We start from the raw sequence: 56,345 nt of genomic DNA on the forward strand, positions 1-56,345 counted from the left end.
CTATATATACACCCCAAAATAGGTGGGCTGCATCTTTTGTTTAGACTAGACTGCCCCGGGACGGGGCGGGGCGTGGGGCCCCCGCAACCCGGGGGGGCGCCACGCCCGGCTTTTTTCCGCTCCCCAAGGTCCCTGCGGTGGGTCCTCGACGGGGGGTGGCGGCGGAAGCCTACGTTTGACGCCATGATCACCGATCGCACGAGCGGGACCCGGCGGCTCGGCTACCCCGCAGCGGCCGGGGTGTTCGCCGTCGGCATGGCCGGGACGACGCTGCCCACCCCGCTGTACGGGCTCTACCGCGCCCAGCTCGGCTTCTCCGAGCTGATCGTGACCGTGGTCTTCGCCGTGTACGCCCTCGGGGTGATCACGGTGCTGCTCCTGGCCGGCAATGTCTCCGACGAGGTGGGCCGGCGGCCGGTGTTGCTGTGCGCGCTGGGACTGTCGGCGGCCAGCGCGCTGTGTTTCGTGTTCGAGGGCGGGCTGCCGATGCTGCTGCTCGGACGGGTGCTGTCCGGCTTCGCCGCCGGGCTGTTCAGCGGCGCCGCCACCGCGGCGGTGCTGGAGCTCGCCCGGCCCGGCCAGGAAGCGCGGGCGGGGTTCGCCGCCACCGCCGCGAACATGGGCGGCCTCGGCTGCGGCCCGTTGCTGTCCGGGCTGCTGGCCCAGTACGCGCCGTGGCCGCTGGTCCTGCCGTTCCTGGTCCATCTCGTCCTGGTGGCCGGAGCGGCGGGGGTGACCTGGTTCCTGCCGGAGACCGTCGGTGCTCCGCACCGCCTCCACCAGCTACGGCCCCAGGGCCTGCGGCTCCCGCCCGAGGTGCGGGGCGTGTTCACCCCCTCGGCCGTCGCCGCGTTCGCCGGTTTCGCCCTCCTGGGGCTGTTCACCGCGGTCACGCCGAGCTTCCTCCACGAGACGCTCGGGGTACGCAATCTGGCCGTTGCCGGGATGGTCGTCTTCACGGTGTTCCTGGGCTCCACCGCCGGGCAGTCCCTGACGGAACGGATCGGTGTCCGCCGAGCGCTGCCGGGCGGCTGTCTGGTACTGGTGGTGGGCCTCCTGCTGGTGGCCGCCTCGCTGGCGGTGACCTCCCTGCCGCTGCTGGTCAGCGGCGCGGTGTGCGGCGGCGTCGGCCAGGGCCTGGCGTTCCGGGCCGGGCTGACCGCCGTGGGCCACGCGGCACCGCCCGCGCACCGCGGCGGCACCATCTCGGCCTTCTTCCTCGTCGCCTATCTCGGCATCTCGCTGCCCGTGGTCGGCGTCGGTGCCCTCACCCTGGTGCTCGGCCTGCGCGGCGCCGGACTGACCTTCTCCGCCTGTGTCATCGGGCTCGCCGTCGCCGTCGGCCTCTACGTACTGCGCCACCCGCCGGCCGACGAGAACTGACCGGCGCCGGGCCCCGGGACCCGCACCGCGCTTCCGGACGGGCCGTCAGTCCGCGCTCGTCCGGGCCGGGTCGTCCACCGGCACCAGCCGCACCCGCAGCCGCTCCGGCCCGCGGGTGAAGACGCCCGCGTCGGCGGGCGGCGTACCCTCCGCGAAGTCCATCGCGGGGAACGCGTCGAGCAGCTGATTGACGGCGCTCTCCACCTCGGCCCTGGCCAGGAGTGCGCCCACGCAGAAGTGCCGGCCGAGGCCGAAGGCGATGTGCTGGGCGGCGGCGCTGAAGGCGGTGGTGGGCGTCAGATCGTCACGGCAGACATCGAAGGTGTCCGGCCGGGCGTAGTGGCGCTCATCGCGGTTCGCGGAGCCGATCAGGCAGGTGACGGTGGCGCCCGCGGGGATGGTGCCGCCGCTGAGGGTCACGTCGGCGGCGGTCTGCCGCATGATCATCTGGACCGGGGGTGTGTAGCGCAGCGTCTCGGCGAAGGCCGCGGGGATCAGCGTCCGGTCGGCGCGTACGGCGGCCAACTGCTCCGGGTGGGACAGCAGATTGCGGAACAGGGCGGCGAGGGCCTTGTCCGTGGTTTCGCCGCCGGCCGAGAGCAGCAGGCTGACGAACGACGTGATGTCCTGGTCGTTCATCCGGGTGCCCTCGATCTCGGCGGTGCAGAGTGTGGAGAGCAGATCGTCGCCGGGGGCGGCCCGCCGTTCATGGATGACCGGGAGCAGGTAAGCGGCGAGCTCCCGGCCGGCGCGCCGGCCGGCCTCCGCGACCTCGGGGTCCTGGGCCAGGTTGGACAGGAAGCCGACGACGGAGGCGTACCAGCCGTGGAAGCGGTCGTGGTCGGCGCGGTCCAGCCCGAGCATGTCGACGATGACGTTGATGGGGAAGCGGGTCGCGAACGACGCCACGAGATCGGTCTCCGCCGCGTCGCGGAAGGTGTCGATCAGCTCCCGCGCATTGCGCTCGATGACCGGCAGGAACTTCTCCCGCAGCTCCCGGCCCCGGAAGGCGGGGGCCACCAGGGCCCGGCGTACGGCGTGTTCACGGCCGCTCATCTGGGGCAGCGTCCGGCCGCCGTGCGCCGGTTCGAGCTGCCACTCGTAGTTGTCGCTGGTGAACACCGGATCGCGGAAGGCCCGGGACACATCCTCGTACCGCGAGAGCAGAAAGCTGTCGGTGCCCGGGTCGTGGAAGACCGGATAGTGCACCCGCAGGACGTGGTACGCGGGGTAGGGGTCGGCCGCGAACTGCGGTGACAGGATGTCGGGCGGCTGCGGGAGAGTGGTCACAACACGTCCTCGGCTTCCCTGAGCGACGTCGGGCTCGGACGGTGGTGCACGGCGGCTGTTGACGCTAAAGCACGGTCCGGTACCCGTCCAGAGCGCACCGCCCGAACCGGCCCCGCCCCGGCGGCCCGCCTCAAGAGCTGAGCGCCTCGGGCCAGTGCGGCGAACGGCCGAGAGCCGCCAGGATCCGCTCCAGGGTGTCCGCGTCCTCGGCGGCGGCCGGCCCCGGCCGGAAGGCGCTGCCCGGGGCCAGCCGGGAGTCGTCGTCCGGGACGGCGCGGGCTATCGGCAGGGCGGCCCGCAGGAGTTCGGGGGCCGGGGTGTACGCCAGGTCCAGGGTGCGGGCGACGTCCCAGCTGTGCACCACGTAGTCGATGAGGTGGAAGCCGATCGCACGGGCGGCGCGGAAGGTCCGGGTGGCGCTGAATTCGGGGAGCGCGAACGCCTGGTCCGGCCCTTCCACGGTCGCGAAGGCGGCGATGACTTTCTCCGCCGCGGCGGTGTACTCCCCGACGGGGTCCGTGCCGAGCGGCCGGACCGCCCAGTGCGCCGGCTCCCGTCCCTCTCCCCTCGCGCCCGCAGGACGGCCGCGCCGTCCCGACCTGGCGGCGATGGTCGTACCCCTGGGCCGTGCGCTGATGGCGGCCGAGCAGCCGGTCCTTGACGCACACGGTCTGACGATGTGGGCCTACGCGGTGCTGCTGCATCTCGACGAGACACCGCTCCGCACGCAAGCGGCGCTGGCCGAGGCCATCCGGGCGGACAAGACCCGCATCATCGCCGTCCTGGACGATCTGGAGCGCCGGGAGCTGATTAGCCGTCAGCCGGACCCCGAGGACCGCCGGGTGCGCCTGCTGTCCCTCACCGCCGAGGGCCGGCGGCTGCGGGACACGACACAGGCCGCGATCCAGGAAGGCGAGGAACGGCTGCTCGCGCAGCTTCCGGCCGCCGATCGCGCCGGCCTCCTGCGGGCGCTGCACACGCTGTACACCTTGCCGGAGTTGACGGCACGGAAGCCCGGCCGGGGTTCACCCCGGACCTGAACCGACGGGCGGGCGGCGCGACGCGGCCCCGACATGCCGACGGTGCCGACCGAACGGACCCGTGGGTCCGTCGGCCGGCACCGGCCGGAAGAGCTCTGTGATTACCGACGATGGCCGTCGTCGCCGCCCCAGCCCCAGCCGCCGCGCTCGCAGCCCTCGCTGAAGACCGGGCCGACGTGGTGGAGCACACCCGCGGAGAGCCAGCAGGACGCGTGGTGGCCGTGGCCGTGGTGGTTCTTGTAGTGGTGGTGGTGACGGTCCTTGTGCACCTTGCCCATGTTGCAGGCCAGGGCGGCACTCGCACCACCCATGACGATGGTGGTGGCCAGCGCGCTGGCTGCGATCGCGGCGCGGATGCGCATGTCTGCTCCTCGAGAGGATCAAAGGGGTATATCGACCTTTTCAGGATGCACCTTTACGGAATCTCCCAAAACCTGACACGTCGTGAATTGGGCGAGTTGGAGTAACTGATCAACCCGCCGCCCCTCTCCCTCGTGGTAGGACACCGCCCGCGCTGCGGAAAAGACAGCGCCCCCGTCGGCGATCTCGGCGGGGGCGACAACACGAGAACCTGAAACAGAACGAACTGATGGCGCATCACACGGCGACTCGTCAGGCCCCTTCTACCACCGGCTCGGACGGTTGGCGTACAGGCCGGGTGCCCGTGCGCAGTCCCAGCGTCACCAGTGCCACGGCCACGGCGAGGAAGCCGGAGAGGACCGCGAAGCCGGTCACGCTGGAGCCGGTGGCGTCGGTCAGCCAGCCGACCAGATAGGGGCCGGCGAACCCGCCGAGATTGCCCAGGGCGTTGATCAGGCCCATGGCGACGGCCACCACCTCGAAGCGCAGCAACTGACCGGGGATCGCCCAGAACGGGCCGTACGGCGCGTAGACCGCGGCAGCCGTCACACACAACAGCAGCATCCGCGGCAGGGCGCCGTCCACGGCCTGGCCCAGCAGCAGTGCCGCGATGCCCACGACGAGCGGGACGGCCACCGCCCGGCGGCGTCTGCCGGTGCGGTCGGACCAGGCGGCGTTGGCGATCATCACGACGAGGGCGACGGTGAACGGGACCGCGGTGAGCAGCCCGACCTCGGTGGACGAGCCGTCGTGGGTCAGCTCCTTGATGACCGAGGGCAGCCACAGATTGAAGCCGTAGAAGCCGGTGATCCAGAAGAAGTAGACGCCGATGAGGACGAGGACGGACTTCTGCCTGACCGCGTCGAGGTACGAGCCGCTGCCCGCCGCGGGCTTCGCGGCCTCGTCGGCGGCGATCGAGCGCGCCACGTGCTCGGCCTCGGCGCGGGAGATCCAACGGGCCTGCGCGGGCCGGTCGGTGACCGCGAACCACCAGACCACCGCCCACACCAGAGGCGGCACCCCCTGGAGCACCAGCACCCAGCGCCAGCCGGCATGGTCGAGCATCCACCCCGACAGCGGCGCCATGAACACCGAGGAGAGCGGCAGGCAGGCCATCCACAGGGCGTTGGCTCGGGCCCGTTCGCGCAGCGGGAACCACGAGGCGAGCAGGATGAGGACGGCCGGCCAGACACCACCTTCGAAGAAGCCGAGCACGAAACGGGCCACGTAGAACTGCGACTTGGTCTGGACGAGACCGGACAGCGAGGCGGCCAGCCCCCACGCCACCATCAGGATGAGGACGGTCTTCCGGGCGCTCCAGCGCTGGGCGAGGATCGCGGCCGGGATCTGGAGGAAGACATAGCCGACGAAGAAGACGCCGCCGACCAGGCCCTGGTCGGCGTTGGACAGCGCCAGATCGCCGTGCATGTAGGGGAGGATGACGGAGACGTTGTTCCGGTCGAGATACGCCAGCATGTACATGATCGCGGCGACCGGAATGACGTACACCCAGCGCTTGGCGGGGGCCGCGGACGGGGGCGACGGCGGGATCGGCTGCGGGCGGGCCGCCGTCACCGGGCGGCCGCCGTTCCGTATGCGGCCCGGATCCGGTCGGTGCAGCGGCTGAAGCCGGCGGCGGCGCGGAAGGCCGCGGCCATCGTGCCGTGCGAGGCGCGGCCGCTGCCCGCGATGTCGAAGGCGGTGCCGTGGTCGACGGAGGTCCGCAGGATCGGCAGCCCCACGGTGACGGAGACGGTGCCGTCGAAGTCGACGGTTTTGGCGGGGATATGGCCCTGGTCGTGGAAGTGCGACAGCACGCCGTCGAAGCGGCCTTCGAGGCCCTGGTGGAAGACCGAGTCGGCGGGGACCGGCCCCACGACACCGAGGCCCTCGGCGGCCGCCTTCTCGACCGCGGGACGCAGGACGGTGATCTCCTCGTCGCCGAAGTGGCCGCCCTCGCCCCCGTGCGGATTGATCGCGGCGACGGCGAGCCGGGGCGCGTCATGGCCGAAGACGCGCAGTGCGGTGGTGGCGTGCCGGATGCTCGACACGACCCGCTCCTCGGTGATCTGGTCGAGCGCCTTGCGCAGGGCGAGATGGCGGGTGGTGAAGAAGATCTTGAGGCCACGGACCACGAACATGGTGTCGAAGTGGGCCGCGCCGGTGAGTTCGCCGAGCATCTCGGTGTGGCCGAGGTGCTCGGAACCGGCCGCCCAGATGGCCTCCTTGTTGATCGGCGAGGTGACGATGCCGTCCACCTCACCGGCCAGCGCGGCGCGGGTCGCGGCCTCGATGGCGGCCACGGCGGAGCGGCCGGCGACCGCGTCGACCATGCCCCAGGGCAGGTCCGCGGGGGCGATCCCGAGGTCGAGCACATCGATGGTGCCGGGCTCGAAGCGTGCCTCACCGGGCGTGCCGACGGCGTGGACCTCGACTTCCAGGCCGCAGACGGCGACGGCGCGGCGCAGTACGGCGGCGTCACCGACGGCGAGTCCGCGGCCGAGTGCGCGGGTCGCCGGGTCGGCGAGGGTGCGCGCGGTGATCTCGGGGCCGATGCCGACGGGATCGCCGAGGGTGACGGCCAGGAGCGGCAGCGGGCCGCCGGCATCCGGACGGTGACGGTCCGTCCCGGGGGCGGTCGCGGGCTGAGGGTCGGTCATGGGCTCGCCTTTCGGGGTGCGGTGTTCACTTCGCGCTCAACGTGGGGCCGAGGGTGTGCCGGGTGCAGGCCGCGCGCAGGTGTTCCACGCAGTCGCGGGCCGCGTCGGGGCCGCCGATCAGGCCGCCCTTCGTGGCGAACAGCAGTCCGTCGTGGGGGCCGCCCACCAGGTGTCCGGCGATGGCGAGCGGGAGCACCTCGGTCTCGATGGCGAAACCGTCGGCGCCCAGTGCGGAGGTGACCGCCGCGGCGACATCGCCACCGGAGGCGTACAGCCCGCCCGGGCGCAGCTCGGCGACCGCCCGGCGGGCGACCTCGGCGAGCGCGCGCAGGATGCGGGCCGCGGTGCGGGGATCGGGTACGGGGGCGGAACCCGCGGCGGCCGGCGGTCCGGCGGCGACCCGGACGCCGAGCACCGTGGCGCCCTCCCCCGCGGCCGCGCGCAGTGCCGTCAGCGCCCGGTCGGGGTCCGGGGCGGCGGGGTCGAGTGCCGCCCAGCGGGCGCCGAGCGCGGTTTCCGTGCGGGCGAGCTGGGTGCGGGTGCGGTCCGTGACGCTGCCGACGACCGCCAGGACGGTGGCGGGGGCGCCGCCTTCGGGCCGCAGGCCCATTTCGGCGGCGAGGGCGGCGCCGAACGGTCCGGAGTCCAGCGCGACCCAGCGGATGCGGTCCTCGGTCGCGAGGCGGGCCGCGGCCGTCGCGACCGTGCGCAGATGTGCGTTCTCGGTGGCGTCGCAGACCACGATGTCGGCCGGGCTCTCCCGCAACGCCGCGGCCACCGCGCCGGGGCCCCGCTCCACCACGTCCAGGGCCAGTTCGGCGATGCTGCGCCTGCTCTGGGCGCCCAGTACGGCCGCGACCCGTGCGTGCCGGACCGGGTCGAACGGGTCGTGGGCCACGGCCGTCCGGGTCAGCGGTACGCCGTCGACGAGATGCAGACCGCCCACCGTGGTCCGGCCGGCGTCGGGGAAGGCGGGGACGGCCAGGGTCCGGATCCGGGCCGCGGGCTCGCGGGCGGCCAGGGCATCGACCACCGCGTCGAGTTCGCTGCCGGGATTGCCGCGCAGGGTGGTGTCGACGCGCTTGACGATCAGCGGCGCCTCCCCCGCGGTGCCGGCGGCGGCCCGGACGGCCGCGTAGGCGCGGGCGGGGCTCCAGTGGCGCGAGGCGGTGTTGACGACGAGGACGTCCACCCGGTCCGCGTAGCGCGTGACGCGGTCGAGGTCGCCGACGGTGACGGCCCGCAGGCCCTGTCGCGCATAGAGCGCACCGGTCGCATTGCTGCCGGTGAGGTCGTCTCCGATGACGAGCACCTGGGCCACCCGGTCTCCTCCCGTCGGCTCTCCGGTGCCACCGTCGACCCCGAAGTGACCGAACCGCGCATTTTTGTTGCGCGGTTCATGCAATTCAGAGTGGCGACTCGCCGAACGGACTGTCAAGAGGTGTGCAGCGGGGCGCCCTCGGCGCCGTCCTCGGGGCGCACCGCGGCCGGGTGCACCGACCAGCCCGCGTCCGTGAACGCGGCCAGCTCCCGCTCCTCGCCCCCGGAGATCAGGCCGGTCCCGGCCGGCATCGGCGCCCAGTACGGGAAGCCCCCTCCGCCGCCGAGCTTGGAGTGGTCGGCGAGCACCCAGGCGGCCCGGGCGCACTCGGCCATCGTCTCCTTCAGCGCGGCCTGCTCCGGGTCCGGGCAGTTGACGCCCCGCCGGGGGTCGAGACCGTCGACACCGAGGAAGGCGATGTCCGGGGTGAGCCGGCGCAGCGCCTGTTCCGTCCTGGTGCCCAACAGCGACTCGTTGGGCCGCCGCAGCCGGCCGCCGAGCACCACGACGTCCACCTCCGCGTCCGCCAGCTCGACCAGGGTGGACAGGCCGTTGGTGACGACGGTGAGATCGCCGCGGTCGCGCAGCTCATGTGCCAGCCGGGCGACGGTGGTGCCCGCGTCGAGGAGGACGACGTCGCCGCTGCGGACCAGCGCCGCCGCGGCGCGGGCGATGGCGTCCTTCTCGCCGCGCTGCTCGTGCTCCTTGTCGTGCCAGGACCGCTCGACGGCCCGGTGGTCGACCGCGCCGCCGTACGTCCGCGTGATCCGGCCCAGGGCGGCCAGTGTCGCCAGGTCGCGGCGGACGGTGGACAGCGAGACATCGAACTCCGCCGCGAGATCGTGCACGCTGATGTCGCCGGCGCCGAGCAGCTCCACCATCCGCTCGCGCCGGCGCCGGGTGGCCGAGCGCTCCCCACTGGTCACGTCACTGCCCGCCTCTGCCTGCCGTCGCTGCCGGCGTCCCGAAGGGACCTCTCAAGTTGCGTGTTTCGCGCAATTCGAGAGTAGCAGTGGAGCAGGCAGCGGCGGGCGCCGCCTTCAGGGTGCTGTTCGGTCAGGCGAGAACCTTCGCCTTGGCCTTCTGGTACTCCTCCTCCGTGATGTCGCCGTGGTTCTTCAGCTCGGCGAGCTTCGCCAGGGAATCCGCGTGCCGGCTCGTCTCGTCGTCACCGGTCGCCACGGTCTTGCGCAGGTACTCCTGTAGCTGCTTCTGCTGCCGTTCGGCCTGGGCGATCTCCCGTTCGCTCATCCCGTGACCACGGGCGATCACATAGACGAAAACACCCAGGAAGGGCAGCAGGATCACCAGGACGAGCCAGCCGGTCTTGCCCCACCCCTTGAGGTCGTGGCTGCGGAAGATGTCACCGATGATGCGGAACAGCAGGATCAGCCACATGACCCACAAAAAGATCAGGCACATGGTCCAGAACGCGTTGAGCAGCGGGTAGTCCATCATGGCCTCCTATGGCGCTGGGAGCCCCCGAGCTCATCCTTCCGTCAGCTCAAGGATCCTCGCCGTCGGCCTCCGCCGCGACCACATCCAGGCCGGTGAGGGCCTGTTCCGTCCAAATGACCTTGCCGCTGGTCGTGTAACGCGTCCCCCACCGTTCGGCCAATTGGGCGACCAGGAAGAGTCCGCGGCCGCCTTCGTCCGTGGTGGCGGCCTGCCGCAGATGCGGTGAGGTGCTGCTGCGGTCGGAGACCTCGCAGATCAGGGAGGTGTCGCGGATCAGGCGTACGCGGATGGGACCGGCCGCGTAGCGGATGGAGTTGGTGACCAGCTCACTGAGGATCAGCTCGGCGGTGAACGCCTCCTCCGCCAGGCCCCACTCGATCAGCTTCCGGACCGCCGCGGCCCGTATCTGGCCCACCGCCGAGGGGTCGGGCGGCACGTCCCAGTCGGCGACATGCTGGGTGTCCAGCACCCGGGTACGGGCGACGAGCAGCGCGATGTCGTCGCTTGGCCGGTCCGGGAGCAGCGCGCCGAGCGCGGCCTCGCAGGTCTCGTCCGGCGTCCGGCCGGGGTGATCGGCCAGGGTGCGGCTCAGCAGCGCCATACCCTCGTCGAGGTCGCGGTTCCGGTCCTCCACGAGCCCGTCGGTGAAGAGCACCAGACGGCTCTCCTCGGGCAGTTGCCGCTGCCAGGTCTCGAAGGGCAGGCCACCGAGCCCGAGGGGCGGACCGCCGGGCACGTCGGCGACCTCGGCGGTGCCGTCCGGCCGCAGCAGGACGGGCTGGACGTGCCCGGCGCGGGCCATCGTGCAGTGCCCGGAGGCCGGGTCGTAGATGGCGTAGAGGCAGGTGGCGCCGGTGACCGAGCCCTCGGCCTCCTCGGCGCCCTCGTCCTGGTCGATGCGGGTGACCAGCTCGTCGAGGTGCCAGAGGATCTCGTCGGGCGGCAGGTCCAGGTTGGCGAAGTTGTGGACGGCGGTGCGCAGCCGGCCCATGGTGGCGGCGGCGTGCAGCCCGTGGCCCACGACATCGCCGACGACGAGCGCCACCCGGGCGCCGGGCAGCGGGATGATGTCGAACCAGTCGCCGCCGACGCCGCCGAGCCCGCCGCGTCCGGCCTGGGCGGGCAGATACCGGTAGGCGGCCTCGACGGCGTTCTGCTCCGGCAGGGCGCGGGGCAGCAGGCTGCGCTGGAGGGTGACCGCCATGGTGTGCTCGCGGGTGTAGCGGCGGGCGTTGTCGATGCTCACCGCGGCGCGGGCGACCAGCTCCTCGGCGACGGAGAGGTCCTCCTCCTCGAAGGGCTCGGGCTCGTTCGAGCGCCAGAAGATGGCCACGCCGAGGATGACGCCGCGGGCGCGCAGCGGCACCGCGATCCTCGAATGGATACCGTGCTGGACGATCTTTCTGGCGCGTTCGGGGCTCTGGAGATGCCAGCCGGCGAACGCCGACAGATCCGCTTCCAGGGCCGCTTTGCCGCTGGTGAGGCCGGCGCCGAGGGCGGTGGCCGGCTCGAACCGGATCAGCTTGCCGACGGGGTAGAGGCCGCTGTCCGGCGGGGCGCCTCTGGCGGCTATCCGCCGCATCTCGACGGGCGCGCCGCCGGGGGAGGTGGGCTCCTCGCCGATCAGCACGTCCTCGGCCAGGTCGACGGTGACGATATCGGCGAAGCGGGTGGCGCCGAACTGCGCGAGCTCCTCGCAGGTGTGCACCACGTCGAGGGTGGTGCCGATCTCGGTCCCGGCGTCGTAGAGGAGCTTCAGACGGCCGCGGGCCACATCGGCCCGGCCGGTCAGCGCCCGGAGCTCGGTGGTGTCGCGCAGCGTCGTGACGCTGCCGGGCGGCCCGCCGGCCTGGTCCGTCGAGCGCTGGTTGACGGCCAGCAGCCGGTCGCCGACCGGGTGGACCTCGTCGGTGACGACCCGGCCGGAGGCCAGCAGATGGGCGGTGGCGGGGTCGAGCCCGAGATCGGCGATCTGGCGCCCTTCGACGTCCGGCGGCAGGCCGAGCAGCCGGCGCGCCTCGTCGTTGGCGAGCAGCAGACAGCCGTCGCCGCCCATGATGATCACGCCTTCGCGTACGGCGTGCAGCACCGCGTCGTGGTGCTCGTACATCCGGGTCATCTCGGCCGGGCCGAGGCCGTGGGTCTGGCGCCGCAGTCGCCTGCTGACCAGCGCGGTGCCGCCGGTGGTCAGCGCGAGGACGCCGGCCGCGGCGCCGAACAGCAGCGGGAACTGGTCGTCGACGACACCGCTCACGCGGTTGACGGTGATTCCGGCCGAGACCAGCCCGATGACCTTTCCCTTGTCCGGGCCGCTGTGGCTGAAGACCGGCACCACGGCCTGGACGAGCGGCCCGATGGTGCCGGTGATCTTCTCGGTGACCACCCCGCCGGCCAGCGCCGGCTGGAGCGTGCCGACGAACTTCTTGCCGATGCGGTTGACGATGGGGTGGGTGTAGCGGATGCCCTGGGTGTTCATCACGACGATGAAGTCGACCTCGGAGCGCTTGCGGGCGGCTTCCGCCCGCGGCTGTAGCACGGTGGTCGGGTGGGCGGTCTTCAGTGCCGCCTCGATGCCCGGTGCGTTCGCGAATGCCTCAGCGACGGCCACGGACCTGTTGCGGGCTTCGCGGTCTGCGTCGGACCGGGATTGCAGCACAAGTGCGGCGATGGCGGCGGCGACGAGCAACACCACGATCGCCACCTGCAGGAGAAAGACCTGACCTGCGACAGTTCGCATCCTGAGAACCGAACGCGGGCGGCCGTAGCGTCCGGCCATGTCCTCTTTCTACACCTCCCGCATACGGTGGGCGAGCCGCGCGATGCGGAGCGCAGCAGCCACCAGGGCATGTCCGCGAGGGCCCGTCCCGCGGGCGGCCGCACGGCTTTTCCGAGGATGATCCCGTGATCCACGGCACGGCGCCAGAGGGCGGGAAGACCCCTGGGTAGGTTTCCCTGCTGCACACATGCGAACCTCTCCGACCAAGGGGACATACCCGGCTGCGGCCGGGCACCACCGCATCGGGAACAAATCGCCCAAGGCGTCGGGGGTTCATGTAACTCTTCCCACAGGCCCGTCCGCTTGCCTGATCGGGCTCCGCCGCTCGGGTGAGCTCGGCGCCGGCGCAACGTGCCTGGTCAGCGCCGCTCACCGGGACCCCGGAGGCGGCACGGAGGTGACCCTGGGTGCCCCTTTGCCCGCGCACTCGCCGTCGGGACGGTATGAGACGTTCGTGGGCATGCATGTTCCCGAGGAGATCCGAGCCGAGGCGGCCGCGCTCATCGACCACCACGCGCTCGGACTGTGGAAGCCGAACGATGCCGACCGGCGTACCGCCGTGGCACTGTTCCACTTCCTCGAAACCGGTCTGCCGCTCACGAGCGAGCAGATCCGGTCCGCCCTTGCGCACACGGAACCGGCTGCCGACATGACCGGGCGACTGCTGGACCTGCTGCGGGGAACCGCCGGGCTGCTCGACGACGCACCGGTGGCCGAGAGCCCCGCCGGGCGGGACGCCGTCGACCACGTGTGCCTCCTCCTGGACGCGCTGGCGCTCTCCCGGCTCAGCGGGCGGTGACAGAAAGCCCGCCCGGGCAAGAGGCTCCGGGCGGGCGGTTCTGCGGCTTCGACGGCCCTATACGGGCAGCGAGGCGGGCTTCTCGGGCGGGGCCTGCTCGTCCTCGGGGACCGAGATCACCCAGTGCGTCTCCTGGCGCGGGCGCAGATAGCACGCCCAGTACAGCGCGGCGACGGCCACGATGACGCCGGTGATCACCAGGCTCTCGGTGCTCTGCTGAGAGAGCACCCACGCCAGCACCATGACCAGCAGCGCCGGGACCACCGGCCACAGCGGCATCCGCCAGGCCGCCCGGTGCTTGTGCTCACCCCGGCGCGAGACCAGGGCCCCCAGGGCGACGAAGACATACATCGCGGCGACGGCCACACCGGTGACCTCGCTCAGGGTGTCGAGGTTGACGAAGCACAGCGCCGCGCCGGGGACGCCCACCGCGAGGGTGGCCGCCCAGGGGGAGCCGAAGCGCCGGCCCACGTGCGAGAAGACGCGGTTGACGGCGGCCGGCCAGGCCGCGTCGCGCGCCGAGGAGAAGACCACGCGGGAGTTCTGGATCACCATCACGATCGCCGCGTTGATGATCGCCAGGGCGATGCAGAGGCTGACGAAGGTGCCGATGCCCGAATTGCTCCAGTCCTGCACCATGCCGGCTACGTCACCGGCGCCGAGGGTCTTCAGGTCAGGGGCGCCGAGGGTGATCGCGACCACCGGGATCAGGACGACGGCCACACCGATGCCGAGCGTCCACAGCACGGTGCGGGAGACATTGCGGCGGGGGTTGTCCATCTCTTCGGCGAGGTACACGGCCGTGGAGAAGCCCTGGAGGATGAAGAGCGCGGTGGCCAGCCCGGCCACGATGAGCCCGGCGGTGACGGCGGTGCTGTGGCCGCCGCCGGCGTCGATCACGGGGTGCACGAGCACGGACGCGGAGCGCTGGGTGTGGGTGAAGCCCAGGAAGGCCACGACCGCGCAGGCCACGACTTCCAGCACCAGGAAGATGCCGGTGATCCAGGCGTTGGCGCGCAGGTCGAGCAGGCCCATCGCGGTGGCCAGCAGCATCACCGCGGCGGCGGTGTACTGCGGATCCAGGTGCACGATCGGCGCCAGATAGTCGGCGGTGCCCAGGGCGATGATGGGCGGCACGATCATGACGACGATCAGCGAAAGCACGAAAACCAGCCACCCGGCCAGGCGGCCCATGAGCGTGCCGACCATCGCGTACTCGCCGCCGGAGCTCGGGATCAGGGTGCCGAGCTCGGAGTAGGTGAAGGCCACGCCGATACACAGCAGGGCCGCGACGGCGATGGTCAGCGCGGTGCCCGTGCCCAGGCCGGCGAAGGAGTCCGGCACGATCACGAAGAGCGAGGACGCCGGGGTCAGACAGGACAGCGTGAGCAGGGTCCCGCCGACCACACCGATCGACCGGGTGAGTTTGGGGCCGCTGGAGGTGTCCCCGTCCGTCGCGCTACGGGTGTCCCGCTCAGGTGCTGCGGGGGCAACAGGCGTGTAGGGCATATCGGTATCCGTATCCCATCGGTGCTGGCGGCATGAGGGGTGGCACTTCGGGGGACGAGCGCCGCAAAGCGATGCGGCCCGGATTCCCACAGGCCCCGCTTTGGTGACCGAATACAACCCCTGCCGACGACTCACGTCAAGGTCTCGTTAAGCCTCGTGGACAACGAAATCCGTAGCTATTGAGGACTCCCGGAACGCTTATCCATGATCCATCGCGGAAATCAAGCGAATTCCGCGGCCGGAGGGAGGGTGCGGATTCCCGCGGGCCGCCGCCGGATCCCTTGCCGGTCTCACCGGACCGGTGGCCGGTCCGAGCCGGGACCGCGGCGGTGGCCTGGCCGGTCGGCCGGAGACCGGTGGCCCGACCGGTCGGTCGGAGACCGGTGGCCTGGCCGGTCGGTCGGAGACCGGTGGCCTGGCCGGTCGGCCGGATAGGTGGCCGCTCCGCCGCCCCGCCGCTCGCCCCGTCAGCCCTCGTGCACATGCGGGCGGGCGATCAGCAGCGCGACATCGTCGTGGTCGTGCTCATCGCGCAGGGAGCCCAGGAGGCGGTCGCACAGGCCCTCCAGATCCTGCTGGGGCTCGGCCAGCAGCTCCAGCAGGGTGTCCAGACGGGCGTCGATGGGCTGGTCCCGGGTCTCGATCAACCCATCGGTGTAGAGCACCAGTTGGTCGCCCTCGCGGAGCCTTACGGTGGTCTGCTCGAAGGGGACGCCGCCGACCCCGAGCGGCGCCCCGGTGGGCAGGTCGAGCAACTCGGGTGCCCGGTCCGGCCGTACGACGATGGGGGGCAGATGCCCGGCGACGGCGATCCGGCACTCCATGCGGTGCGGGTCGTACACGGCGTACAGGCAGGTGGCGAAGGCCGGGTCGAGGCCGACGGCGATGTGGTCGAGATGGCGGAGCACTTCGGCGGGGTCGAGGTCGAGGTCGGCCAGGGCGCGGGCGGTGGTGCGCAGCTGGCCCATGGTGGCGGCGGCGTTGATGCCGCTGCCCATCACGTCGCCGACCACCAGCGCGGTCTTGTCGCCGGCCACCGGGATGGCGTCGAACCAGTCGCCGCCGACCTCACTGGCCGCCTGGGCCGGCTGGTAGCGGTAGGCGATCTCCATGGCCGTGGGCTGCGGCGGCCGGTGGTTCATCAGATGGCGCTGGAGGGTGAGCGCGGTGCGGCGTTCGCTCTGGTACGAACGGGCGTTGTCGATGCACACCGCCGCCCGGGCGGCCAGTTCGACGGCGAGCACCGCGTCGTCCTCGTCGAACGGCTCCGGATTGCGGACGCGGTACAGCGACAGCGCGCCGAGGACCTCGCCGCGGGCGATCAGCGGCACGGCGAGGTAGGAGTGCAGTCCGGCCTTCCCGAGGAGCGCGGCGCCCTGCGGGTCGGCGGCGATGTGCGGCAGGTCGCCCTCGCTGACCTGGGGGACGAGCACCGGACGGGCCTCGGTCACACAGCGGGTGATCAGCCGGTCGGCCTCGTAGGAGGCGATCTGGCCGGTGGGGTCGGCGGCCCGGACGGCTTCGGTGGAGTAGGCCGCTGATACGGCGAGTGCCCGGAAGCGGGCCGGGCCGCCGCGGGAGAGCGAGGTCGGGCGCCGGCCGTCCAGTACGGCGTCGAGGACATCGACCGCGGCCAGGTCCGCCAGCTCGGGCACGATGACATCGGCGAGTTCGTGCGCGGTCTGGTCGACATCGAGGGTGGTGCCGACGGTGGCGGAGGCGTCGGCGATGACGGCCAGCCGCCTGCGGGCGCGGGCCGCCTCGGTGGCGGACCGGTGCTGCTCGGTGACGTCCACGACGGAGGTGGCCAGCCCCAGCACCCGGCCGTGGGCGTCCTCCAGCCGGTAGTACGACACCGACCAGGCCCGGTCGGCGTGCGGGTCGGCGGCGGTGCGGCCGACGGTGTACTGGTCGAGCATCGGCGTGCCGGTGTCGAGGACCGCGCGCATGCTGGACACGATGGTGTCGGTGTCCAGGAATGACAGCGCCTCCCGGACATCGTGGCCGATGTGCTGGTCGGCGGGCAGATCGTTGATGCGCTCCAGCGCCGGGTTGACCATCACGAAGCGGAGCGAGGTGTCCAGGACCGCCAGGCCGATCGGCGACTGGGCCACCAGGCGGACGGACAGCGCCAGATCCCGCTCGACCCGCCGCAGCACGGCCTGGTCGGTGGCGATGCCCAGGGCGTAGGTCTCACCGCGCTCGTCCAGCAGCCGCATATTGCGGAATTCCACGAGGCGGGTACTGCCGTCCTTGTGCTGGACGGGGAAGACTCCGGCCCAGCTCTCGCCGCCCGCCATGACCTGGGAGAACAGCCCCAGGACCAGATCGAAGTGCTCCGGTCCGACCAGCAGCTGCGCGGCCGGCCGGCCGAGTGCTTCCTCCGCGGTCCAGCCGAACAGCGACTCGGCCTGCGGGCTCCAGAGGGTGATGCGTCCGTCCGCGTCCAGCATCACCGCGGCGACGCCCAGCACGTCCAGCAGGCCGCCGGGTTGCCCGGGTGTGGCCCCCACCTGGGCAGCACCTTCGGGGAACGCGTCGGTCGCACCCATCCAGGCACTCCTTCCGCCGGTCATCACAGACCGACAGCCGTGGCGCTCTCCGTACATCGGCCGGTTCTCGCTGTGCTTCCGTTGCTCCCCATCATCTCTCGACACGGGACGGACCCGCAGGGAGAGCGAGATCCGCAGGGCGTCCGCACCCCGTGCGCGAGGGAGCATTATCCGACGCGGTTCCCAGGTCGGCGACCGTGTTGGCGATATTCGAGGCGATGATTCCGGACGGGGTTCCGACGGGGGCGACCGGGCCGGTGACCGTACGTCGCGCGGCCGACCGCACCCGGTGATCACCGGGTGCCGCGGGGCCGGCCGCAGCGGCCCGCGATCGGCGCTCACCCCGTGCCCAACAGCGGACTTGGAGATGTCGATCTCCAGCGACTACGCTGACTTTAGTTGCCTCCAGCAACTAAAAGTTCCACCCCGGCGTACCGCACCCGCCGGCGTCAGGAGGAAGCCGTACATCATGCCTACCGCCGCCCAGACTTTCCGTACCTATGTGGAGGAGAACCTCGATGCACTTAGCGCCGACCCGGCGCGCGAAGCCCTGGTCCACCAGGGCCGCCGCGTCACCGCGGGCGAACTCCGCTCGCTGGTCCACCGTTTGGCCCGCGCCCTGCGCGCCCGGGGCGTCGACCGCGGAGCGACCGTCACCCTGCTCAGCGGCAATCTCCCGGAGATCCTCGCCGCCCGCTACGCCGCCAATCTGATCGGCGCCCGGGTCAACCACCTCTACAACAAGCTGTCCACCGAGTCGCAGGCCGCCATCGTCCGCGATGTCGAGACCCGGGCCCTGATCGTCGACCCACGGTATGCCGAACGGGCCGCCGAGCTGACCGAGTTGGCGCCGGTGCCGGACGTCCTCGTCCTCGGCCCCACGAAGGTGGGCGCGGACCTGCTGGAGCTGGCGGCCGGACAGTCGGACGAGCCGTTCGCGAGCCGGGCCCGGCCCGACGATGTGTGCAGCATCCGCCACACCGGCGGCACCACCGGCCACCCGAAGGGCATCTGCACCGCCTTCGAGCAGACGCGCTGGTTCCACGGACTGGTGCGGCAGCAGCCGGATCCCACGCGCCGGCAACTGGTCTGCACCACCCTCGCGCACGCCGCGGGCATGGCGGCCGACCGCACCCTGCACGCGGGCGGCACGGTCGTCCTGCTCGACGACTTCGACCCCGGCACCGTGCTGGCCGCCCTCGCGCGCGAGCGCATCACCGAGCTGTTCCTGCTGCCGCCGCTGCTCTACCAGCTGATGGACCATCCGGACGCCCCGCACACCGACACCTCCAGCCTGCGGATGCTCACGTACGGCGGCTGTCAGGCGTCGCCGGCCCGGATCGCCGACGCGGTGCGGATGTTCGGCCCGGTGCTGATGCAGGGCTACGGGCAGAACGAGGCCGGCGCCATCAGCGTGCTCACCCAGGACGACCACGATCCGGAGCGCCCCGACCGGCTGCGTTCGGCGGGGAAGGTGCTGCCCGACGTCGAGGTGGAGATCCGCGACGAGTCGGGCCGCGTACTCCCGGCCGGTGAGCACGGCGAGGTCTGTGTGCGCTCCTCGACGATCATGAAGGGGTACTGGAAGCAGCCCGAGCTGACCGCCGAGGTCCTGCGGGACGGCTGGCTGCACACCGGGGACATCGGATTCCTCGACGACGAGGGGTACTTGACCATCGTCGACCGGCTCAAGGACATGATCGTCGTGGTCGGCGGCCATGTGTACACCACGGAGCTGGAGGACCTGCTGAACTCGCACCCGCAGGTACGCCAGAGCGCGGTGTTCGGCGTCCGGGACGCCGACCGGATGGAGCGGGTGCACGCCGCGGTGGTGCGGGCACCGGGCAGCGAGGTCGACGGGGAACAGCTGCGTGCGATGGTCCGCGCGGAGCGCGGTGCGATGTACGAGCCGCACCGGATCACCTTCGTCGAGGCGCTGCCGCTGACCGATGTGGGCAAGCCGGACAAGAAGGAGCTGCGGCGGCGGGCCGAGCAGACCTGCGCGACCGGCTGACAGCAACGACGGGCCGCCGCAGCCTGAGCTGCGGCGGCCCGACTGTGCTGCTGCCGGTCAGAGGATGCCCAGCAGGCCGAAGGGGAAGCCCGCGAAGCCGTAGCCGTAGTTGCCGTAGCCGCAGCCGCCGTAGCCGTTGAAGCCGTTGTAGCCGCCGAAGCCACCGAAGCCGCCGAAGAGGCCGCCGAAGCCGTTGTAGCCGCCGTGGTGGTGGCAGTGGTGGTGATGGTGACGACCGTGGTGGTCACGACCGTGGTGGTTGCGACCGTGGTGGTCGCCGCTTGACGATGCGGCCGGCGCCTGCGGGGTGGCCGAAGCGATGCCGGCGAGGGGGAGGACGGTAGCGGCGGCAAGGGCCGCGGTGGCCACGGAGCGGCCTATGTACTTGCGCATTGCGTTTCTCCTGTGTGGCAGGAAATCTGACAATCGATGAGTACCGCGCCTCGCCGGAAACCCCGCAGACACGGCGGAGAGCCACTCCAACGGCCCCAAGAATTGCTCCAGTCGCGGTAATGAATCGGCAAAGCGAGCTGGTGAACGGCCTGGCCGGAGCCGGACGACGACAAGGGCCGCATCATCGGTGGCACCGTCGGGCGGCAATAGCTCCGTCAGCAGCGCGTCGGCGAGCGCCACGGGACCGGCGCCGCGGTGCCTCGCCGCAGAGGTTCCGGGTCAGCGCACCGGAGCGCCCGGTCCCGGCTCAGCGCTTCCGGGCCCGGCTCGGCTGGACCCGGGAGGGCTCGCCCGGCATCTTCGGGTGGTCGGGGGGATAGGGCAGATCGCCGAGGCCCTCGTCCACCGCCTGCCGGTCCGCGAGCTCCAGGACGGAATCCAGGCCGAAGGCATGGTCCGCCATGTCCGCGTGCACATCACCGAGTTCCGCGAAGCGCGGCGGGACCGTGCGCAGATCGAAGTCCTCGGGGGCGGCATCGGACAGCTCGTCCCAGCGCAGCGGGGTGGAGACGGTCGCCCGGGGCCGGGCGCGCAGCGAGTAGGCGGAGGCGATGGTCCGGTCCCGGGCCATCTGGTTGTAGTCGACGAAGACCTTCTCGCCGCGTTCCTCCTTCCACCACGCCGAGGTCACCAGATCCGGCATCCGGCGCTCCAGCGCCCGCGCCAGCGTGATCGCCGCCCGTCTGACGTCGGTGAAGGTCCAGCGGGGCCGGATCGGCACATAGACGTGCACACCGCGGCCGCCGGACGTCTTGGGCCAGCCGCGCAGCCCGTGCTCGGCCAGCAGCTCGCGCAGGTCGAAGGCGACCTTGACGGCGTCCGCGAAATCGGTGCCGGGCTGCGGATCGAGATCGATGCGCAGCTCGTCGGGGTGCTCGGTGTCACCGCGGCGGACGGGCCAGGGGTGGAACGTCAGACACCCCAGGTTGGCCGCCCAGAGCACGGCCGCCGGTTCGGTGGGGCACATCTCGTCGGCGAACCGTCCGCTCGGGAAGGCGATCCGGGCGGTGGGCAGCCAGTCCGGCATGCCCTTGGGCGCCCGCTTCTGGTAGAAGAACTCGCCCTCGATGCCCTCGGGAAAGCGCTGCATGGTGGTGGGCCGGTCGCGCAGGCCCCGCAGCACCCCGTCGGCGACGGCGAGGTAGTACTGCGCGACGTCCAGCTTGGTGAAGCCGCGCTCCGGGTAATACGTCTTGTCGGGGTGCGACAGCCGCACTTTCCGCCCCGCGACATCCAGTTCCACAGCTCCGGCTCCGGCCATGACTCCACGTTAAGTACCGTGCGCCGCCGCCGCGCGCCGGAAGGGCTACGGGCCCGGCGCGCGGGATGCGCCGGCAGCCCGCAGGATCGGGACATGGACCTGCCCGTCATGCCCCCGGTCTCCCCGATGCTCGCGAAGCCGGTGGCCGATATTCCCGCCGGTATGCAGTACGAGGCCAAGTGGGACGGCTTCCGCGTCATCGTCTTCCGGGACGGCGAGGACATCGAGATCGCCAGCCGCACCACGAAGTCCCTCACCCGCTACTTCCCCGAAGTGGTCGAGGCGGCCCGTGCCGAGCTGCCCCGGCGCTGCGTCGTCGACGGCGAGATCGTGATCGCCCATGACGGCCGGCTGCACTTCGAGGAGCTGCTGGAGCGCATCCACCCGGCGGACTCCCGGGTCCGTACGCTCGCGGAGCGGACGCCCGCCTCGCTCGTCGCCTTCGACCTGCTGGCCCTCGGCTCCGCCTCGCTGCTGTCCGAGCCGCAGTCGGCGCGGCGGGAAGCCCTGGTCGAGGCGCTGCGGCCGGCCCGTCCCCCGGTGTACACCGCGCCCGCGACGCGGGACCAGGAGCTGGCGCGCGGCTGGTTCACCCAGTTCGAAGGGGCGGGGCTGGACGGGGTGGTCGCCAAGCCGCTCGATCTGCCGTACCGGCCGGGCGACCGGGCCATGTTCAAGATCAAACATGCCCGCACCGCCGACTGCGTCGTGGCGGGGTACCGGCTGCACAAGAGCGGGCCGGTGGTCGGCTCCCTGTTGCTGGGGCTGCACGACGACGCCGGGCAGCTCCAGCACGTCGGGGTGTGCGCCTCGTTCCCCATGGCCCGGCGCCGCAAGCTGGTCGAGGAGCTGGCGCCGCTGCGGATGGCGGACGTCACGGGCCATCCATGGGGCGAGTGGACCGACGAGACGGCGCATGCGTCGCGGCGGATGCCGGGCGGGCCCAGCCGCTGGAGCGGCGGCAAGGACCTCTCGTGGGTGCCGCTGCGCCCGGAGCGGGTGTGCGAGGTGGCCTACGACCACATGGAGGGCAGCCGCTTCCGGCACACCGCCCAGTTCCGCCACTGGCGTCCCGACCGCACGCCGGAGAGCTGCACCTACGCCCAGCTGGAGGAGCCGGTGGGCTACGACCTGGAGGAGCTGCTGCGGGGCTGACCGCACGGGCCCCGGGCCGCGCCGGGGCGGGTCAGCTCTCCTCCCCTTCAGGCGGCCAGCGGCGCCGGCTCTCCCCGGGAGCGAGCCGGTCCACCACTTCGGCCAGTTCGCGGCAGGCTTGCTCGACCTTGTGGCGAATGCTGTTCTGCTCGGTGACGACGGCCGACAGCAGCAGCGCGGTGAGCGCCGCGGACGCGTTGAGGGCCTGAAGGTTGACCATCGCCTCCAGCAGGCTCTGCCCCTCGAACGGTCCGGTGCGGCGGGTCGCCGCCGTGATGGCCAGGACGGACACCAGCAGCACACAGGGCGCCGCCCCCGCGAGCTGGAAGCGCAGCGCCGCCCACACGATCAGCGGGAAGACCAGGAACAGCAGCGAGAGCTCGCTGGTGACCGCCACCACGGAGACCACGACCGACGCGATCAGCAGGGCGGCGGCCTCGGCCCACCGATAGGCGGGGACGCCCCGCGGCCGGTGGACCTTACAGCAGACGAGGACGAGCGGGGTGACGACGAGGATGCCCATGGCGTCGCCCACCCACCACGCCGCCCAGGTCCGCCAGAAGCCGCCGGGCGGCAGCGCCCCGCTGAGGAGCAGCGTCCCGCTGCCCACCGTCGCGCTGACCAGCATCCCGGCGAAGGCGCCGAGGGCGACCAGCGCCACCCCGTCGCGCAGCCGGTCCAGCCCGGTACGGAAGCCCGCCCGACGGAGCATCAGGAAGGCGCACACCGGGGCCAGGGTGTTGCCGGCCATGATGCCGAGGACCGAGACGTCGAGCGGGCTGAGGGAGGCGACGACCAGCAGGGTGCCGAGCGCGATGCCCGGCCAGGTCCACAGACCCAGGAGCAGCAGACAGCTCAGGGAGATACCCGTAGGGGGCCATAACGGTGTGACCCTGGCGCCCGCGATCACCACCTGCTCCAGCAGCCCGATCTGCGCGGTGCCGTAGTAGACGCCGGCGAGCACGAGGATCGTCAGGGCTGCCGGTGCGGGACGGCGGAGTTCCTCGGTGCGCACCACAGCAGCCATCAGACAACGCGGACGGCCGGGCGTCGTCCGCGACACGCACGCCCGGGCCGCGCTTCACCCGGCTCTGGGCGCGGCCGCGTCGAAGCGCAGCACGAGCACCGCGGAGTCGTCGGTGTGCCCGGTGAACTCGGCCACGCTCATCGCCACGTCCGCCACGGTGGCCGGATCGCCGTCCGCGTTGGCGCTGACCAGCCGGGTCACCTGGCTCAGCCCCGCCTCTATCGGGAACGACGGCCCTTCGACGACGCCGTCGGTGAGCAGGACGAACGCCCCCGCCGTGGCGAACCGGTGGCGGGTGACCGGATAGCTCTCCCCCGGCGCGATGCCGAGCGGCAGGCCCCCCGGGTCGTCGGCGAGGCCGGACCGGCCGTTGGTGGTGGCCCAGATGCCGGGCACATGGCCGGCGCGGGCGCTGGTCAGCTCCCAGGCGACCGGGTCGAAGCGGACGAAGGTGCAGGTCGCGAAGAGCCCGCAGTCGACGGAGAGCAGCAGATCGTTGGCCCGGCTCAGCACCTCCCCCGGGTCGGCGGCGTGGCCGGCGACGGCGCGCAGCCCGAAGCGGATCTGCCCCATGAAGGCGGCCGCCTCGACGTCATGGCCCTGGACATCACCGACGCAGAAGGCGAGCGAGCCGTCGGGCAGCGGGAAGCCGTCGTACCAGTCGCCCCCGATGTCCAGGCCGTGCCGGGCGGGTGCGTAGGTGGCGGCGGCGCGCAGCCCCGGTGTCCCCGGCAGTACGGCCGGCAGCATCTCCCGCTGGAGCGCCTCGGCGAGCTCGACCCGGGCCCGCTGTTTCTCGGCGCCTTCCCGCGCCTGGGCGGTCAGTCGCCCGAGCGTGGTCAGCAGATCGTCCGCGCTCGCCGACCGCGGGGGACGACGCCGAAGCATGGGCCGCTCCCAGGTGCGTCGGTGCGAAGGCCCCCGCGGGCGCGCTCATGCGTCTCCGCGGTGGCCGCCGGACCAGCCTCATGGGGCTCTCGGGGAGCCCGCCTCTCCCGATTCATCATATTTCTGCGGGGTGACTTCCGCTTGATGACTCCGGCCCGGCCCCGGGCCCGCGCCTCGCGCTCAACCCGCGGCTCAGGCGGCCGCGGGGCGGGCCACCTCCAGATGCCGGACGCCGGACCGCACGGCCCAGAAGAAGACGGCGAACGCGAGGGCCGCCACGGTGACCGAGTCGTACGGGGCCGGCAGCCGGCCGGAGCCCTCGAAGGTGCCCAGCCAGGAGAGCACCGTCAGGCCGACCAGGTAGGCCACCAGCCAGGCGCCGGTGCGGAGTTCCGCGCCGAGCGGGCGGCTCGGGCCGGCGCCGTCGCTTTCCAGGGCGGCCTTGTCGGGGGCGCCGTGGCGGCGCATGGCCAGGAAGATCAGCAGGCCGCCGAGCACGAGGGGCAGGGCCAGGCGCAGGTCGTGCCAGCCCGACCAGTAGACGAACTCGCTGGCCACCACGAAGCTGAGCGGGGCGATCCAGCGCAGCCCCGGGACCCAGCCGGCGGTGCGGCCGCCCGGTTCGGCGCGGAACACCGCGACCGCGACCGCGGAGGCGGCGTAGATCAGCAGATACATGTCGCCCATGACGCTGACGATGTCCTGCCAGCCGCCGAACGGCAGGAGGAAGACCATGATGATGACGAGGTTGACCGCCAGCGCCCGGCGCGGGATGCCGAACCGCTCGTTGACCTTCATGAAGTACCGGGGAACGGTGCCGTTCTTGGCGAGCGCGTAGGTGTGCCGCGCGTTGAGCGCCACCCCGACGTACGCCGAACCGCCGGGCGAGATCACCGCGTCCGCGTACAGGAGGCTGGCCACCCAGTGCAGATTGAGGATCAGCGCGAGCTGGCCGAAGGGCGACTCGAAGGAGACCCCCTTCCAGCCGTTGCCGAGCAGGTGCTCGGGGACGGTGAAGAGGAACGCCACCTGAAGGGCCAGGTACATGAGCACGGCGAGGCCGATGCCGGTGAGCACCGCGGCGGGAAGGGTCCGGCGGGGGTTGCGGGTCTCGCCCGAGAAGTCCAGCGGTGCCTGGAATCCGTTGACGGAGTAGACGATGCCGCCGCCGGCCAGCGCGGTCAGGCAGGCGACATAGCCGTACGGGGCGAAGCCGCCGTGGTCCGTCAGGCGGCCGGAGTGCCAGCCGGAGGCGATCAGCGCGATCACGGTGACGACCGGTACCACGATCTTGAACACCGAGATCAGGTTGTTGAGTTGGGCGAACATCCGCACCGCGAACCAGTTCAGCGCGGTCAGCAGGATGCTGAGTGCGGCGGCCAGGGCCAGCCCGGCGAGGGTGAGGGTCTGACCGTTGTAGATGCCCGGCAGGTAGTGCGCGGCGTACTGCATGATCGCCGTGATCTCGGCCGCGGTACCGCCCACCGACAGCAGCGTCGACCAGCCGATGAGGGTGCCGACGAGCCGGCCGCTGGCGAACAGCGGCCAGCGGACCGTGCCGCCGCCCTCCGGCCGGGTCGCGCCCAGCTCGATCATGACCAGGGCGACCAGCCCGCACAGCAGACCGGCGCCGATCCAGGAGAGCAGCGCCGCGGGGCCGGCCGTCTGGGCCGCGTACAGGGCGGCGAACAGCCAGCCGGAGCCGACGATATTGGAGAAGCCGATGCCGGTCAGTCCCCAGAAGCCCAGGTCACGGCGCAATCGGCGCTCCTGCGCCTGCACTTCCGGGACCGCGGCCCCGTCGCCCTCACCCGATACCTGACGCTCCGTCACGAGAACGGCCTCCTTGATTCACTGTTCCGGCCCGCCGGACCCTACTCGACGATCACTGAAGGGGAATTTCGCGTTCCACCAGCGGACACTTCCTGCACACAGCGCAGCGTCGGGGCACGGAGCGTGCGGAGCGGCATCGGCCCATACGGGCATCGCGTGCGTGACGCCCGGTGATCCACGGCGCAAGGGATCGGGTACGCATCATTCGCGGCAGACGGGTAGGAGACCGGCGGGGGAAGCCGCATCGGCACAGGGGGATGCCGGCTCCGCCGTGACTGCCGTAGCGAGGCGAGGAGCGATCGGATGACACTGCCGTGGCGTGAGGACGAGAGCTGGCGGCGCCGGTACCCGCAGCCGGGGCCCGACTGGACGCGGGGCATGCCGCAGGGGCGGACCGAGCCACTGACACCCATGGGACGGGCCGAGCAGTACGGCCGGATGGGCAGCGCGCTTCACGGGGGCCGGCCCGCGCCCTGGCAGCGCAAGGTCATCTCCGGCTTCGTCCTCGGCGCACTCGTGGTCACCGTGGTGTCGGTACTCCTGGTCGCCTTCGGCTGACCATCCGTCAGGGCTGCCGCAGGGGTTCAGCCACAGATCCAGCAGCCCGACCAGCAGGCCGAGCGGTGCGGCGGAGGCCGTCGTCCCGGGGGCGGCTCCGCGGCCGGGCCGTCCTCCGCGAGGGCGTGCAGTGCGGCGAGCTGGGCGCACAGCACGACGCTGATCGCCGCGATCTCCTCCGGCTCGGCATGGCCCTTCTCGATACGCAGCCAGGAGGCGGGCGGACCTTCGGGCACGCTCTCGTCGAGGGGCGTGGTGCGGTCGGCGGCCGTGCTCTCTCCGGCGACCGGACCCCCGCCGCCGGAAGGTGCGACGGCCCCCCTCCCTTCCGGGGCCCCGCCCGCGTCGGCGACGGTGTCCTCCTCGGCGGCTACGGGTGGCGCCCCGTTGACGGAGGGGCGCTCGCCCAGGGAGACGGCGACGCCATCGGCTGCGCCCTCGTCCAGGGTGGTGCCCTCGCCGAGGCGGGTGGCCTCGCTGAGGACGGTGCTCGCGTCGGTGGATGTGGTCATGTGTGGGGGTCCATGTGCTCGACGGTGGGGCGTGCTGCGTGACCTGCCGCCCGACGGTGCACGGGGAGCGTTCGGGCAGGTCACAGAGCCGACGCTAGAAGCGCGCGGGGGCGCTGTCGCGCGCTGGGCCCGTCGGCTGCGCCATTCGGACGACCCGCCGGGGGGCCCAGGCGTGATATCCGGGGCCGGGGCCGTGTTGCTCCCGGTCCTCACGTCGTGGGCGGCGAGCATCGCGCACAGGTATGTGCAGGCACGCGGCTGCCGGATGACGCAGTCAGGAGGGCGGGACGATGAGACGTGATCAGGCCGAGGACGGGTGTGCCGCTCCGCGGCACGACGGACGCCGGGGATTTCTGAAGTGTGCGGCGGGGATCGCGGGGGTGGCCGCCGCGGGGCTCGGCGGGCCGGCGGCCGCCGCGGCGGACCGGCCCGTGGGCGGGCTGCGCGACGGCGGGCCGCTGCCTGACAAGGTGCCCTTCCACGGCGACCATCAGGCCGGCATCGTGACCCCGCAGCAGCTCTTCGCCGGTTTCGTCGGCTTCGATGTGCTGGCCCAGGACCGCGACGGCCTGATCTCCCTGTTCCAGCGGCTCACCAGACGGTCGCGGGTGCTGGCGGCCGGGGTGAAGCCGTCGGACGAGCAGGTCGCCTCGGAGGAGCCCACCCCCGACTCCCTCACCGTCACCCTCGGCGTGGGCGCCTCCCTGTTCGACGACCGTTTCGGCCTGTCCGGGCACAAGCCCCGGCACCTCAAGGCGATGCCGGCGTTCCCCGACGACCGGCTGGAGCCGTCCCGCTGCCATGGTGATCTGTCGTTGCAGGTCTGTGCCCAGCACCCGGACGCGGTCGTCCATGTGCTGCGCGATCTGGCGCGGGAGACGGAGGGGCTGCTGCGGCCCCGTTGGCGTGCGGACGCCTTTCTCAACCCGTCGCGGCCCTCGGGGGCACCGCGTACCTTCGTCGGCTTCAAGGATGGGATCGTCAATCCGGACACCGGCTCGGCGCGCGAGATGGACCGGCTGCTGTGGGTGACCCCGCCCTGCGGGGAGCCGGACTGGGCGCTGGGCGGCAGCTATCAGGTGCTGCGTCTGATCCGCTTCCAGATCGAGAAGTGGGACAAGGTGCCGGTGGCGCGCCAGGAGAAGATCTTCGGCCGGCGCAAGGCGAGCGGTGCGCCGCTGGACGGCACGCACGAGTCGGATGCACCGCGGTACGGCGAGGACCCGCACGGCAGCAAGATCCCGCTCAACTCCCACATCCGGCTGGCCAACCCCCGCACCGAGAAGACCGAGAAGTCCCGTTTCCTGCGCCGGAGTTACAACTACGACGCCGGTTACGACGGCCAGGGGCGGATGGACCTCGGGCTGGTGTTCTGCGGCTACCAGCAGGACCCGGAGCGGCAGTTCGCGACCGTGCAGCGGCGCCTCCGGCACGAGCCGCTGTCCGAGTTCATCACGCCCGTCGGCGGCGGCTACTTCTTCGTCCTGCCCGGCGTACGGGACGCCGACGACTGGTTCGGGTCCCGGCTGCTTCAGAAGACCTGAGCGGGTCCGGCCACACAGCGCGAGGGCGGCGCCCGTTCCGGCGCCGCCCTCGTGCGTGCCTCAGCAGATCCGCGGCAGCTGCTCGCCCAGCGGCAGATCGACGACCCGGGTGCCGCCCAGCGGAGTGCGGGCCACGACCATGCCGGGGTGCGTCTCGACGGTCTCCCCGATGATCGTGGCGCCGGCGCCCAGCGGGTGCGCCCGCATCGCGTCCAGTACCGCGTCGGCGTGCTCGCGGGGGACGAACGCCACCAGCTTTCCCTCGTTGGCGACGTACATCGGATCCAGGCCGAGGATGGCGCAGGCGTTGGCGACGGCCGACGGCACGGGGATCGCGCGCTCCTGGACGACGATGCCGGTGCAGGAGGCGGTGGCGATCTCGCACAGGGCGGCGGCCAGCCCGCCGCGGGTCGGGTCGCGCAGCACATGCAGATCGGGGGTGACCGCGAGCATGGACTCGACGAGGCCGCCGAGGGCCGCGCAGTCGCTCTCGATCTCGACGCCGAACTCCAGGCCCTCACGGACGCTCATGATGGCCACGCCGTGCAGGCCGATGTCACCGCTGACGATCACCACATCGCCGGGGACGACGCGCTGCGGGCGCAGATCGACGTCCGCCGGGATCAGGCCGATGCCGGCGGTGTTGAGGTAGACGCCGTCACCGTGGCCCGCCTCGACGACCTTGGTGTCACCGGTCGCCACCTCGACCCCGGCGGCCCGCGCCGCCGCGCCCATGGCGTCGGCGACCCCGGCGACCACCGGCATCTCGACCCCCTCCTCCAGGATGAAGCCGCAGGAGAGATAGGCCGCTCTGGCACCGCTCATGGCAAGGTCGTTGACGGTGCCGTTGACGGCGAGGTCGCCGATGCAGCCGCCCGGGAAGAAGAGCGGCCGCACGACATAGGAGTCGGTGGAGAACGCCAGGCGGACGCCCCCGAGGGACACCGCGGCGGAGTCGCCGAGCTGGGCGAGGATCTCGCCGCCGAAGGCGGGGGCGAAGATCTGCTGGACGAGTTCGGCGGACAGCGCACCGCCGCCGCCGTGCCCCATGACGACCCGGGGCTGGTCACGGAGCGGGGTGGGGCAGGTCCAGCCGGAGATGTCGACGGTGGGCAGACCGCGGTCGGCCGGGGTCGGACCGCCGGGGGTGGGGTGCTTGGTGTCAGGCAACGGGGCTCGCCTCCTGCGGGGTGGGCGTGATGCCGAGTCGGCGGTAGAGGTAGTAGGCGGCACAGGCGCCCTCGCTGGAGACCATGGTGGCGCCGAGCGGGGAGCGTGGGGTGCAGGTGGTGCCGAAGGCTTCGCACTCGTGCGGTTTGATGAGCCCCTGGAGGACTTCCCCGCTGCGGCAGGCGGCGGGTTCGCGGGTGGTGATGCCGTCGACGGAGAAGCGGTACTCGGCGTCGTGGTCGCGGTAGCGCTCCGACAGCCGCCAGCCGCTGGCGGGGATGGTGCCGATGCCGCGCCAGGAGCGGTCGGTGACCTCGAAGACATCGGCGAGCATGGCCTGCGCGGCCGGGTTGCCCTCGCTGCGGACGGCCCGGGGGTAGGCGTTGTCCACGGTGTGTTCGCCGCGCTCCAGTTGGCGGACGGTGCGGCGGATTCCCTCCAGGATGTCCAGCGGTTCGAAGCCGGTGACCACGATGGGCACCTGGAAGCGGTCGGCCAGTTCGGGGTACTCCCCCATGCCCATCACACTGCACACATGGCCCGCGGCGAGGAACGCCTGGACCCGGCAGCTGGGCGACGTCATGATCGCCTCGATGGCGGGCGGCACCCGGACGTGGGAGACCAGCATGCTGAAGTTGCGGATGCCGAGCTTGCGGGCCTGATGGACCGTCATGGCATTGGGCGGTGCGGTGGTTTCGAAGCCGATGCCGAAGAACACCACCTCGCGGTGCGGGTTCTGCTGGGCGATCTTCAGGGCGTCGAGCGGGCTGTAGACCACCCGGACGTCGCCGCCCCGGCCGCGTACCTGGAAGAGATCGCGGTCGCTGCCGGGGACGCGGAGCATGTCACCGAAGGAACAGAAGATCACATCGGGGCGGGCGGCGATCTCCAGGGCCTTGTCGATGACCTCCAGCGGTGTCACACAGACCGGACAGCCCGGCCCGTGGATCAACTCCACCTGATCGGGCAGGAGTTGATCGATACCGTGCCGGATGATGGTGTGTGTCTGCCCGCCGCAGACCTCCATCAGGGCCCAGGGCCGGGTCACCGTGGCCCGGATCTCGTCGAGCAGCCGCCGGGCCAGCTCGGGGTTCTGGAATTCTTCGAGGTACTTCACCGGCTCGCCTCCCGCGCTCCGTCGTGGTGGACGACCGGGGGCGTACCGCCCGCCCCGTCCCATCCCTCGGGGGCGGCGGCCGCCTCCCAGGGGTCGCCGAACTCCTCCTGGAGCAGGCCCAGTTCCTCGAACAGGGCGAGGGTGTGCCGGGCGGATTCCTCGTCCAGCCGCTGGAGCGCGAAGCCGACATGGACGATGGCGTACTCACCGACCTTCAGGTCGGGGACGTACTCCAGGCACACCTCCTTGACCACACCGCCGAAGTCGACGGTCGCCATGCGGGTGCCGTCCCGTTCCTCGATGTCCAATACCTTGCCGGGTACCGCCAGGCACATGGGGCCTCTCCTCGTCGTGGGTACGTTGCGTCCGCCGCGCCGCGGTGCCGCTCAGCGCACGGCGGCTCCTGCCGTGCGCGCCGCCACGACGATCTGACCGAGCGCCAGTCCCCCGTCGTTGGGCGGGACGCGGCGGTGGCGCAGGACGGTGAAGCCGTCCTCCCGCAGGAGGCGGGCGGTGGTCTCGGCCAGCAGGGTGTTGGCGAAGACCCCGCCGGTCAGGGCCACGGTCGTCAGGCCGGCCCGCTCCCGGGCCGAGGCGCAGCAGCTCCGTACGAGGCCGGCGACCGCGGTGTGGAAGCGGGCCGCGATCAGCGGGACGGCGGTGCCCGCGCGGAGGTCCTCGACGACGGCGGTGAGCACCGGCGCCGGGTCGGCGACGAGGTCGGCGGCCGCCGGGCCGGTCTGCCCGGCACGCAGCGCGAACGTGTAGCCGGGGCCGGGGTCCTCGCCCGCGGTCAGGGCGGCGGCTTCGAGGGCGACGGCGGCCTGGGCCTCGTACCCGGCGTGGTGGCAGACCCCGGCCAGGGAGGAGACGGCGTCGAAGAGCCGGCCCATGCTGGAGGTGGGCACGCAGTTGAGGTGCCGTTCGAGCTGCCGGGCCAGCAGCCGCCGCTCGTCCGGCGGGCAGGCCGCCACCGGGGGCAGGTCCGCGGCCCAGTCGACACCGGCGGCGCGCAGGTGGGCGAGGGCCATCCGGTAGGGGCGCCGTACGGTGGTGTCGCCGCCGGGCAGCGGCACGTAGGCGAGCTGTCCGAAGCGGCGGTAGCCGTCGTAGTCGGCGAGCAGGATCTCGCCGCCCCAGATGGTGTGGTCGTCGCCGTAGCCGGTGCCGTCGAAGGCGACCCCGATGACGGGGTGGCCGTCGCGGAGCCCGTGTTCGGCCATGGCCGCGGCGACATGGGCGTGGTGGTGCTGGACGCGGACCAGCGGCCGGCCGTCGGTGTGGCCCTGCGCCCACCGGCCGGAGCGGTAGCCGGGGTGCCGGTCGGCGGCGAGGAGTTGGGGACGTACCCCGGTGACCGTTTCCAGATGCGCCTCGGCCCGCTCGAAGGCGAACTGGGTCGCCACATCGTCCATGTCGCCGATGTGGGCGGACAGCCAGGCGCGGTGCCCTTCGGCGAGGCAGAACACGTTCTTGAGGTCGCCGCCGGTCGCGAGCGCGGGCCGGACCGGCACCGGGAGCGGGACCGGGAACGGGGCATAGCCGCGGGAGCGGCGGACGAACAGCGGCTCCCCGTCGCTGATCCGGACCACGGAGTCGTCGCAGGGAATCCGGATCGGCCGGTCGTGGGTGAGCCAGGCGTCCGCCAGCTGCGCGAGGCGCCGTACGGCCTCGTCGTCGTCGGTGACGATCGGTTCGCCCGCGACATTGCCGCTGGTCATGACGAGCAGCCGGGGCCCCGGAGGGTCGCCCGGCAGTCCGAGGAGCAGGTGGTGCAGCGGGGTGTACGGCAGCATGACGCCCAGGTCGGGGCTGCCGGGGGCGACGGCGTCGGACAGCGTGGGTGCGCCGGGGGCCGGGGCCGGGTGCGGGGTGCGGCGCAGCAGGACGATCGGACGCACCGGCCCGGTGAGCAGCGCGCGCTCCTCCGCCCCGACGCGCACCAGGTGGGTCACCTCGTCCACGTGACGGGCCATCAGGGCGAAGGGCTTGTCGCCGCGGCCCTTGCGGTGGCGCAGCAGGGCGACGGCGGTGTCGTCGGAGGCGTCGCAGACGAGGTGGTAGCCGCCGAGACCCTTGACGGCCACGATCGCGCCCTCGGCGAGCAGCCGCCGGGTGTCGGCGACCGGATCGGCGCCGGGTGCCGGGTGCGGTGGGCGGGTGCGGTCGGCGGGGTCCGCGGTCAGCAGCCGCAGCCGGGGGCCGCAGTCATGGCAGGCGATCGGCTGGGCGTGGAACCGCCGGTCGCCCGGGTCCGCGTACTCCCGCGCGCAGCGGGGGCACATCGGGAAGCGGTCCATGGTCGTCAGCGCCCGGTCGTAGGGGATCGCGGTGACGATGGTGAAGCGCGGCCCGCAGTGGGTGCAGCTGAGGAAGGGGTGCCGGTGGCGGCGGTCGGCCGGGTCGGTCAGCTCGGCGAGGCAGGCCGCGCAGGTGGCGGCGTCCGGGGCGACCAGGGTACGGGAGGGGCCGTGGGCGCGGGAGGGGAGGATCCGGAAGCCGGTGTCGCCGGCCACGGCGATGTCCTGGCCGTCGACGGTCTCCACGACGGCCAGCGGCGGGGCCTCGCCGCTGAGGCGTTCACCGAAGCGGGCCAGCGCCGCGGGAGCGCCTTCGACCTCGGCCACCACGCCCTCACCGGTGTTGGTCACATGGCCCGTCAGCCCCAGTTCGGTGGCGAGGGTGTGCACGAACGGGCGGAAGCCGACGCCCTGGACGACGCCGCGCACGGTGATCCGGCGGCGTACGGCGGCGGTGGGAGGGGCCGTCGCGGTGCTCCCCTCGGCCTGCCGGATGGTCATGAGCGGCTCGACGCCACGGTGTCGGGGTCGGCGGTGTGCGCAGGGCCGCCCGGTGCCCGGTGCGGGTGGCTGTGCTCCCCGGCATGGGCGTGCTCCCCGTGCGAGTGCTCTGCCGGGTGCGCGTGGTCTGCCGGGTGGGTGTGCCCCTCGTCGCACGGCTGGCCGTCCTCGGCGGCGTGCACGTGGTGGGACTTACGGGTCATGACCGGGATGTGCACCGGCACGCCGTCCCGCGCCGCCAGCGCCCGGTCCAGCAGCAGCCCGTCGCCCTCTCCGCCGCGCGCCGAGGTGAGGACGACCTCCACACCCGGGTTGATCTGTTCGACGTTGGCGCGGAACTCCTTCTCGTCGAACGACACCGCCTCGGCGATATCGGTCTTGGTGACCACCACCAGATGCGCGAGGCCGAAGGCGGTGGGGTACTTCAGCGGTTTGTCCTCGCCCTCGGTCACCGACGCCAGCACGACGCGCAGCGTCTCCCCGAGGTCGTAGGAGGCGGGACAGACCAGGTTGCCGACGTTCTCGATGAACAGCAGCCGGGTGTCCGCGGGGAGCCAGCCGTGCAGGTGCCCGCCGAGCATCTCGGCCTCCAGGTGGCACAGCCCGTCGGTGAGCACCTGTTTGACGGGCACTCCGGAGCGGGCCAGCCGGACGGCGTCGTTCTCGGTGGCGAGGTCGGCGGTGAGCGCCGCGACGGGAATGCCCCGGCTGCGGGCCAGGGTGAGTTCACGTTCCAGGAGCGCGGTCTTGCCGCTGCCGGGGCTGGAGAGCAGATTGACCAGCGCGGTGCCACGGGCGGCGAGGTCCTCGCGCAGGGTGTGGGCACAGGCGTCGTTCTTGGCGAGGACCGCCTGTTGCAGGTCGACGACACGGCACATGGTTCAGCGCTCCTCGTGGGTCGGTGCGTGTACCGGGGCGTCGTTCCAGCACACACTGACGATCTGGAGTTCCCGGCCGGACAGCAGCTCGGCCGTGGCGCCGCCGCAGCCCGGACAGCTGAGCCGCGGCGGCATGCCCACCGGCCAGGTGTCCGCACAGGGGCCGCAGCGGGCGCGGGCCGCGACGGGTTCCGTCACCAGCTCCGCCCCCTCCAGCACCGTTCCGGCACAGGCGAGTTCGAAGGAGAAGGCCAGCGCGTCGGGGACCACCCCGGCCAGTTCGCCGACCCGCAGCCGGACACGGTGGACGGCGGTGGCCCCGGCGAGCCGGGCCGCGCTTTCGACCTGGTCCACGACCGCAAGCGCGATGGACATCTCGTGCATCGGTCCCTCTCTGGTGCGGGGACGACCGGGTGCCGCTCGGCTTCATTAGACGGCGCGGCCGGAGGGCGGCCGGGGTGCCTCGCCGGGGCGGCGCGGTGGCGTACACCGTTCGGTGCAGCGCCGCCCCGCCCGTCACATGGACCGGATGCGCAGATAGCGTTTGAGGTCGGGCAGCATGGACTTCACGACGAGGGCGAGCGCGGCGGCGAGCACCCCGCTCAGGGCGAACTTCAGCATGGTGTCGTGTTCCTCTCACTGGTGTGCGGTGCGGCGGCGGACGGGGTCGGTTCCTCCGCGCCGACCAGCCGCAGGATGAGCTGTACGGCCTCGTCGACCGCGGCGTCGACGGGTTCGCTGAGCCCGATGCCTTCGGCGACATCGGCGGGTTCGCAGCCGACGACCAGGACGCGCTCCGGGCGCCGGCCGTCGGTGCCCGCGCTGAGGGTGTCCAGGAGCGCGAGCACGGCGTCGGGGGTCATGTGGTGGCCGTCCAGCGCGGTGTCCGGCGGGCGGGCGGCGGGCGCGGTGGCGTCGAGGAGGTAGACGGTGCCGGGGTCACCGCCGCGCGCGGAAGCGTCCACGAGGAGCACGGTGTGGTAGCCGTCCAGCATCTGGTAGGCGAGGTGCACGCCCCGTACGCCGACGTCGACGACCTCGACCCCGTCGGGGAGTTCCTGCTCACCGAGCCGGCGGACGGCCTCGACGCCGAAGCCGTCGTCGCCGAGGAAGATGTTGCCGACGCCGGCGATCAGCGTCTTCGCGGGCCGCCTGGCGACGGATGCCTCGGGACTCACGCGTCCTCCAGGGGAGCGACTTCATCGGGTTGGAAGTACAGGAACCGGCCCTGCTCGCGCCGGATGTCGGCGCCCGGGTCGCCCTCCACGGTCACCGCGAGGTGCACCCCGCCGTCGACGTCGTGCAGGACCGCCTCGACCTGCGCGGTACGGCCCTGGAGGAAGAGGTCCTGGGCGTCGGTGCGCCGCAGGCCGGGGCGCAGCAGCACCCGGCTGCCGGCGCCGACCGACCGACCGTCGAGGGTGATCCGGTCGCGGACGGGATCGACGCTGCGGTCGCTCTCCGGGTCCCACCAGGGGGTGTCCGGGCGGACGCCCGGCACGTCCGGGGCGAGCGTGTCCGGGGCGAGCGTGTCCGGGGCGGCCGGGCCGGGTCCGGTGACCTCGCGCAGGGCCCGTACGGCGCCGTGCAGCCGCTCCAGCACCTCGGGCGGCATGGTGTCGGCGAGCTCGATGACCTCGGCGGCCCGGGGGTCGGTGCCGCGGGCCTCGCGCTTCTCCTCGTCGGTGAGGGCCGCGGTGCGCAGGGTCAGGATCTCGTCGATCTCCAGGGCGTCGTAGAGCGCGCCGGGGCTTTCCGGGGCGATGGCCGGGTGGTCCTCCAGGATGATCGGCGCGGAGAGCACCACATCGGCGCGGCCGGACTCGCCGGCCAGTACCGGCCAGGCGTGCTCGTTGCGGCAGGCCGCGACGGCCGTCTTGGCCCACTCCGGCGGGTCGGTCATGGAGACGAACGCGCCCGCGCTCAGGCCGAGGAGGAGATGGGCGCCGACCAGCGAGCGGGGCAGTGCCGCGGCACGGTCGGCTTCGGCGTGGTCCGGTTGCCAGCCGCTGGTGTTCTCGACGGTCGCGGTCAGCCGGAACGCCGCGTACGGGCCGTCGAGTTCACTCGCGGTCAGCCGGACCCGGCCGTCGATCCGGGCAGTGTGCCGCACCAGCCGGCCGACGAGCTGTCCGTCGGCGTCGTGGACCGGCTCGGTCTCGTTCCGCGCGGGCCGGGTGAACGGGACGGTGACGCCCTCGCCGGTCAGCTTGGAGACATCGGTCGCGAGCGTGACGCGCTCCTCGACGCCCTCGTCCCAGGGGAACAGCACCCGGTCGGGCAGTTCGAGTTCCGGCACGGTCTCGAACCCGCCGTCCGGGGACCGGCGTTGGACCGTGCGCCGCTGGGCGCGCAGAAACCGCAGCTCGGCCGAGAGCCGGGCGCCGGAGCGGGGCTCCATGAGGCATTCGGTGCGCTGGAAGGAGTGCTCCGCGCTGCCGGCGCCCCAGTGCGGCGGGACGAGCACCCCGAACTGCCAGCGGAGCTGGTTCTTGGCGGCGGACGCGCGGTACGGGTAGAGCACATAGCCCTCGAACAGCACGGCGTCGGCCACCTGGCGGGCGGCGGCGAAGCGGTCCGCCGCCTCCTCGGGCAGCACGCTGGTCGTCACGGCGCGGTCCTCTCGCTGACGGGGCGGACGGCGGCGCCCGGGAAGGGCCGGGCGCGCGGTGCGGGCGGTGGGGTGCCGTCGGCGGCGGCCAGCAGCGACTCGACGGTCGCCTGCCAGGAGGGCAGGGCGTGCCGGGAGCGGTAGGCGAGCAGCGCGTCGAGGGTTTCACGGGGCAGCCGCAGCCAGCCGCAGCCGGGGAAGTGTGCCTCGGTCATCTCCTGCCAGACGGCCACCGGCATCCGTACGGACGCTTCCTTGTTCCAGGGCACCGGGTGCACCTGGAAGCCGCCCGCGCCGGCGAACACCGTGCCGGAGAACAACAGCAGCAGCGGGACCTCGCCCTCGCGCAGCGCATGGAAGTAGCGGCCGACCGCGACGTCCAGGTCGTAGGTGCAGGGGACCGGCAGATCCACCTCGGTCTCGCCGGTGAAGCCGGGGACGACCAGCGAGACCTGGGCGAACTGAAGCGGGTGCAGGGTGGTGCCCCAGCGGGACCGCTCGCCGAAGAGGTCGGACAGCGCCTCGGCCTCGTCGGACCGGTAGCCGCGGCGGGCCGGTTCGATACGGAGCTGGCAGCGCAGCGCGAGGGCGTGCACCCGGGCCGCTTCGGCGGCGGTGATACGGAGCCGGAAGAGGAGGGTGGGGGCGGCCGCGTAGCGGTCGGCACGGACGCCGGTGCAGACGAAGGACAGCTCGGTCACGGCCAGTCGTCCTCCCTCGGCTCGCGGGCCCGGCGGGCGACCTTGGTGAAGAAGTCGGCGAGCGCGGCGCGTGCCTCGGCGCCGCCGTCGAAGCCCTGCCACAACAGGCGCATCCGGCCGACGAGTTCGTAGCAGATGTCGACGGGTACCAGGTAGCAGTCGATCCGGCCTTCGGCGCGGCGCAGCAGCAGCGCCTCCACATCGGGCCGGAGGAGGGCGGCCAGCCGGCTGGCGGAGAGCACGGTCTGCCAGGTCGACGGGTCGAGCTCGCTCTCGGTGGCGCCGGCCGGGCTGGGGTAGAGGGCGGCCAGCCGGTCCGGGTCGGCCGTGCGCAGGAAGAAGGCGACACCGACGGGGATCTGGAGCCGGTCCCAGGCCGCGTCGTCGAGGGTGTGGCCGGGGTCGGTGAAGTAGCGGTCGGGGACCGTACGGAACTGTCCCGCGCCGGCGCCGGGCCGGTCGAAGAGCAGCGCGCACGGGGTGCAGGCACAGGCCAGCGCGCGGCGTGCGGTGTCGACCAGGTGGCGGTGGTTGTGCTCGGCGAGCACCACGGCGCACAGTTCGCAGCGCTCGGGGGCGGCCGGCACCGGGGCCCGGAAGCGGCGCAGGCCACGGTGGGCGGGCGGCGGTCCGAGGCGCGGGAGCGCCGATTGCCGGCCGCTCACGAGGCGGTGGCGGCGGTCGGCGGACGACGGGAGATCTGCAACAGCGCCGGCTCGGCCCGTTCGCCCGCCGCCTCCCACCGCATCGCGGTCACCTCGGGCGCGAAGCAGGAGACGGCGGCCTCGACGGCCTGCTGGGCCTGTTGGCCGGTGCTCGGGCAGCCGCAGCCGCCGGAGTCGGCGGTGCGCAGCCGCAGCGTTCCGGTGTCCGCGTCGAACTCCGCGACCTCGGCGGGGTGTTGGCGGCGGACGCTGTCCAGGGCGCGGCCGATGCGGGTCGCGGTGTCCTCGGGGTGCAGATCGTGCAGCACCAGCAGGCTGGTCACCAGCTCGTCGCGCAGCAGCGCCGGCCGGGGGCCGTCGTCGCCCGTGGTGCTGCCCACGAGGTGCATGATCCGGGCGAGTCCCGCGCCGTAGAAGTCCATCAGGACGCGGACGAGTTCCTCGGCGGCGTCGCTCGCCTCGCGGTCGTCGCGCCGCGCGAGGCGGTCCAGCACCTCTTCGACGCGCCGGCCGGTGGTCTCGGCGTTCGGCACGGCGGGGGCCGCGGACGGCGCGGCGGCTCCTGATGCAGTGGCCTGCGGTGCGGCGGCCTGTGCCGTGGTGGCCCGGGCGCTCATCCGGACAGCCCGCTCAGTCCGGTGGGCACATGCATCTTCTCCACCGACTTGCCGTTGCCGACGTACATGTGGACGCCGCACGGCAGACACGGGTCGAAGCTGCGCACCGTGCGCATGATGTCGATGCCCTTGAAGTTCTCCGGGGAGTTCTCCTCGAAGATCGGGGTGTTCTGGACGGCGTCCTCGTAGGGGCCGGGGGTGCCGTAGGTGTCCCGGGTGCTGGCGTTCCACGGGGTCGGCGGGTACGGGTGATAGTTGGCGATCTTGCCGTCCCGGATGACCATGTGGTGCGAGAGGACGCCGCGCACCGCCTCGGTGAAGCCGCAGCCGATCGACTCGTCGGGGACCTCGAACTTCTCCCACGTCTGGGTGCGCCCGGCGCGGACCTCCTCCAGGCCCTTCTCCGCGAAGTGCAGCGCCATGGCGGCGGTGTACGCCTGGAAGTAGGTGCGGGCCCGGTTGCGCTCCAGCGCGTTGCTCCACTTGGGGATCTTCCACTCGAAGCGGGCCTCGGGCCGCGTCATGGAGCGGGGCAGGTCGATGGTGACGCTGTGGCCGGTGGACTTGACGTACGGGGTGTCGACGAGCCCCGACAGGGCCGTGGACCACAGCCGGGCGATCGGGCCGCCGCCGGTGTCCAGGGCCAGATGCTCCTTGCCGTCGAACCAGCGGGGGGACATCACCCAGCTGTACTTGTCGTTGAAGTCCCGCTTCTGCGGGGCGGGGATGGTGTGCTGGTTCCACGGGTGGCGCGGGTCGACGGGGTTGCCGAGCGGGTCGTGGGTGACGAACTGCTCCTGGCCTTCCCAGTCCTGGTAGTAGGAGCTGCCCAGCAGGATCCGGATGCCCAGGTTGATCTCGGTGAGGTCGTTGGTGACCAGCTTGCCGTCGACGATGACGCCCGGGGTGACGAACATCTTCCGTCCCCAGTCCGTCATGTTGCGATAGGTGAAGTCGCAGTGGTCCGGGTCGTTGAGCGCGCCCCAGCAGCCGAGCAGGACGCGTCGCCGGCCGACCTCCTCGTACCCGGGCAGCGCCTCGTAGAAGAAGTCGAACAGGTCGTCATGGAGCGGCACCACCCGCTTCATGAACTCGACATAGCGCATCAGCCGGCTGAGGTAGTCGGTGAACAGCTGGACGCTGGCGACGGTGCCGACACCGCCCGGGTAGAGCGTGGAGGGGTGCACATGGCGGCCCTCCATCAGGCAGAACATCTCCCGGGTGTAGCGGCTGACCTGGAGGGCCTCGCGGTAGAACTCGCCCTCGATGGGGTTGAGGGAGCTCATGATGTCGGCGATGGTGCGGTAGCCGTGGTCGCCCGCGTGGGGGGCCTCGGTGCGCTGGGCGAGCTCCCAGACGCCGGGGTTGGTCTCGCGGACCATCTTCTCGCAGTAGTCGACCCCGACCAGGTTCTCCTGGAAGATGTTGTGGTCGAACATGTACTCGGCGGACTCGCCGAGGTTGATGATCCACTCCCCCAGGTGCGGAGGCTTCACCCCGTAGGCCATGTTCTGCGTGTACACCGAGCAGGTGGCGTGGTTGTCACCGCAGATGCCGCAGATCCGGCTGGTGATGAAGTGCGCGTCACGCGGGTCCTTGCCGCGCATGAAGACGCTGTAGCCACGGAAGACGGACGAGGTGCTGTAGCACTCCGCCACCCGCTTCTGCTTGAAGTCGATCTTGGTGTGGATGCCGAGGCTGCCCACGATCCGGGTGATCGGATCCCAGGACATCTCCGTCAGACCGCTGCCGTCAGCCGCCTTCGTTCTCGGTGCCATCGTGAGTGCCGTGCCCTTCTTTTGCGTGCGCGCGGAGGTGGGGTCGGACGGAGGGTCCGAGGTGCTGCCGGACGGCTACGGGCGGGGTGTGCTCACCACGGTTTCCGGTAGCCGGTGGTCAGTTGGTCGCCGCGGTGGCGCCACTTGGGCTCGTGGTCGACGGTCCTGGCCGTGATGCTCCGGAGACGGCGGACGACGCTGCCGTACGCGGAGCTGGCGCTGCTGGAGATCTTGCCGCCGGGCGGCTCGTCCATGAACGGCATGAACTTGTCGGGGAAGCCGGGCATGGTGCAGGCGATACAGATACCGCCGACGTTCGGGCAGCCGCCGATGCCGTCCATCCAGCCCCGCTTGGGCACGTTGCATTTGACCACGGGACCCCAGCATCCGAGCTTCACCAGACACTTGGGCGAGTCGTAGGTGGTGGCGAACTGGCCCTGCTCGTAGTAGCCGGCCCGGTCACAGCCCTCGTGCACGGTCTCGCCGAAGAGCCAGGTGGGCCGCAGCTGGTCGTCCAGCGGGATCATCGGAGCCGCGCCCGTCGCCTGGTAGAGCAGATAGGTCAGGGTCTCCGAGAAGTTGTCCGGCTGGATCGGGCAGCCCGGCACACAGACGATCGGGATCCCGGCCTTGGAGGTCCAGTCCCAGCCCAGGTAGTCGGGCACGCCCATGGCTCCGGTCGGGTTGCCCGCCATCGCATGGATACCGCCGTACGTGGCGCAGGTACCGATCGCCACTACGGCGAGCGCCTTGGGGGCGAGCCGGTCGATCCACTCACTGGTGGTGATCGGCTGGCCGGTCTCCGGGTCGTCGCCGAAGCCGCACCAGTAGCCTTCCGGCTTGATGGACTCGTTGGGGATGGACCCCTCGATGACCAGCACGAACGGGTCGATCTCGCCGCGTTCGCCCTTGAAGAACCACTCGATGAAGGTGTCCGCGCCACCGACCGGACCGCATTCGAAATCGATCAGTGGCCAGTGGACGGCGATCTTGGGCAGCCCGGGCAGCACACTGAGCGCGATCTCCTCAATGCTCGGCTGCGTCGCGGCGGTGAGCGACACGGAGTCGCCGTCGCAGCTCAGGCCGGCGTTGATCCAGAGAATGTGGATCGGGGACTCGTCCTCGGCGGACGGCTTTCCGTTCGCAGCGGCCTTGTCGGCCACGCTCGAAGCTGCGGACATGGGCAGGTCTCCTAGGCAGATATGCAACGAAAGCGCTCATTCAAGGCTTCCCTCCACCTTGGTAACACCGATGCCCGGACACGGGGCGGTCACCAGGGGCCGTTGCGGTGACACACCACCCGAGCGTCCGAACCGAAGGCCACCGCACCACATTCGGTCACCACCGGCCGCTGTCACGCCACGTGCTCGGGGCCGGTTCGCCCCCCCACACGACACGCCCCCGGCGCACCGTGCGCCGGGGGCGTGCTGTCGTGGCGGAGGCGTCCGCGGCCGCCCTGGTCGCGGGTCCGCGGACCGGGCCGTCAGCCCAGGGCACCGGCCTCCACCGCGGTCACGTCGAACCGCCCGCCGCACACCCGCAGTCCGCGGCTGCCGGTGGTCATCGACTCCTTGGAGCCGGGCGGGTAGACGTAGACGATCTGCGACCTGCCCCAGCACGGGGTGTCCGAGACGCCCTCGTTGAGGGTGTGCAGCAGGGCGTGTGCGCTCTGGCCCGGCCGGAGCCGGACGACGCCGCCGGCGCCGCCCTCGCGGGTGGCGGGCTTGCCGACCGGTGAACCGTCCCGGTTGATCAGCGAGACGCCCGGGAAACCGCGCAGCGAACAGGTCTTCGTGCCCTTGTTCGTGAAGACGAGGGGGTAGCGGATGTTGCCCGCCCCGGCGTCGGCGGCGCCCAGGCGCAGCGACATATTGGCGGCGGTGCAGCGGTCCGAGGCCGCCTCGGTGGAGGTGTGGGCCTCCGCGGCGCTGGGGGCCTTGCCCGTCGGCTTACCGCCGGGCGTGGCCGCCTTCGCCGACGGCCGCTGACCGCCCGTGGAGGACTGCACCTTGGCACCGGACGACGGTGCGCTGCCCTGGGACGACGAGGAGCCGCCGCTTTCCTTGTCGTGGGACGTGGCGCGGGCGGCGGCCGACGAGGGGCGGGATGCGGCGTCGGGGCCGCCCTCACAGGCGGTGAGCGCAAGCGCCGCGACAGCGATCAGCGATCCGGCGGCGACACGACGACCGCGGCCGAGCGTCTTGATGGTGAGCGACATAAGTCTCCCCCTCGTCTGGTAGATGCGAGCTCTCGTAGTGGGGTGCGGTCCGTCCGTTGCTCGTTCCAGCGTGGCCCTGGGCACTGCCGGTCCGCTAACGAGGCACTAACACACCACTAACGAGTGTGGGTCACCGACACGCCGAAAACCCCGGCAACCGGTGTGACCAGCCGGGATGTGGGGCGTGCCGCTCAGACTCGCAGAAAATTCCCGGATTGCGGATGCGGCACCGCCGGGTTCGGCCGTTCCGTCGACCGAGATCACCGGGCCCACGGCCCCCTGCGGACCCACCGGTCCCGGTGGCACCGCCCCGGTTCACCCGCCCGGACTCCCCGAGTTGCGGGCGGAGCGGTGGTGTCGTAGGCGCGCTGCGCACCGGCGAGCGGGGAGTGTGCGCCGTGGCACCGGCGGAGTGCGGGGCCGGCGGCGGCTGCGGCTCTCAGCGGCGCCATGCCGGGCAGCTGCGGGCGGACGGCGGGCGCCGGAGGGGGGGGGGGGGGGGGGGGGGGCGGGGGGGGGGGGGGGGGGGGGGCGGGGCTCCTGTGGGTCATGGGCGGGCCCGGCGGGCCGGGGCTGGCGGGGGGGGGGGGCCGGGGGGGCGCGGGCGGCGCGCCCGCCGTCCGCCGCGCCTAACGGGCCTCCCGCTTCGCCCGGTTCACGGCCGACAGCACCGCCCGCACCGAGGCCATCAGGACGGAGCTGTCCTGGCCCGCGCCCCAGTACGTGGCGCCGCCGATGCGGCACCGTACGTAGGCGACGGCGGCGGCACCGTCCGGGCCCGGGGCGAGGGCGTGGCCGGCCTGGCTGAGGAGGTCGACGGGGTGGCCGGCGGCGGCCAGCGCGTCGGCGAACGCGGCGAGCGGACCGCCGCCGGAGCCCTCGTGGCGCCCCCGGCCGTCGGCGGTGCCGACCCCGCCGAGGTCACAGCGGACGCGGTGCTCGCCCGGCGCGGGCTCGGACGTGCTCCAGGAGTCCAGCATCAGCGGGCCCTCCCGCCCCGGCGCGAGATAGGTGCTCCGGAACAGCTCCCACAGGTCCTTCGGGGTGGCTTCCCGCCCGCTGTCGTCGGTGGCGCGCTGCACCGTGCGGGAGAAGTCGGGCCGCATCTCCGGCGGCAGGTCCAGGCCGTGGTGCAGGTGCAGCAGGTTCGCGATACCGCCCTTGCCGGACTGGCTGTTGACCCGGATGACCGCCTCGTACGTGCAGCCGAGATCGGCCGGGTCGACGGGCAGACAGGGCACCGTCCAGGGCGCCTCGGCCTCCGGTACGCCCAAGTCGGCCGCGCGCCGGGCGTGGTGGCCAGGCCCTTGCTGATGGCGTCCTGGTGGGTGCCGGAGAAGGCGGTGTGGACGAGGTCACCGGCATAGGGGTGGCGTGGGTGGACGGGCAGCCGGATGCAGTCCTCCACCGTGCGGCGGACGGTGCCGAGCTCCGAGAAGTCGATCATCGGGTCGACGCCCTGGGTGTGCAGATTGAGGGCGAGGGTGACCAGGTCGACGTTGCCGGTGCGCTCCCCGTTGCCGAACAGAAAGCCCTCCACCCGCTGCGCCCCGGCCAGCGCGGCGAGTTCCGCGCAGGCCACTCCGGTACCGCGGTCGTTGTGCGGATGCACGGAGAGGATCACCGCGTCCCGCCGCGTCAGATGACGGTGCAGGTACTCGAACAGGCCGCCCAGCGGCTGCGCGACCAGATCACCGGCGGTCACTGGCCGGTGGGCACCAAGCTCCCCGGCGAGACCACGCCGGCCACCACCCTGGGCGTCGGCCGCTCCACGGTCCGCGAGGCCGTACGGGCCCTGGCCGGCGCCGGACTGGTGCGGCCACGCCAGGGCGCCGGCGTCTTCGTGATCGCCACCGAGCCCACCGAGGACTGGCCCACCCGCCTGCGCCGGGCGGCCGTCGCCGATGTCTACGAGGTCCGCGCCATGGTCGAGGTGCAGGCCGCCCGGCTGGCGGCCGCCCGGCACACGGAGGCCGACATCGCGGCGATGCGGGCCGCCCTGGAGGGCCGGCGCGCGGCCGCCGGAGCAGACCACGCGGCCTTCGTGGACGCGGACATCGCGCTGCACGCCGCCGTGGTCGACGTCGCGCACAACCCCGTACTGACCGACCTGTTCACGGAGTTCGCGCCGGCCCTGCGCCAGGGGCTGATCGACCTCGTGGAGCTGCTGGGGCTCCGGGACGAGGACCCACAGCACGGCGACGCCCGGCACGCCGCGCTCGTCCAGGCCGTGACGGACGGCGACGGAGCGGCGGCCGGCCGCGTCCTACGGACCGAACTCGACGAGACACTGGCGCAGCTGCTGGGCCGCTGACCTGCACCGGACGGCCCGCGAACGGACACCCGCCGATTACCGCCGCGCCCCCGTCTTCGACAGGATGGGCGGCATGACCGAGATCCGCACCCCCCGCCTCATCCTCCGCCGCTGGACCGACGACGACCTCGCCCCCATGGCGGACATCCACACGGACCCGCTCGTCATGCGCTGGATCGGCGACGGCTCCACCCTCGGCCTGGACCAGACGGCCGAGGAGATCGAGCGATGGGAGGGGGAGTGGGACGACGAGGGCTTCGGCATCTTCGCCGTCGAACTCCTCGCCTCGGGCGAACTGGCCGGATGCGCCGGTCTGTCCGTCCCCGCGTTCCTCCCGGAGGTCCGGCACGAGGTGGCGATCAGCTGGCGCCTGGGCCGGCAGTACTGGGGCCAGGGCTACGCCTCCGAAGCCGCCCAGGCCGTGCTGGAGTTCGCCCTCCAGGACCGCGGCCTGGACCGCGTCATCGCCGTCAACCGGCTCGGCCACGAGTCCTCCCTGAACGTCGTACGCAAGCTCGGCATGGCCTTCGAACGGGAGGCGACACATCCGGAGTACGGCCATGCGCTGACGGTGCACAGCATCGACCTCACGGAGTACGAGGGCTGAGCGGGCCACCGGCACCACTGGTGCTTCCACCGCCCGCGCCATCAGGCTCGCCCCGGAACCCGGCACACCGAAGTGCGACGGCTTTCTCCCTCCGGCCACACCAGAGCCCTGAAGACCCCGCGGCACGCCGGGACCGACGACGGAGTGCCGTGCATCAAGTCGCTGGCAGAACAGCCGACTTGGGAGCGCGACCGAGGGGCCGCCGCCCTGCCGGACGAGTGGCACCCGGCAGGGCGCCTGCATGTGTCCGCGGGTGTGCGTCTGCGGGTGTGCGTCCTCGTGCCGGAGCCCGTCAGCCGGCGGCTGTCGGTGGCTGGGCCAGGTCCAGGTCCAGGGTTTCGCGGGCGCCGGCGGCGAGGGATATCGGGGCGGCGTGTGGCGGGTAACCGGCCGCGGTGAGGGTGTAGTGGGAGCCGCTCAGGCCGGAGAAGGCGAAGGCGCCGTCCGGTCCGGTGACGGTGTGCCCGGCGACCGTGCCGTCCTCGACGAGGGTCACGGCGGCGGCGGCGAGCGGCCGGCCGTTCGGGCCCCGTACCGTGCCGCGGACGGCAGCAGTCGGCTTCAGGTGGGCGCCCTGCCGTTCCGGGGCCCCGCCGGACAGGTCCACGGCGTGGGCCTGCGGCTGGTGACCGGCGGCACTGAGGACCAGGGTGTAGCGGCCGGGCGGCAGGGGGGAGACCTCCCAGCCGCCCTCGGCGCCGGAGGTCGTACGGGCCACCACAGTGCCGTCGGTATCGGTGACGACGATGCTGCCGCCGGCCAGCGGGGTGCCCTCGGTGCCGCCGAGCAGGGCGCCGCCCAGTCGGCCGGTGCCGGTCCTGGTGCCGGGGCCGGGACCGGTGAGGACCAGGTCGACCCGGGTCTCGGTGCCCGCACCTCGGCAGGTGGCGGAGGCCGCGTGCGGAGTGTGGCCGGGGGCGGCCCCCGTTAGGACGTAGGTGCCGGCCGTGGGGGCGTCGAGCGCGAAGTGACCGTCGGCGTCGGCCGTGGCGATGCCGGCCTGCCGGCCCTGACGGTCGATCAGGGTGATGCTCGCGCCGGGGACCGGGCTGCCGGAGGTGTCCGCCACCCGGCCCAGGAAGCCGGCGGCGTCGGCGCTCGCGGTCGTCGCCTCGATGGACGGCCGGGCGAGGGCCTCGTGCGATTCGGCGACCGGCCGCGCCGCACCCTGGGCTCCATCGGCGTCCACCGCGTCCACCGCGCCGTCGGTGCTCTGGGCGACCAGGGTCGGGCGGGACACGTTGTGCTGTGACGGCAGGAAGCAGGCCAGGGCGACGCCGACGAGGACGGCGGCCGTGGCGATGAGGAAGGAGACCCGGAAGCCGGCCATCGTGGGCACCGTGACCGGCCCCATCTTCTGGGACATATGGGCCAGCACCATGCCGATCACCGCGCTGGACACCGAGGTGCCGATGGAGCGCATCAGGGTGTTCAGGCCGTTGGCCGCACCGGTCTCCGAGGCGTCGACGGCCCCGATGATCAGGGCGGGCAGCGAGGAGTACGCCAGGCCGATGCCGGCCCCGACGACCACCGCGATGATGACGGTCTGCCAGGGGGCGTCCATCAGGCCGATGCCCGCGCCGTAGCCGATCGCGATGACGAGCATGCCGAGCAGCAGCGAGACCTTGGGGCCGCGACGGGCGGCGATCCGGGCGTACAGCGGGGCGACGAGCATCATCGTCAGGCCCAGTGGCGCCATGCACAGCCCGGCCACCACCATCGACTGGCCCAGTCCGTAACCGGTCGAGGTGGGCAGTTGCAGCAGCTGCGGCAGCACCAGGGAGATGGCGTAGAACGCCACACCGACCGTTATCGAGGCGAGGTTGGTCAGCAGCACCTCACGGCGCGCGGTGGTCCGCAGATCGACCAGCGGATCGGCGAGACGCAGCTCCAGCACGCCCCACAGCACCAGGATCACGGCCGCAACACCGAAGAGGATGAGGGTGGTCGGCGAACCCCAGCCCCAGTCGCTGCCCTTGGTGACGGGCAGCAGCAGCGCCACCAGACCGGCCGACAGCCCGAGGGCGCCCACCACGTCGAAGCGCCCCTGGGCCCGCACCTCGGTCTCCGGGACGACGAGGAGGGTGAGCAGCATCGACAGCACACCGAGCCCGGCGGCACCGAAGAACAGGGTGTGCCAGTCGGCGTGTTGGGCGACCAGGGCCGCGACCGGCAGGGCGAGCCCGCCGCCGACGCCGATCGAGGAGCTCATCAGGCCCATGGCCGAGCCGAGCCGCTCGCGCGGCAGCTCGTCGCGCATGACGCCGATACCGAGGGGAATGGCGCCCATGGCGAATCCCTGGAGCGCCCGGCCCACGATCATGGTGACCAGATCACTCGTGAAGCCGCAGACCAGCGAGCCGACGACCATGACCGCGAGGCTGGTCAGCAGCATCCGCCGCTTGCCGTACAGATCGCCGAGGCGCCCCATGATGGGGGTCGAGACGGCACCGGCGAGGAGGGTGGCGGTCATCACCCATGTGGCGTTGCTGGGCGCCGTGTTGAGCAGCACCGGCAGGTCCTTGATGACCGGCACCAGCAGCGTCTGCATCACCGCGACGACGATGCCGGCGAAGGCGAGGACCGGGACGATACCGCCCGGGGATCTCCGCCGCCCGCCCACGGCCGGGTCGGGCCCCGGGGGCGTGGCCGCGGTCTCCGCCGCCCTTGCGGGGAGTTGGTCCGTCGTCGTCCGGGTCATACGTGCGGCCTCCAGGGCGGCAGAGGTGGGTGGGTGTCGTCGGCGGTGAAGCACGCGGCGAGCGGTCGGCGTTCGGGCCGGCGGCGTCGTCTGCGGGCACGGTCACGATCAGGCCGTGGACGGATGGCGGGCCGCTACGCACAAGACTGATACGTGCATGACGAACGTTTTACTCGCGCCCGCTATTCCACTGCGCGACCCCGCATTTGGCCCCAGCGGCGGTGATCTTCCTCACGCCACCCCACTCCCCCGCGCCATATCCCACCCCGCTCATCGCGCCTCCCCCTGATCTCGCGCTCGATACGGACTCCGCTGAACCCGCTGAGACCAGTGAACAGCACACCACTGACAATCCCGTTCGGCGACGGCGAGCCCCCTGGCCCGCCCCGTCGCTACCCCTCACGGCCGCCCCTCCACAACGCCGCTCCCGTCAACGGCGAGAGCCGCCGCGATCTCTCCGCGACGCCTCTGACCTGCACAAGTCATCCATGACTCGTACACACTTCATCATTCAACACCGTCTGCGCGGTATGTTTTCGCCGTCCTCAGGATGCCGCCCGGATCGCCTCCACTCGACCCGGCCCCAGCCGTCGGCCGGGCCGGACTCACCCCGTGACGACATCGACCTCGGCATCGGCCCCGGCATGCGCCAGCGCCTTCCCCTGGAGGGCGGCATCGAGTTTCTCCCCGCGCTCCGGGTCCAGGTTGAGCTTGGCGAGGATGGCCGGCACCGCGATGCTGGGGAGGGTGTGCTGGAAGAAGATGGTCAGGCGCTGGCTGAGGTCGGCCTGATTGGTCATGGCATGCGACATCAACTGGATGCCGGCGAAGGCACCGACGAAGAGTTCGGCGGTCTCGGGCACGACGACGCTCTCCATGACCTCGCCGCGGTCCCGCGCCTGATTCAGCAACTCCACGACGAACCTGGTCCAGGCGAGCATCGACTGCTTGCGGTCCAGGTGGTTGGAGCCCTGCTCGACCGCCAGCCGGGCCGCCCCGCGCTGAATCGGGTCACTGCGCAGCCGGTACGCCAGCACCTGCCCCGAGTCGACGAACTCCTGCAACTTGATCTTCTGCGGCTCCACCGCGATGTCCAGCACATGCTCGTCAAGCACCGCGAGCGCGAGCTGCTCCTTCGAGGCGAAGTGGAAGTACAGGGCGCCCTTCGTCACACCGGCGCGCTCAAGGACTTCGGCGATGGTCGCGCGGTCGTAGCCGAGGTCGTCAAAGACCGAGGCGGCCGCCTCCAAGATCAGTCGCCGGGTCCGGATCGCGCGGTCCTGTTGCGCCACAGGACGCCTCCTGTCTCTCGATGTATTTTCACGTTCCGCATCAGTTAGCTACCGCTCAAGTCGCGCCTGGGCCAGCTACTTGCTCCGTTTCGTCGCCCGGCATTGAAAATAAAACCGGATGGTACGTATCTTAACAGCGCCGGACCTCATCCCATTAAGACGCCTGGGGGCAGTCATGAGCGACACGATGCACGTCAGCGGCGCTGTTCAACCCAGGACTCCGCATCAGACACACCCGGAGCGGAACCACTCCGGCAGCGCCGGGCATCGCCGCGGTCCCGGCGTCCCGCAGGAATTCGTGCACCGTCCGTTCATCGACGACATTCTGGTCACCTCATGGCACCGCCGGGACGAATCCCACTTCTCGCTGACCGCCCAGTGGCCGCACGATCACGGGTACTTCACTCCGGTACATGGCCGTCACCATCTCATTCTCACCGGAGAGACAATTCGCCAGGCCGGGCTGCTGTTGTGCCACACCGAACTCGGCGTCCCGGTCGGCCATCACTTCATCCTCGGGGACCTGGTCTATACAACCCACCCCGAGCATCTGGCCGTTGGGGGCGGCCCCACCCGGCTGACGATCGATGTCACCTGTAGCCGGATGCGGATGCGGGCGGGCACGCTCACCAGCGGGCACTTCGACATGACCATCCGCAAGGCGGGCCGGATCGTCGCGACCGGACACTCCGATGTCACCGTCGCTTCCCCCGCCGTCTACCGCCGGATCCGCGGCGACCGGCTGACCGCGCGCCGCTCGCTCGCCCCGCTCCCCGCGGCCGTACCGCACCACCTGACCGGCAGCGCCGATGACCGCGCCGTCCTGCTCTCCCCCACCGGCCGGCCGGACCGCTGGCGGCTTCGGATCGCACCCGGCCATGCCGCGATGGTGAACCCCGCGAACGACCACATTCCGGGGATGCTGCTGCTCGACGCCGCACAGCAGGCGGCCCGCGTCCTGACCGCACCGCGGGCCTTCGTGCCGTACGCCTTCGGCACGGAATTCCGCCGCTACGCCGAGCACGGCATCCCCTGCGACATCGAGGCGCGTCTCGTCCCGTCCGCGCTCCCCTGCACCACGACGGTCCAGGTCACCGGCTTCCAGGAGGGCCGGCCGGTGTTCGTCTCCACTCTGACGGCGCTGGACGACCGGGGCTGAGCACACCGGTCACGGGCCGGCCGCCTCGCGACCGGCGTCCGCTCCGCACCGGGTCATGAGCGGAAGCGGCTCGTGGGGCGGGGCAGCAGGCCCCGGACATCCCAGCGCAGCACAGCAATTGCAGATCGACGGCGGCAGCGCGCCCGCCACAGGTACACGGAAGGCCAATCGCACTCATGGGTGACCTCAACGGAAAGACCGCGCTGGTGACGGGATCCAGCCGGGGTATCGGCCGGAGCATCGCCCAGCGCCTCGCCAAGGACGGTGCACTGGTCGCCGTCCACTACGGCAGCAATGACACCGCGGCCAAGGAGACGGCCGAGAGCATCACCGGTGCGGGGGGACGGGCCTTCCTCGTGGGCGCGGAGCTGGGCGTCCCCGGTGATGTCGAAGCGCTCTTCGCCGGCTTCGACGCCGAACTCGCCGCCTGCGGTGCGGAACCCGGCCTCGATATCCTCGTCAACAACGCGGCGCTCAACTTCCCCGGGCACATAGACCAGGTCACCCCCGAGGAGTTCGACCGCACCATCGCGGTCAACATCAAGGCCCCGTTCTTCATCGCCCAGCACGGCCTGCGCAGGATGCGGGACGGCGGACGCATCATCAACATCTCGTCGGCGGTGACGAGTACGGCGCACCCGGCGCAGATCGCCTACAGCGTCTCCAAGGGCGGCGTGGACACCCTCACACTCGCCCTCGCCAAGGACCTCGGCCCCCGCGGGATCACGGTGAACACCCTGTCCCCCGGCTGGGTCGAGACCGATGTGACCGCGGGGCGGCGGGCGACGCCCGAGGGGCGGGCCGCGCTGGCGGCCTATTCGGTGTTCAACCGGATCGGCAAGCCCCAGGACATCGCCGACGTCGCCGCCTTCCTCGCGTCCGACGAGTCCCGCTGGATCACCGGCCAGCGCATCGATGTCACCGGCGGCTCGATGCTCTGAGGCCGCCGGCCCCCTGGGTCCGCGTGCCGCGACCGCCGCTTCAGGCGTCGTGGAAGACCAGGCCCAGGGAGTGCCGCCGGCCGGAGCGGACGGTGCTCACGCCGTGGCGCACGGGGCCGGCCGACCAGCCCCGGGCGGAGCGTACGGGGCGGTCACGGGTCGTGAAGATCAGTCCGTGGCCCTGTGGCAGGACGGTGGTGGTGCCGCGGGACCGGGCGCGCGGCCGCTGCTCGACGAGCAGGAACTCGCCGCGGTGTAGTCGGTGCCCTGCTCGTCCAGGCCGATGACGACCTGGAGGGGGAAGACCGTCTCCCCGAAGATGTCGCGGTACAGCGCGTTCCAGTCCCTGTCGATGGTCGAGCGGAAGCGGGGCGGGCTGCCGGGGTGCGTGCCGTCAACCGCGGCGGGCCCGTCGTACAGCGCGCTGAGGGCGCGGCAGTCGGCCGGGGCGAGCAGACGTGGCGTCACCGCGCAGCCCTGGGTGTTGAGTTCCTCGGCCGGCGCCGTCCAGTCCGCGGCCGCGACGCGCCGGGCGAGCGTGCCGGGGCGAGCAGGGCGCTTGGTGCTCGTAGTGGTCGTGGTGGTCATGGCGCGCTCCAGTGGGCGTGGGTCGGTGCGGCGCTCGGGCGGTGGGGCAGCTCAGCGGTGTTCCGGCCAAGCGCCCTCGATGCCGAGGAGTTGCTGCTTGCGTGCGGGCCCGCCCGCGTAGCCCGACAGGGAACCGTTCGCGGCGATCACCCGGTGGCAGGGCCGGACGACCAGCAGCGGGTTCGCGCCGATCGCCGTGCCGATGGCGCGTACCGCACCGCGCGCCGCTCCGATGTCGGCGGCGATCTTCCCGTACGTGGTGGTGGTGCCGTACGGGATGGCCTCCAGTGCCTGCCACACGCGCCGCTGGAAGTCGGTGCCCCGGGTGGGGGCGTAGGCAAGGGCGAAGCGGGTCAGCTCCCCGTCGAAGTAGGCGCGGAGCTGGTGGGCGATGCCGTCGAAGGCAGCGGGGGCGTACGTCCAGCCGTCCTGGACGGTCGCCCCGCCCTTCTGCCCGGGTACGGACAGCGAAGCAAGCGCGGTGCCGCCCGGTGCGGTGGCCGATTCCTCGCCCGCCAGCAGGAGTTCGCCCAGCGGGCTGTCGAGGGTGGTGTAGAGCGTCATGGTCCGGTGCTTTCCGTGGTGGTGGGGCGGGGGCCGGCCGGCTCCGTGACCGGCGCGTTCCAGAAGTGGTGCATCGCGTACGAGCGCCAGGGGCGCCAGGCGTTCGCCCGCTCCCGCAGACCGGCCGTGAGTGCACCGGCCCGGCGGATGCCCGCCAGTACGGCCACATCGCCGGTCAGCAGGACATCGGGGTCCCCGAGGGCGCGCATCCGGATGTATCCGGCGGTCCACGGGCCGATGCCGCGCAGCCCGAGCAGCGCGCGTTCGGCCTCGTCCCGGTCGGCTCCGGCGTCCAGGACGACCGTGCCGTCGGCCAGGGCGGTGCTCAGGGTGCGCAGGGTCGCGCGCCGGGATTCGGGCATCCCGAGTTCGGTGAGCGCGGCCTGCGCGAGGTCGTCGACGCGGGGGAAGAGGTGGGTGAGCGCACCGGCCGGTTCGGGCAGCGGCTCTCCATGGGCGGCGACCAGGGCACCGCCCAGTGTGCGGCCGGCCGCGACCGAGACCTGCTGGCCGAGGACGGCACGGACGGCGAGCTCGTCCGGGGCGGGAGCGCCGGGCGAGCGCAGGCCGGGGTGCCGGTCCACCAGCCGCGCCAGTACGGCATCCGCGCGCAGCCGTTCGGCGACCGCGTACGGATCGGCGTCCAGATCGAACAGGCGGCGCACCCGCTGGCTCGCGGTGGTGAGATCCCGCAGCTCCGCCAGGTGCAGCCGGCAGTCCAGCCAGCCGTCGCCGGCCGCCTCGTCGACCTCGGCGATCCCGGCGCCGTGCGGCAGCCGCAGGGTCCGCCGGTAGGTGCGGGCCCCGGGCTCGCCGCTGACCTCCTCGACACCGGTGATCGCGCGCCGCTGGAGGTGGTCGAAGAGCTGCCGCGCCGCATACGGCCCGCGGAAGGCCAGCCGCAGCGGCAGCACCCCGGGCGTGGTGGGCGGCGCCACCGGGCCGAAGCGAGTCCCCTTACCGGGGCGGGCGGCACGCAGCTCGCTCGGGGTGAGCGCGTAGATCTCCTTGATGGTGTCGTTGAACTGCCGCACGCTGGCGAAGCCCGCCGCGAAGGCGATCTCGGCCGCCTGGAGTCCGGTGGTCTGAAGCAGGACCCGGGCGGTGTGGGCGCGCTGTGCCCGCGCCAGGGCCACGGGCCCGGCGCCCAGCTCGGCGTTCAGCTGCCGCTGGACCTGCCGGGCGCTGTAGCCGAGCCGGGCCGCCAGCCCGGCGACCCCTTCCCGGTCGACCACACCCTCGCTGATCAGCCGCATCGCCCGCCCGACGACATCGGCGCGGGCATTCCACTCCGCCGAGCCGGGCACCGCATCGGGGCGGCAGCGCCGGCAGGCGCGGAATCCGGAGCCCTGGGCGGCCGCGGCGGTCGGGAAGAAGGCGACATTACGGCGTCGGGGCGTGGTGGCGGGACAGCTCGGCCGGCAGTAGATCCCGGTCGTGGACACCGCGAAGAAGAAGGCGCCGTCGAATCGGGCGTCCCTGCTGCGCACCGCCTCGTACCTGCTGTCCTCGTTCATCACAGGGTCCACTGTGCAGCAGGTCAGGCGGCGGCGCCGGCGGAAATCGGACGGAGCGTTCGGGGGGTGCCGGACTGCGCGGCGCGACCTGGGCACCCCGACGGGCCGACAGAAAACGGCGGAACTCCCCGGAGATCAGACAGAGTTCAGGAATCCCACGGCGTCCCGCCCGCGCTACGAGGCCACTACCGTAAGGATCACGAGAATCAGCAAGATCACGAGAGTCTCCCAGCGCATCGCCCTCCGCAGGACACTCAGGTCCGAAGAGCCGCCCGACCCGGCACGGGGCGTCATGCACCCGCTGTCGTCGCTCACGCCCTGCTCCGCTCCTTGCCGCCGGCTCCCCGGCCGACGGCCTGCCGCTCGTCGGCGGTCAGCGCATCCCTCCGGCCCACGGCACCGAGAGACGGGTACGGCCACGGCGAACGGCTGCTCGGCCGGGAGGTCAGGCCGGGGGCATCGGCCAGTCGTCCAGTGAGCCTCCGCGCCATTCGACGAGGCGGGGATCGTCCAGCGCGATGCTTCCGGCCGGGCCGGTGACGCCCGCGCGGCGGAGGAACTCGGCAACATCGCCGCGGCCATGGGCCAGGCCGACGATCTGCCCACGCACGGTCACCCGTCGGCCACCGGAAGGCGTCGGCGGGTGCACGATGACAGGCGGATGCTCGGTCATGCATCCAGCGTGCGCCGGGGTTCGCGCTCGCGCATTTCGGCAGCCGCCGGGCGCGTCAATCCTCCTCGACGGGCAAGGGCGGTACGCGACAATCATGGCCATGACCATGGATGATCTGATGATTCCCGATACCCGCGCCTGTCGTGCCGCGCTGGAGGTGGCGAGCGCCTACTGCTCACCCGCGCTGCTGAACCACTCCGTGCGGGCGTATCTCTGGGCGGCCGCCTACGCCTCGGCCCACGACATCGCCTTCGATCCGGAGCTCCTCTATGTGTCGGCGATGTTCCACGACATCGGCCTGGTGAAGGAGTTCGACAGCCACACCGTGCCCTTCGAGGAGGCGGGCGGCCATGTGGCGTGGGTGTTCGCGGCGGGCGCCGGGTGGCCGGTGGAGCGGCGGGTGCGGGCGTCCGAGGTGATCGTCCGGCACATGTGGGACGAGGTGGACGTGGTCATGGATCCGGAGGCCCATCTGCTGGTGTTCTCCACCTCGTTGGACATCTCCGGGCGGCGGCCCGACGCGCTGCCGGCGGAGCTCCGTACCGAGGTGCTGGCGCGCCATCCACGGCTCGGCCTCGGCGAGGAATTCCTGGCGTGCTTCCGGGACCAGGCCGCGCGCAAGCCGGACAGCTCCCCCGCGGCCGCGGTCGCCCAAGGCATCGCCGCGCGGATCGCCGCCAATCCGCTGGATGCGCGCGGCGCGTAGCGGACGCCCCCTGGACCCGAGGCCCGAAGGCCGTGGCCGTCGCCCGCGGCACGAGGAAGCCCCGGCCAGACGGGGGGACGCTGGCCGGGGCGGCTCGGGCGGGGTGCCGCAGCACCCACACCCAATTGAACGGTGAACTACAGCTGCGCGTTCCAGGCCGCGGGGTGATGACCGTCACCCCGCCCGCGCACGGCGCGCCCCCGCCCACCGGGAGGAACCCGCCGATCCTGCTCAGCCTTCGGTGGTGTGTCCGGAGAGGCGTTCGACGCCGCGCAGGAGGGCGGAGTGGTCGAGGCCGCCGTCGCCCTGGGCGCGCAGGGAGGCGACGAGTTGG

At 72.3% G+C, this 56,345-nt stretch carries 49 protein-coding genes and 3 pseudogenes; 12 read left to right on the plus strand and 40 right to left on the minus strand.

Translation table 11 applies throughout. From position 1 onward, the window contains the following. Positions 1–183: 183 nt before the first annotated feature. Positions 184–1,383, plus strand: coding sequence for an MFS transporter (locus tag ACFWJW_RS29710; RefSeq protein ID WP_387247198.1), 1,200 nt, complete (start codon positions 184–186; stop codon positions 1,381–1,383). 45 nt (positions 1,384–1,428) lie between these two features. Here ACFWJW_RS29710 and ACFWJW_RS29715 read toward each other — a convergent pair whose 3' ends face one another. After that, entirely contained in the window at positions 1,429–2,673 is a 1,245-nt protein-coding gene (locus ACFWJW_RS29715; protein ID WP_387247200.1) for a cytochrome P450, read from the minus strand. Between the two features lie 130 nt (positions 2,674–2,803). After that, a complete protein-coding gene (locus ACFWJW_RS29720; RefSeq protein WP_387247282.1) occupies positions 2,804–3,352 on the minus strand; it encodes a TIGR03086 family metal-binding protein in 549 nt (182 codons plus the stop codon). Here ACFWJW_RS29720 and ACFWJW_RS29725 point away from each other — a divergent pair. Further along, positions 3,282–3,713: a MarR family winged helix-turn-helix transcriptional regulator gene (locus tag ACFWJW_RS29725; protein WP_387247284.1), complete on the plus strand. Its 432-nt coding sequence runs from the start codon at positions 3,282–3,284 to the stop codon at positions 3,711–3,713. The genes ACFWJW_RS29720 and ACFWJW_RS29725 overlap by 71 nt on opposite strands. A 101-nt stretch (positions 3,714–3,814) precedes the next feature. Here the strand turns inward: ACFWJW_RS29725 and ACFWJW_RS29730 are convergent, their stop codons facing one another. From ACFWJW_RS29730 to ACFWJW_RS29760, 7 genes are all read right to left on the minus strand, one after another. Continuing rightward, positions 3,815–4,075: a hypothetical protein gene (locus ACFWJW_RS29730; RefSeq protein WP_387247202.1), complete on the minus strand. Its 261-nt coding sequence runs from the start codon at positions 4,073–4,075 to the stop codon at positions 3,815–3,817. Positions 4,076–4,325: 250 nt separating this feature from the next. Further along, positions 4,326–5,648, minus strand: a complete 1,323-nt coding sequence (locus tag ACFWJW_RS29735) for an MFS transporter (RefSeq protein ID WP_387247204.1) — start codon at positions 5,646–5,648, stop codon at positions 4,326–4,328. Continuing rightward, complete coding sequence (gene pdxA, locus ACFWJW_RS29740) at positions 5,645–6,733, minus strand: 4-hydroxythreonine-4-phosphate dehydrogenase PdxA (protein ID WP_387247206.1); 1,089 nt, start codon at positions 6,731–6,733, stop codon at positions 5,645–5,647. The genes ACFWJW_RS29735 and pdxA overlap by 4 nt, the downstream gene beginning before the upstream one ends. Positions 6,734–6,758: 25 nt before the next feature. Beyond that, on the minus strand, positions 6,759–8,054 hold the full coding sequence (locus ACFWJW_RS29745) for a four-carbon acid sugar kinase family protein (protein WP_387247208.1): 1,296 nt from the start codon (positions 8,052–8,054) through the stop codon (positions 6,759–6,761). Between the two features lie 113 nt (positions 8,055–8,167). Then, positions 8,168–8,980, minus strand: coding sequence for a DeoR/GlpR family DNA-binding transcription regulator (locus ACFWJW_RS29750; protein WP_387247210.1), 813 nt, complete (start codon positions 8,978–8,980; stop codon positions 8,168–8,170). A 130-nt stretch (positions 8,981–9,110) separates the two neighbouring features. Next, a complete protein-coding gene (locus ACFWJW_RS29755; protein ID WP_387247212.1) occupies positions 9,111–9,509 on the minus strand; it encodes an SHOCT domain-containing protein in 399 nt (132 codons plus the stop codon). Between the two features lie 49 nt (positions 9,510–9,558). Next, positions 9,559–12,288 (minus strand): SpoIIE family protein phosphatase, encoded by a 2,730-nt coding sequence (locus ACFWJW_RS29760; protein ID WP_387247214.1) that lies wholly within the window; start codon positions 12,286–12,288, stop codon positions 9,559–9,561. Between the two features lie 460 nt (positions 12,289–12,748). Between ACFWJW_RS29760 and ACFWJW_RS29765 the strand changes: the two genes are divergently transcribed. Continuing rightward, complete coding sequence (locus ACFWJW_RS29765; RefSeq protein WP_387247216.1) at positions 12,749–13,087, plus strand: hypothetical protein; 339 nt, start codon at positions 12,749–12,751, stop codon at positions 13,085–13,087. A 57-nt stretch (positions 13,088–13,144) separates the two neighbouring features. On the opposite strand, the gene ACFWJW_RS29770 is transcribed toward ACFWJW_RS29765, so the two are convergent. Together ACFWJW_RS29770 and ACFWJW_RS29775 are read right to left on the minus strand one after the other, a co-directional pair. Beyond that, a complete protein-coding gene (locus ACFWJW_RS29770; RefSeq protein WP_387247218.1) occupies positions 13,145–14,596 on the minus strand; it encodes an APC family permease in 1,452 nt (483 codons plus the stop codon). 467 nt (positions 14,597–15,063) lie between these two features. Beyond that, positions 15,064–17,148: a SpoIIE family protein phosphatase gene (locus ACFWJW_RS29775; RefSeq protein WP_387247220.1), complete on the minus strand. Its 2,085-nt coding sequence runs from the start codon at positions 17,146–17,148 to the stop codon at positions 15,064–15,066. Between the two features lie 469 nt (positions 17,149–17,617). On the opposite strand from ACFWJW_RS29775, the gene ACFWJW_RS29780 reads away from it, so the two are divergent. Then, positions 17,618–19,162 carry an AMP-binding protein gene (locus ACFWJW_RS29780; RefSeq protein ID WP_387247222.1) on the plus strand — a complete coding sequence of 515 codons (1,545 nt, stop codon included), beginning with the start codon at positions 17,618–17,620 and terminating at the stop codon, positions 19,160–19,162. A 57-nt stretch (positions 19,163–19,219) separates the two neighbouring features. Here ACFWJW_RS29780 and ACFWJW_RS29785 read toward each other — a convergent pair whose 3' ends face one another. Continuing rightward, complete coding sequence (locus tag ACFWJW_RS29785; protein WP_387247224.1) at positions 19,220–19,555, minus strand: hypothetical protein; 336 nt, start codon at positions 19,553–19,555, stop codon at positions 19,220–19,222. A 307-nt stretch (positions 19,556–19,862) separates the two neighbouring features. Beyond that, a complete protein-coding gene (ligD, locus tag ACFWJW_RS29790; RefSeq protein WP_387247226.1) occupies positions 19,863–20,876 on the minus strand; it encodes a non-homologous end-joining DNA ligase in 1,014 nt (337 codons plus the stop codon). A gap of 93 nt (positions 20,877–20,969) precedes the next feature. Here ligD and ACFWJW_RS29795 point away from each other — a divergent pair, with 93 nt between their 5' ends. Continuing rightward, complete coding sequence (locus ACFWJW_RS29795) at positions 20,970–22,031, plus strand: ATP-dependent DNA ligase (RefSeq protein ID WP_387247228.1); 1,062 nt, start codon at positions 20,970–20,972, stop codon at positions 22,029–22,031. Positions 22,032–22,062: 31 nt separating this feature from the next. Here ACFWJW_RS29795 and ACFWJW_RS29800 read toward each other — a convergent pair whose 3' ends face one another. The 3 genes from ACFWJW_RS29800 to ACFWJW_RS29810 form a co-directional block, all read right to left on the minus strand. Further along, positions 22,063–23,049, minus strand: coding sequence for an MASE1 domain-containing protein (locus ACFWJW_RS29800; protein WP_387247286.1), 987 nt, complete (start codon positions 23,047–23,049; stop codon positions 22,063–22,065). 63 nt (positions 23,050–23,112) lie between these two features. Next, positions 23,113–23,946 carry a PP2C family protein-serine/threonine phosphatase gene (locus ACFWJW_RS29805; protein WP_387247230.1) on the minus strand — a complete coding sequence of 278 codons (834 nt, stop codon included), beginning with the start codon at positions 23,944–23,946 and terminating at the stop codon, positions 23,113–23,115. 192 nt (positions 23,947–24,138) lie between these two features. Further along, positions 24,139–25,779 carry an APC family permease gene (locus ACFWJW_RS29810; RefSeq protein WP_387247232.1) on the minus strand — a complete coding sequence of 547 codons (1,641 nt, stop codon included), beginning with the start codon at positions 25,777–25,779 and terminating at the stop codon, positions 24,139–24,141. 303 nt (positions 25,780–26,082) lie between these two features. Between ACFWJW_RS29810 and ACFWJW_RS29815 the strand changes: the two genes are divergently transcribed. Further along, a complete protein-coding gene (locus ACFWJW_RS29815; protein ID WP_387247234.1) occupies positions 26,083–26,337 on the plus strand; it encodes a hypothetical protein in 255 nt (84 codons plus the stop codon). A 26-nt stretch (positions 26,338–26,363) separates the two neighbouring features. On the opposite strand, the gene ACFWJW_RS29820 is transcribed toward ACFWJW_RS29815, so the two are convergent. Then, positions 26,364–26,849, minus strand: a complete 486-nt coding sequence (locus ACFWJW_RS29820) for a hypothetical protein (protein WP_387247236.1) — start codon at positions 26,847–26,849, stop codon at positions 26,364–26,366. A gap of 290 nt (positions 26,850–27,139) precedes the next feature. Between ACFWJW_RS29820 and efeB the strand changes: the two genes are divergently transcribed. Further along, positions 27,140–28,393: an iron uptake transporter deferrochelatase/peroxidase subunit gene (gene efeB / locus ACFWJW_RS29825; RefSeq protein WP_387247238.1), complete on the plus strand. Its 1,254-nt coding sequence runs from the start codon at positions 27,140–27,142 to the stop codon at positions 28,391–28,393. Between the two features lie 60 nt (positions 28,394–28,453). On the opposite strand, the gene hypE is transcribed toward efeB, so the two are convergent. The 16 genes and pseudogenes from hypE to ACFWJW_RS29905 all read right to left on the minus strand — a co-directional run. Continuing rightward, positions 28,454–29,509 (minus strand): hydrogenase expression/formation protein HypE, encoded by a 1,056-nt coding sequence (gene hypE, locus ACFWJW_RS29830; protein WP_387247288.1) that lies wholly within the window; start codon positions 29,507–29,509, stop codon positions 28,454–28,456. A gap of 46 nt (positions 29,510–29,555) precedes the next feature. Beyond that, positions 29,556–30,680 (minus strand): hydrogenase formation protein HypD, encoded by a 1,125-nt coding sequence (gene hypD / locus ACFWJW_RS29835; protein ID WP_387247240.1) that lies wholly within the window; start codon positions 30,678–30,680, stop codon positions 29,556–29,558. Then, positions 30,677–31,015 (minus strand): HypC/HybG/HupF family hydrogenase formation chaperone, encoded by a 339-nt coding sequence (locus ACFWJW_RS29840; protein ID WP_387247242.1) that lies wholly within the window; start codon positions 31,013–31,015, stop codon positions 30,677–30,679. Before ACFWJW_RS29840 ends, hypD begins: the two co-directional genes overlap by 4 nt. A 51-nt stretch (positions 31,016–31,066) precedes the next feature. Further along, on the minus strand, positions 31,067–33,481 hold the full coding sequence (gene hypF, locus ACFWJW_RS29845) for a carbamoyltransferase HypF (RefSeq protein ID WP_387247244.1): 2,415 nt from the start codon (positions 33,479–33,481) through the stop codon (positions 31,067–31,069). Beyond that, positions 33,478–34,359 (minus strand): hydrogenase nickel incorporation protein HypB, encoded by an 882-nt coding sequence (gene hypB, locus ACFWJW_RS29850; protein WP_387247246.1) that lies wholly within the window; start codon positions 34,357–34,359, stop codon positions 33,478–33,480. The genes hypF and hypB overlap by 4 nt, the downstream gene beginning before the upstream one ends. Before the next feature lie 3 nt (positions 34,360–34,362). After that, positions 34,363–34,743 carry a hydrogenase maturation nickel metallochaperone HypA gene (locus ACFWJW_RS29855; protein WP_387247248.1) on the minus strand — a complete coding sequence of 127 codons (381 nt, stop codon included), beginning with the start codon at positions 34,741–34,743 and terminating at the stop codon, positions 34,363–34,365. A gap of 132 nt (positions 34,744–34,875) precedes the next feature. Then, positions 34,876–34,980 carry a DUF6893 family small protein gene (locus ACFWJW_RS29860; RefSeq protein WP_387247250.1) on the minus strand — a complete coding sequence of 35 codons (105 nt, stop codon included), beginning with the start codon at positions 34,978–34,980 and terminating at the stop codon, positions 34,876–34,878. Continuing rightward, a complete protein-coding gene (locus tag ACFWJW_RS29865; protein WP_387247252.1) occupies positions 34,974–35,537 on the minus strand; it encodes a hydrogenase maturation protease in 564 nt (187 codons plus the stop codon). The genes ACFWJW_RS29860 and ACFWJW_RS29865 overlap by 7 nt, the downstream gene beginning before the upstream one ends. Next, positions 35,534–36,970, minus strand: coding sequence for a hypothetical protein (locus tag ACFWJW_RS29870; protein ID WP_387247254.1), 1,437 nt, complete (start codon positions 36,968–36,970; stop codon positions 35,534–35,536). Before ACFWJW_RS29870 ends, ACFWJW_RS29865 begins: the two co-directional genes overlap by 4 nt. Continuing rightward, on the minus strand, positions 36,967–37,671 hold the full coding sequence (locus ACFWJW_RS29875; RefSeq protein WP_387247256.1) for a DUF6084 family protein: 705 nt from the start codon (positions 37,669–37,671) through the stop codon (positions 36,967–36,969). The genes ACFWJW_RS29870 and ACFWJW_RS29875 overlap by 4 nt, the downstream gene beginning before the upstream one ends. Further along, positions 37,668–38,336, minus strand: coding sequence for a DUF5947 family protein (locus ACFWJW_RS29880; RefSeq protein ID WP_387247258.1), 669 nt, complete (start codon positions 38,334–38,336; stop codon positions 37,668–37,670). The genes ACFWJW_RS29875 and ACFWJW_RS29880 overlap by 4 nt, the downstream gene beginning before the upstream one ends. Further along, positions 38,333–38,953, minus strand: coding sequence for a hypothetical protein (locus ACFWJW_RS29885; RefSeq protein ID WP_387247260.1), 621 nt, complete (start codon positions 38,951–38,953; stop codon positions 38,333–38,335). The genes ACFWJW_RS29880 and ACFWJW_RS29885 overlap by 4 nt, the downstream gene beginning before the upstream one ends. Beyond that, entirely contained in the window at positions 38,950–40,731 is a 1,782-nt protein-coding gene (locus tag ACFWJW_RS29890) for a nickel-dependent hydrogenase large subunit (RefSeq protein ID WP_387247262.1), read from the minus strand. The genes ACFWJW_RS29885 and ACFWJW_RS29890 overlap by 4 nt, the downstream gene beginning before the upstream one ends. 92 nt (positions 40,732–40,823) lie before the next feature. Next, the gene (locus ACFWJW_RS29895; RefSeq protein ID WP_235464213.1) at positions 40,824–41,912 is read right to left on the minus strand and encodes a hydrogenase expression protein HypE; all 1,089 of its coding nucleotides are present in this window, start codon (positions 41,910–41,912) and stop codon (positions 40,824–40,826) included. 302 nt (positions 41,913–42,214) lie between these two features. Then, positions 42,215–42,949 (minus strand): DUF4232 domain-containing protein, encoded by a 735-nt coding sequence (locus ACFWJW_RS29900; protein WP_387247264.1) that lies wholly within the window; start codon positions 42,947–42,949, stop codon positions 42,215–42,217. Between the two features lie 629 nt (positions 42,950–43,578). Further along, positions 43,579–44,609: pseudogene (locus ACFWJW_RS29905) on the minus strand (alpha-isopropylmalate synthase regulatory domain-containing protein); the annotation flags it as partial. Here ACFWJW_RS29905 and ACFWJW_RS29910 point away from each other — a divergent pair. Both ACFWJW_RS29910 and ACFWJW_RS29915 read left to right on the plus strand, forming a co-directional pair. After that, on the plus strand, positions 44,592–45,263 hold the full coding sequence (locus tag ACFWJW_RS29910; protein WP_387247266.1) for a FadR/GntR family transcriptional regulator: 672 nt from the start codon (positions 44,592–44,594) through the stop codon (positions 45,261–45,263). The pseudogene ACFWJW_RS29905 and the gene ACFWJW_RS29910 sit on opposite strands and share 18 nt — an antisense overlap. Positions 45,264–45,336: 73 nt before the next feature. After that, entirely contained in the window at positions 45,337–45,870 is a 534-nt protein-coding gene (locus ACFWJW_RS29915; protein ID WP_387247268.1) for a GNAT family N-acetyltransferase, read from the plus strand. A gap of 292 nt (positions 45,871–46,162) precedes the next feature. On the opposite strand, the gene ACFWJW_RS29920 is transcribed toward ACFWJW_RS29915, so the two are convergent. Both ACFWJW_RS29920 and ACFWJW_RS29925 read right to left on the minus strand, forming a co-directional pair. Then, entirely contained in the window at positions 46,163–48,571 is a 2,409-nt protein-coding gene (locus ACFWJW_RS29920; protein WP_387247270.1) for an MFS transporter, read from the minus strand. 605 nt (positions 48,572–49,176) lie between these two features. Next, positions 49,177–49,863, minus strand: a complete 687-nt coding sequence (locus ACFWJW_RS29925; protein WP_387247272.1) for a ScbR family autoregulator-binding transcription factor — start codon at positions 49,861–49,863, stop codon at positions 49,177–49,179. A 187-nt stretch (positions 49,864–50,050) separates the two neighbouring features. On the opposite strand from ACFWJW_RS29925, the gene ACFWJW_RS29930 reads away from it, so the two are divergent. Both ACFWJW_RS29930 and ACFWJW_RS29935 read left to right on the plus strand, forming a co-directional pair. Then, positions 50,051–51,022, plus strand: a complete 972-nt coding sequence (locus ACFWJW_RS29930) for a ScbA/BarX family gamma-butyrolactone biosynthesis protein (RefSeq protein ID WP_387247290.1) — start codon at positions 50,051–50,053, stop codon at positions 51,020–51,022. A 176-nt stretch (positions 51,023–51,198) separates the two neighbouring features. Continuing rightward, positions 51,199–51,963, plus strand: a complete 765-nt coding sequence (locus ACFWJW_RS29935) for an SDR family oxidoreductase (RefSeq protein WP_387247274.1) — start codon at positions 51,199–51,201, stop codon at positions 51,961–51,963. Positions 51,964–52,003: 40 nt separating this feature from the next. Here the strand turns inward: ACFWJW_RS29935 and ACFWJW_RS29940 are convergent. From ACFWJW_RS29940 to ACFWJW_RS29955, 4 genes and pseudogenes are all read right to left on the minus strand, one after another. Continuing rightward, a pseudogene (locus tag ACFWJW_RS29940) lies at positions 52,004–52,551 on the minus strand (2OG-Fe(II) oxygenase). Positions 52,552–52,602: 51 nt separating this feature from the next. Then, on the minus strand, positions 52,603–53,115 hold the full coding sequence (locus ACFWJW_RS29945) for a methylated-DNA--[protein]-cysteine S-methyltransferase (protein WP_387247276.1): 513 nt from the start codon (positions 53,113–53,115) through the stop codon (positions 52,603–52,605). Continuing rightward, positions 53,112–54,632, minus strand: coding sequence for an AlkA N-terminal domain-containing protein (locus tag ACFWJW_RS29950; RefSeq protein ID WP_387247278.1), 1,521 nt, complete (start codon positions 54,630–54,632; stop codon positions 53,112–53,114). The genes ACFWJW_RS29945 and ACFWJW_RS29950 overlap by 4 nt, the downstream gene beginning before the upstream one ends. A gap of 445 nt (positions 54,633–55,077) precedes the next feature. Next, complete coding sequence (locus tag ACFWJW_RS29955; protein WP_042158238.1) at positions 55,078–55,305, minus strand: hypothetical protein; 228 nt, start codon at positions 55,303–55,305, stop codon at positions 55,078–55,080. Between the two features lie 100 nt (positions 55,306–55,405). Here ACFWJW_RS29955 and ACFWJW_RS29960 point away from each other — a divergent pair, with 100 nt between their 5' ends. After that, positions 55,406–56,011, plus strand: coding sequence for an HD domain-containing protein (locus tag ACFWJW_RS29960; RefSeq protein WP_387247280.1), 606 nt, complete (start codon positions 55,406–55,408; stop codon positions 56,009–56,011). Between the two features lie 231 nt (positions 56,012–56,242). Here the strand turns inward: ACFWJW_RS29960 and ACFWJW_RS29965 are convergent. Beyond that, positions 56,243–56,345 (minus strand): annotated as a pseudogene (locus tag ACFWJW_RS29965) (2-hydroxy-3-oxopropionate reductase); the annotation flags it as partial.

The sequence above is a fragment of the Streptomyces sp. NPDC127097 genome, assembly GCF_042724075.1.
Lineage (GTDB): Bacteria > Actinomycetota > Actinomycetes > Streptomycetales > Streptomycetaceae > Streptomyces.

Coding starts and splice junctions, on each gene's coding strand:
- ACFWJW_RS29710 (WP_387247198.1), top strand. CDS start 184: ATGATCACCGATCGCACGAGCGGGACCCGGCGGCTCGGCTACCCCGCA.
- ACFWJW_RS29725 (WP_387247284.1), top strand. CDS start 3,282: ATGGTCGTACCCCTGGGCCGTGCGCTGATGGCGGCCGAGCAGCCGGTC.
- ACFWJW_RS29730 (WP_387247202.1), bottom strand. CDS start 4,075: ATGCGCATCCGCGCCGCGATCGCAGCCAGCGCGCTGGCCACCACCATC.
- pdxA (WP_387247206.1), bottom strand. CDS start 6,733: ATGACCGACCCTCAGCCCGCGACCGCCCCCGGGACGGACCGTCACCGT.
- ACFWJW_RS29755 (WP_387247212.1), bottom strand. CDS start 9,509: ATGGACTACCCGCTGCTCAACGCGTTCTGGACCATGTGCCTGATCTTT.
- ACFWJW_RS29760 (WP_387247214.1), bottom strand. CDS start 12,288: ATGGCCGGACGCTACGGCCGCCCGCGTTCGGTTCTCAGGATGCGAACT.
- ACFWJW_RS29765 (WP_387247216.1), top strand. CDS start 12,749: ATGCATGTTCCCGAGGAGATCCGAGCCGAGGCGGCCGCGCTCATCGAC.
- ACFWJW_RS29770 (WP_387247218.1), bottom strand. CDS start 14,596: ATGCCCTACACGCCTGTTGCCCCCGCAGCACCTGAGCGGGACACCCGT.
- ACFWJW_RS29775 (WP_387247220.1), bottom strand. CDS start 17,148: ATGGGTGCGACCGACGCGTTCCCCGAAGGTGCTGCCCAGGTGGGGGCC.
- ACFWJW_RS29780 (WP_387247222.1), top strand. CDS start 17,618: ATGCCTACCGCCGCCCAGACTTTCCGTACCTATGTGGAGGAGAACCTC.
- ACFWJW_RS29785 (WP_387247224.1), bottom strand. CDS start 19,555: ATGCGCAAGTACATAGGCCGCTCCGTGGCCACCGCGGCCCTTGCCGCC.
- ligD (WP_387247226.1), bottom strand. CDS start 20,876: ATGGCCGGAGCCGGAGCTGTGGAACTGGATGTCGCGGGGCGGAAAGTG.
- ACFWJW_RS29795 (WP_387247228.1), top strand. CDS start 20,970: ATGGACCTGCCCGTCATGCCCCCGGTCTCCCCGATGCTCGCGAAGCCG.
- ACFWJW_RS29805 (WP_387247230.1), bottom strand. CDS start 23,946: ATGCTTCGGCGTCGTCCCCCGCGGTCGGCGAGCGCGGACGATCTGCTG.
- ACFWJW_RS29815 (WP_387247234.1), top strand. CDS start 26,083: ATGACACTGCCGTGGCGTGAGGACGAGAGCTGGCGGCGCCGGTACCCG.
- ACFWJW_RS29820 (WP_387247236.1), bottom strand. CDS start 26,849: ATGACCACATCCACCGACGCGAGCACCGTCCTCAGCGAGGCCACCCGC.
- efeB (WP_387247238.1), top strand. CDS start 27,140: ATGAGACGTGATCAGGCCGAGGACGGGTGTGCCGCTCCGCGGCACGAC.
- ACFWJW_RS29840 (WP_387247242.1), bottom strand. CDS start 31,015: ATGTGCCTGGCGGTACCCGGCAAGGTATTGGACATCGAGGAACGGGAC.
- hypF (WP_387247244.1), bottom strand. CDS start 33,481: ATGACCATCCGGCAGGCCGAGGGGAGCACCGCGACGGCCCCTCCCACC.
- hypB (WP_387247246.1), bottom strand. CDS start 34,359: ATGTGCCGTGTCGTCGACCTGCAACAGGCGGTCCTCGCCAAGAACGAC.
- ACFWJW_RS29855 (WP_387247248.1), bottom strand. CDS start 34,743: ATGCACGAGATGTCCATCGCGCTTGCGGTCGTGGACCAGGTCGAAAGC.
- ACFWJW_RS29860 (WP_387247250.1), bottom strand. CDS start 34,980: ATGCTGAAGTTCGCCCTGAGCGGGGTGCTCGCCGCCGCGCTCGCCCTC.
- ACFWJW_RS29885 (WP_387247260.1), bottom strand. CDS start 38,953: ATGAGCGCCCGGGCCACCACGGCACAGGCCGCCGCACCGCAGGCCACT.
- ACFWJW_RS29890 (WP_387247262.1), bottom strand. CDS start 40,731: ATGGCACCGAGAACGAAGGCGGCTGACGGCAGCGGTCTGACGGAGATG.
- ACFWJW_RS29895 (WP_235464213.1), bottom strand. CDS start 41,912: ATGTCCGCAGCTTCGAGCGTGGCCGACAAGGCCGCTGCGAACGGAAAG.
- ACFWJW_RS29900 (WP_387247264.1), bottom strand. CDS start 42,949: ATGTCGCTCACCATCAAGACGCTCGGCCGCGGTCGTCGTGTCGCCGCC.
- ACFWJW_RS29910 (WP_387247266.1), top strand. CDS start 44,592: ATGACGGTGCAGGTACTCGAACAGGCCGCCCAGCGGCTGCGCGACCAG.
- ACFWJW_RS29915 (WP_387247268.1), top strand. CDS start 45,337: ATGACCGAGATCCGCACCCCCCGCCTCATCCTCCGCCGCTGGACCGAC.
- ACFWJW_RS29920 (WP_387247270.1), bottom strand. CDS start 48,571: ATGACCCGGACGACGACGGACCAACTCCCCGCAAGGGCGGCGGAGACC.
- ACFWJW_RS29930 (WP_387247290.1), top strand. CDS start 50,051: ATGCACGTCAGCGGCGCTGTTCAACCCAGGACTCCGCATCAGACACAC.
- ACFWJW_RS29935 (WP_387247274.1), top strand. CDS start 51,199: ATGGGTGACCTCAACGGAAAGACCGCGCTGGTGACGGGATCCAGCCGG.
- ACFWJW_RS29945 (WP_387247276.1), bottom strand. CDS start 53,115: ATGACGCTCTACACCACCCTCGACAGCCCGCTGGGCGAACTCCTGCTG.
- ACFWJW_RS29950 (WP_387247278.1), bottom strand. CDS start 54,632: ATGAACGAGGACAGCAGGTACGAGGCGGTGCGCAGCAGGGACGCCCGA.
- ACFWJW_RS29955 (WP_042158238.1), bottom strand. CDS start 55,305: ATGACCGAGCATCCGCCTGTCATCGTGCACCCGCCGACGCCTTCCGGT.
- ACFWJW_RS29960 (WP_387247280.1), top strand. CDS start 55,406: ATGACCATGGATGATCTGATGATTCCCGATACCCGCGCCTGTCGTGCC.